At 60.1% G+C, this 57,671-nt stretch carries 49 protein-coding genes and 1 pseudogene (2 of these 50 cut by a window edge); 13 read left to right on the plus strand and 37 right to left on the minus strand.

The features are described 5' to 3' along the window. Positions 1–236: the final stretch of a uroporphyrinogen decarboxylase gene (gene hemE / locus H8B20_RS18090; protein ID WP_007909440.1), read on the plus strand. Its footprint begins 832 nt before the window's first position; the window shows 236 of its 1,068 coding nt (coding positions 833–1,068); its start codon lies beyond the left edge, outside the window; its stop codon occupies positions 234–236. Between the two features lie 177 nt (positions 237–413). Here hemE and H8B20_RS18095 read toward each other — a convergent pair whose 3' ends face one another. After that, complete coding sequence (locus tag H8B20_RS18095) at positions 414–1,685, minus strand: MFS transporter (protein ID WP_210624085.1); 1,272 nt, start codon at positions 1,683–1,685, stop codon at positions 414–416. A gap of 118 nt (positions 1,686–1,803) precedes the next feature. Here H8B20_RS18095 and H8B20_RS18100 point away from each other — a divergent pair, with 118 nt between their 5' ends. Then, entirely contained in the window at positions 1,804–2,706 is a 903-nt protein-coding gene (locus H8B20_RS18100) for a LysR family transcriptional regulator (protein WP_210624086.1), read from the plus strand. A 92-nt stretch (positions 2,707–2,798) separates the two neighbouring features. Here H8B20_RS18100 and H8B20_RS18105 read toward each other — a convergent pair whose 3' ends face one another. The 22 genes from H8B20_RS18105 to H8B20_RS18210 form a co-directional block, all read right to left on the minus strand. Further along, positions 2,799–3,236, minus strand: coding sequence for an excinuclease (locus H8B20_RS18105; RefSeq protein WP_210624087.1), 438 nt, complete (start codon positions 3,234–3,236; stop codon positions 2,799–2,801). 155 nt (positions 3,237–3,391) lie between these two features. Continuing rightward, complete coding sequence (locus H8B20_RS18110) at positions 3,392–4,195, minus strand: hypothetical protein (protein ID WP_042557276.1); 804 nt, start codon at positions 4,193–4,195, stop codon at positions 3,392–3,394. Between the two features lie 25 nt (positions 4,196–4,220). After that, positions 4,221–5,447 carry a beta-ketoacyl-ACP synthase gene (locus H8B20_RS18115; RefSeq protein WP_047299407.1) on the minus strand — a complete coding sequence of 409 codons (1,227 nt, stop codon included), beginning with the start codon at positions 5,445–5,447 and terminating at the stop codon, positions 4,221–4,223. Then, positions 5,447–6,175, minus strand: a complete 729-nt coding sequence (locus H8B20_RS18120) for a 3-ketoacyl-ACP reductase FabG2 (protein WP_047299408.1) — start codon at positions 6,173–6,175, stop codon at positions 5,447–5,449. The genes H8B20_RS18115 and H8B20_RS18120 overlap by 1 nt, the downstream gene beginning before the upstream one ends. After that, positions 6,168–6,632 carry a hotdog family protein gene (locus H8B20_RS18125; RefSeq protein ID WP_210624088.1) on the minus strand — a complete coding sequence of 155 codons (465 nt, stop codon included), beginning with the start codon at positions 6,630–6,632 and terminating at the stop codon, positions 6,168–6,170. Before H8B20_RS18125 ends, H8B20_RS18120 begins: the two co-directional genes overlap by 8 nt. Then, the gene (locus H8B20_RS18130; protein WP_210624089.1) at positions 6,629–7,825 is read right to left on the minus strand and encodes a beta-ketoacyl-[acyl-carrier-protein] synthase family protein; all 1,197 of its coding nucleotides are present in this window, start codon (positions 7,823–7,825) and stop codon (positions 6,629–6,631) included. The genes H8B20_RS18125 and H8B20_RS18130 overlap by 4 nt, the downstream gene beginning before the upstream one ends. Beyond that, the gene (locus H8B20_RS18135; RefSeq protein ID WP_210624090.1) at positions 7,822–8,304 is read right to left on the minus strand and encodes a hypothetical protein; all 483 of its coding nucleotides are present in this window, start codon (positions 8,302–8,304) and stop codon (positions 7,822–7,824) included. Before H8B20_RS18135 ends, H8B20_RS18130 begins: the two co-directional genes overlap by 4 nt. Before the next feature lie 131 nt (positions 8,305–8,435). Next, a complete protein-coding gene (locus H8B20_RS18140; protein ID WP_210624091.1) occupies positions 8,436–9,161 on the minus strand; it encodes a class I SAM-dependent methyltransferase in 726 nt (241 codons plus the stop codon). Continuing rightward, positions 9,158–10,405: an NAD(P)/FAD-dependent oxidoreductase gene (locus H8B20_RS18145; protein ID WP_210624092.1), complete on the minus strand. Its 1,248-nt coding sequence runs from the start codon at positions 10,403–10,405 to the stop codon at positions 9,158–9,160. Before H8B20_RS18145 ends, H8B20_RS18140 begins: the two co-directional genes overlap by 4 nt. Next, the gene (locus tag H8B20_RS18150; RefSeq protein ID WP_210624093.1) at positions 10,392–11,555 is read right to left on the minus strand and encodes a cation:proton antiporter; all 1,164 of its coding nucleotides are present in this window, start codon (positions 11,553–11,555) and stop codon (positions 10,392–10,394) included. Before H8B20_RS18150 ends, H8B20_RS18145 begins: the two co-directional genes overlap by 14 nt. Beyond that, on the minus strand, positions 11,552–13,891 hold the full coding sequence (locus tag H8B20_RS18155) for an MMPL family transporter (RefSeq protein ID WP_210624094.1): 2,340 nt from the start codon (positions 13,889–13,891) through the stop codon (positions 11,552–11,554). The genes H8B20_RS18150 and H8B20_RS18155 overlap by 4 nt, the downstream gene beginning before the upstream one ends. Next, entirely contained in the window at positions 13,875–14,477 is a 603-nt protein-coding gene (locus H8B20_RS18160) for an outer membrane lipoprotein carrier protein LolA (RefSeq protein ID WP_210624095.1), read from the minus strand. The genes H8B20_RS18155 and H8B20_RS18160 overlap by 17 nt, the downstream gene beginning before the upstream one ends. After that, complete coding sequence (locus H8B20_RS18165; protein ID WP_095187415.1) at positions 14,474–14,899, minus strand: acyl-CoA thioesterase; 426 nt, start codon at positions 14,897–14,899, stop codon at positions 14,474–14,476. Before H8B20_RS18165 ends, H8B20_RS18160 begins: the two co-directional genes overlap by 4 nt. Then, complete coding sequence (locus H8B20_RS18170) at positions 14,892–16,436, minus strand: HAL/PAL/TAL family ammonia-lyase (RefSeq protein ID WP_150593960.1); 1,545 nt, start codon at positions 16,434–16,436, stop codon at positions 14,892–14,894. Before H8B20_RS18170 ends, H8B20_RS18165 begins: the two co-directional genes overlap by 8 nt. Next, complete coding sequence (locus H8B20_RS18175; protein WP_150593961.1) at positions 16,417–17,364, minus strand: LpxL/LpxP family acyltransferase; 948 nt, start codon at positions 17,362–17,364, stop codon at positions 16,417–16,419. The genes H8B20_RS18170 and H8B20_RS18175 overlap by 20 nt, the downstream gene beginning before the upstream one ends. Further along, positions 17,361–18,095 (minus strand): glycosyltransferase family 2 protein, encoded by a 735-nt coding sequence (locus H8B20_RS18180; protein WP_210624096.1) that lies wholly within the window; start codon positions 18,093–18,095, stop codon positions 17,361–17,363. Before H8B20_RS18180 ends, H8B20_RS18175 begins: the two co-directional genes overlap by 4 nt. Continuing rightward, positions 18,088–19,767 (minus strand): acyl-CoA synthetase family protein, encoded by a 1,680-nt coding sequence (locus H8B20_RS18185; RefSeq protein ID WP_210624097.1) that lies wholly within the window; start codon positions 19,765–19,767, stop codon positions 18,088–18,090. Before H8B20_RS18185 ends, H8B20_RS18180 begins: the two co-directional genes overlap by 8 nt. Continuing rightward, positions 19,764–20,309, minus strand: coding sequence for a COG4648 family protein (locus H8B20_RS18190; protein ID WP_210624098.1), 546 nt, complete (start codon positions 20,307–20,309; stop codon positions 19,764–19,766). The genes H8B20_RS18185 and H8B20_RS18190 overlap by 4 nt, the downstream gene beginning before the upstream one ends. After that, positions 20,306–20,560 (minus strand): acyl carrier protein, encoded by a 255-nt coding sequence (locus H8B20_RS18195; protein ID WP_042557293.1) that lies wholly within the window; start codon positions 20,558–20,560, stop codon positions 20,306–20,308. The genes H8B20_RS18190 and H8B20_RS18195 overlap by 4 nt, the downstream gene beginning before the upstream one ends. A gap of 9 nt (positions 20,561–20,569) precedes the next feature. Continuing rightward, the gene (locus H8B20_RS18200; RefSeq protein ID WP_047299425.1) at positions 20,570–20,830 is read right to left on the minus strand and encodes a phosphopantetheine-binding protein; all 261 of its coding nucleotides are present in this window, start codon (positions 20,828–20,830) and stop codon (positions 20,570–20,572) included. Next, positions 20,811–21,620, minus strand: coding sequence for a lysophospholipid acyltransferase family protein (locus tag H8B20_RS18205; RefSeq protein ID WP_115145979.1), 810 nt, complete (start codon positions 21,618–21,620; stop codon positions 20,811–20,813). The genes H8B20_RS18200 and H8B20_RS18205 overlap by 20 nt, the downstream gene beginning before the upstream one ends. Beyond that, positions 21,596–22,321 (minus strand): beta-ketoacyl synthase chain length factor, encoded by a 726-nt coding sequence (locus H8B20_RS18210; protein WP_042557296.1) that lies wholly within the window; start codon positions 22,319–22,321, stop codon positions 21,596–21,598. The genes H8B20_RS18205 and H8B20_RS18210 overlap by 25 nt, the downstream gene beginning before the upstream one ends. 355 nt (positions 22,322–22,676) lie before the next feature. Here H8B20_RS18210 and H8B20_RS18215 point away from each other — a divergent pair, with 355 nt between their 5' ends. Continuing rightward, positions 22,677–23,447 (plus strand): ParA family protein, encoded by a 771-nt coding sequence (locus H8B20_RS18215; protein ID WP_042557297.1) that lies wholly within the window; start codon positions 22,677–22,679, stop codon positions 23,445–23,447. 129 nt (positions 23,448–23,576) lie between these two features. Here H8B20_RS18215 and trxC read toward each other — a convergent pair whose 3' ends face one another. After that, complete coding sequence (gene trxC, locus H8B20_RS18220) at positions 23,577–24,011, minus strand: thioredoxin TrxC (protein WP_210624099.1); 435 nt, start codon at positions 24,009–24,011, stop codon at positions 23,577–23,579. Between the two features lie 194 nt (positions 24,012–24,205). Between trxC and H8B20_RS18225 the strand changes: the two genes are divergently transcribed. The 3 genes from H8B20_RS18225 to H8B20_RS18235 all read left to right on the plus strand — a co-directional run bounded on the left by H8B20_RS18225 (position 24,206) and on the right by H8B20_RS18235 (position 25,456). After that, entirely contained in the window at positions 24,206–24,502 is a 297-nt protein-coding gene (locus H8B20_RS18225; RefSeq protein WP_210624100.1) for a type II toxin-antitoxin system HigB family toxin, read from the plus strand. After that, complete coding sequence (locus H8B20_RS18230) at positions 24,499–24,900, plus strand: helix-turn-helix domain-containing protein (RefSeq protein WP_210624101.1); 402 nt, start codon at positions 24,499–24,501, stop codon at positions 24,898–24,900. The genes H8B20_RS18225 and H8B20_RS18230 overlap by 4 nt, the downstream gene beginning before the upstream one ends. A 100-nt stretch (positions 24,901–25,000) precedes the next feature. Continuing rightward, a complete protein-coding gene (locus H8B20_RS18235; protein ID WP_210624102.1) occupies positions 25,001–25,456 on the plus strand; it encodes a hypothetical protein in 456 nt (151 codons plus the stop codon). Between the two features lie 125 nt (positions 25,457–25,581). Here the strand turns inward: H8B20_RS18235 and selO are convergent, their stop codons facing one another. The 5 genes and pseudogenes from selO to H8B20_RS28365 form a co-directional block, all read right to left on the minus strand. After that, positions 25,582–27,045 (minus strand): protein adenylyltransferase SelO, encoded by a 1,464-nt coding sequence (gene selO / locus H8B20_RS18240; protein WP_210624103.1) that lies wholly within the window; start codon positions 27,043–27,045, stop codon positions 25,582–25,584. A 48-nt stretch (positions 27,046–27,093) separates the two neighbouring features. Next, complete coding sequence (mscK, locus tag H8B20_RS18245; RefSeq protein WP_210624104.1) at positions 27,094–30,471, minus strand: mechanosensitive channel MscK; 3,378 nt, start codon at positions 30,469–30,471, stop codon at positions 27,094–27,096. Positions 30,472–30,505: 34 nt separating this feature from the next. Further along, positions 30,506–32,248: a potassium/proton antiporter gene (locus tag H8B20_RS18250; protein ID WP_150604876.1), complete on the minus strand. Its 1,743-nt coding sequence runs from the start codon at positions 32,246–32,248 to the stop codon at positions 30,506–30,508. Between the two features lie 195 nt (positions 32,249–32,443). After that, positions 32,444–33,316, minus strand: a complete 873-nt coding sequence (locus H8B20_RS28360; protein WP_371042268.1) for a methyl-accepting chemotaxis protein — start codon at positions 33,314–33,316, stop codon at positions 32,444–32,446. Between the two features lie 30 nt (positions 33,317–33,346). After that, positions 33,347–34,069: pseudogene (locus tag H8B20_RS28365) on the minus strand (MCP four helix bundle domain-containing protein); the annotation flags it as partial. Positions 34,070–34,345: 276 nt separating this feature from the next. Between H8B20_RS28365 and H8B20_RS18260 the strand changes: the two are divergent. After that, complete coding sequence (locus tag H8B20_RS18260) at positions 34,346–34,576, plus strand: hypothetical protein (protein ID WP_210624106.1); 231 nt, start codon at positions 34,346–34,348, stop codon at positions 34,574–34,576. After that, entirely contained in the window at positions 34,573–34,875 is a 303-nt protein-coding gene (locus H8B20_RS18265; RefSeq protein WP_047299440.1) for a cell division protein ZapA, read from the plus strand. The genes H8B20_RS18260 and H8B20_RS18265 overlap by 4 nt, the downstream gene beginning before the upstream one ends. Before the next feature lie 118 nt (positions 34,876–34,993). Here the strand turns inward: H8B20_RS18265 and H8B20_RS18270 are convergent, their stop codons facing one another. Then, the gene (locus H8B20_RS18270) at positions 34,994–36,796 is read right to left on the minus strand and encodes an acyl-CoA dehydrogenase (RefSeq protein ID WP_210624107.1); all 1,803 of its coding nucleotides are present in this window, start codon (positions 36,794–36,796) and stop codon (positions 34,994–34,996) included. Between the two features lie 259 nt (positions 36,797–37,055). Next, a complete protein-coding gene (putA, locus tag H8B20_RS18275; RefSeq protein ID WP_210624108.1) occupies positions 37,056–41,009 on the minus strand; it encodes a trifunctional transcriptional regulator/proline dehydrogenase/L-glutamate gamma-semialdehyde dehydrogenase in 3,954 nt (1,317 codons plus the stop codon). Positions 41,010–41,466: 457 nt separating this feature from the next. Between putA and putP the strand changes: the two genes are divergently transcribed. From putP to H8B20_RS18295, 4 genes are all read left to right on the plus strand, one after another. Next, positions 41,467–42,951 carry a sodium/proline symporter PutP gene (gene putP, locus H8B20_RS18280; RefSeq protein ID WP_047299443.1) on the plus strand — a complete coding sequence of 495 codons (1,485 nt, stop codon included), beginning with the start codon at positions 41,467–41,469 and terminating at the stop codon, positions 42,949–42,951. A 352-nt stretch (positions 42,952–43,303) separates the two neighbouring features. After that, entirely contained in the window at positions 43,304–45,319 is a 2,016-nt protein-coding gene (locus tag H8B20_RS18285; RefSeq protein WP_210624109.1) for a type VI secretion system Vgr family protein, read from the plus strand. After that, entirely contained in the window at positions 45,309–46,016 is a 708-nt protein-coding gene (locus H8B20_RS18290) for a DUF4123 domain-containing protein (RefSeq protein ID WP_210624110.1), read from the plus strand. Before H8B20_RS18285 ends, H8B20_RS18290 begins: the two co-directional genes overlap by 11 nt. Before the next feature lie 332 nt (positions 46,017–46,348). Further along, positions 46,349–46,669 (plus strand): hypothetical protein, encoded by a 321-nt coding sequence (locus tag H8B20_RS18295; protein WP_047299446.1) that lies wholly within the window; start codon positions 46,349–46,351, stop codon positions 46,667–46,669. Positions 46,670–46,776: 107 nt separating this feature from the next. Here the strand turns inward: H8B20_RS18295 and H8B20_RS18300 are convergent, their stop codons facing one another. Next, the gene (locus tag H8B20_RS18300; RefSeq protein WP_210624111.1) at positions 46,777–47,190 is read right to left on the minus strand and encodes a hypothetical protein; all 414 of its coding nucleotides are present in this window, start codon (positions 47,188–47,190) and stop codon (positions 46,777–46,779) included. A 163-nt stretch (positions 47,191–47,353) separates the two neighbouring features. Between H8B20_RS18300 and H8B20_RS18305 the strand changes: the two genes are divergently transcribed. After that, positions 47,354–48,193: a 23S rRNA (adenine(2030)-N(6))-methyltransferase RlmJ gene (locus tag H8B20_RS18305; protein WP_047299449.1), complete on the plus strand. Its 840-nt coding sequence runs from the start codon at positions 47,354–47,356 to the stop codon at positions 48,191–48,193. 129 nt (positions 48,194–48,322) lie between these two features. Here the strand turns inward: H8B20_RS18305 and msrA are convergent, their stop codons facing one another. From msrA to aceE, 5 genes are all read right to left on the minus strand, one after another. Next, the gene (msrA, locus tag H8B20_RS18310) at positions 48,323–48,988 is read right to left on the minus strand and encodes a peptide-methionine (S)-S-oxide reductase MsrA (RefSeq protein ID WP_047299451.1); all 666 of its coding nucleotides are present in this window, start codon (positions 48,986–48,988) and stop codon (positions 48,323–48,325) included. 111 nt (positions 48,989–49,099) lie between these two features. After that, the gene (locus H8B20_RS18315; protein ID WP_047299452.1) at positions 49,100–51,796 is read right to left on the minus strand and encodes a putative bifunctional diguanylate cyclase/phosphodiesterase; all 2,697 of its coding nucleotides are present in this window, start codon (positions 51,794–51,796) and stop codon (positions 49,100–49,102) included. Positions 51,797–52,050: 254 nt separating this feature from the next. Further along, positions 52,051–53,445: an alkaline phosphatase D family protein gene (locus H8B20_RS18320; RefSeq protein ID WP_210624112.1), complete on the minus strand. Its 1,395-nt coding sequence runs from the start codon at positions 53,443–53,445 to the stop codon at positions 52,051–52,053. A 274-nt stretch (positions 53,446–53,719) separates the two neighbouring features. Beyond that, positions 53,720–55,693 (minus strand): dihydrolipoyllysine-residue acetyltransferase, encoded by a 1,974-nt coding sequence (gene aceF, locus H8B20_RS18325; protein ID WP_210624113.1) that lies wholly within the window; start codon positions 55,691–55,693, stop codon positions 53,720–53,722. Positions 55,694–55,704: 11 nt separating this feature from the next. Beyond that, a protein-coding gene (gene aceE, locus H8B20_RS18330; protein WP_042557322.1) for a pyruvate dehydrogenase (acetyl-transferring), homodimeric type crosses the window boundary here: on the minus strand, positions 55,705–57,671 show its 3' portion. It continues 679 nt past the right edge of the window; 1,967 of the gene's 2,646 nt are visible here — the last part of the coding sequence; its start codon lies beyond the right edge, outside the window; the stop codon is at positions 55,705–55,707.

A 57,671-nucleotide genomic window follows, 5' to 3' on the forward strand; every position in this document is an offset into this window, starting at 1 on the left:
ACGCTCGCGCTCGTGTTGGCGACAAGGTTGCCCTGCAAGGCAACATGGACCCGACCGTGCTCTACGCCAAGCCGGAAGCGATCCGCACCGAAGTCGGGCGCATCCTTGCCAGCTACGGCAAGGGCAGCGGCCACGTGTTCAACCTCGGCCACGGCATCACCCCGGAAGTCGACCCGGAACACGCCGGAGCCTTCCTGCGCGCGGTGCATGAGTTGTCGGCTCAGTATCACGAGTAATCGATACGCAATAAAAAACGCCCGGCCAATGCCGGGCGTTTTTGTATGCGTAATCCACAGTCGGACGCTGATCAAATGTGGGAGCGAGCCTGCTCGCGAATGCGAAGTTTGCGTCAATAAATTTGCTGACTGATCCACCGCTTTCGCGAGCAGGCTCGCTCCCACGCTGGTTTTGGGTCAGGCCTTCACACCACCCATTGGCGGCAACTTCGCCAGCTTCAACGCTATCAACAGCGCCACCAGCAACAGCGCGCCGATAAACAGTCCAATCCCGTTCCACCCACCCAGATGCCAGAACACCCCGCCCGCTGTCCCGGCAATGCTTGACCCGGCGTAATAGCTGAACAGGTATAGCGACGACGCCTGGCCCTTGGCCTTGATCGCTCGACGGCCGATCCAGCTGCTCGCTACCGAATGTGCGGCGAAGAAGCCGAAGGTAAAAATCAACATGCCGACGATCACCAGCAGCAGCGGTGTAAACATGGTCAACGCGAGACCGGCGAACATCAGCGCGATAGTTGCCCACAACACTTTGCGCCGCCCCAGTTGGTCCGCCAGCGAACCGATCTTCGCCGAACTGTAGATCCCTGACAGGTACACCACTGAGAGCAAACCGACGAACACTTGATCGAGGTTGTACGGTGCGGCCAGCAAGCGATAGCCGATGTAGTTGAATAGCGTGACAAACGCGCCCATCAGTACGAACGCTTCAAGAAACAACAGCGGCAGACCGGCGTCGCGAAAGTGCATGGTGAAACCGTCAAGCAAGCTGCGTGGATGCAGCGAGCGTGAGCGGAAGTTGCGCGACTCCGGCAGGATCTTCCAGAACACCGCCGCCGCAATCATCGCCAGACCGCCAATCACCAGCATCGCCGTGTGCCAACTGACGAAGTCGATCAACACCCCGGTAATCAGGCGTCCGCTCATCCCGCCAATTGCGTTGCCGCCGATGTACAAACCCATGGCAAGGCCGATGTGTTGCGGATGAATTTCTTCACTCAGATAGGTCATCGCCACCGCCGCCAGGCCGCTCAACGACAAGCCGATCAGCGCGCGCATGATCAGCACGCCGTGCCAGCTCGGCATCATTGCACTGGCCATGGTGCACAGCGCTGCCGCGAACAGTGCGGCAACCATGACCGGTTTACGCCCGACCCGGTCGGAAATCGGTCCGGTGATCAGTAAGCCAATGGCGAGCATACCGGTGGCCACCGATAGAATCAGGCTGCTCTGCGCCGCGTTGATTCCGTATTCATGAGACAGCAACGGCATCATCGGCTGCACGCAATACAGCAGCGCAAACGTCGCGAACCCGCCGCTGAACAGCGCCAGCACCGTGCGCATGAACATCGGTGTGCCTTTTTCGATGTAGATCTCTTGCAGTTCGGCGACGACATCGTCAGCTGCAGGCGGAACCTCATGGGCAAGGGGGGCGGTGGCAGTTTTCACATCGGACCTCGGAGAGCGCAGCCGGGCAGGCAATGAAAAAATCATATAGCTGGCTAATGTTTCTTTCCAATATATTGTTCGACCTGTTTGATAGCTTTAACGACCTAATGGGGTTTCTATGGAATTGCGTCACCTGCGCTACTTCATCGCCGTCGCCGAAGAATTGCATTTCGGCCGCGCAGCACAGGTGCTGGGCATCTCCCAGCCACCACTGAGCCAGCAGATTCAGGCGCTCGAGCAAGAGGTCGGTGCACGTCTTTTTGAACGGACCAATCGTCGGGTGGAGCTGAGTGAGGCCGGCAGATTGTTTTTGGAAGAGGCGCGGCTGGTGCTGGCGCAAGTCGACAAAGCGGCGGATGTCGCCCGTCGTGCGCAACTCGGCGAACTTGGGGAACTGAAGATCGGTTTCACCTCATCGGCGCCGTTCAACTCGACCATTCCGCAGGCGATCTTTTCATTTCGCCAGCGGTTTGCGGCGGTGCATCTGCATTTGCGTGAGATGAGTAGCACCCAGGTTGCCGAGGCGCTGGTCGACGAATCAATTGAAGTCGGCATCATGCGCCCGCTGGGTTTGCCGGATTCGTTGAGCGTGGTGGAATTGATGCGCGAGCCGCTGGTCGCCGTGCTCAGTTCCAAGCATCCGTTGGCGCAGGGCAGCGAGGAGGGTTTGTTTCTCTCGGCGCTGGCGCCGGAGCCTTTCGTGTTCTTCCCGCGCAGTTATGGCAGCGGTCTCTACGCGCAACTGCTCAGCCTGGCGCGCGACGCCGGTTTCAGCCCGCATTTCGCCCAAGAGGCCGGCGAAGCCATGACCATCATCGGTCTGGTGGCGGCGGGGTTGGGCGTGTCGGTGTTGCCGGCGTCCTACCAGCGGATGCGCATCGACGGCGTGGTCTACCGGCCGCTGCTCGACCCCGCAGCGGTGTCGGCCGTATGGCTTGTGCAGCGCAAGGATCAGAAATCGCCGATGGCCAAGGCGTTTGTCGACCTGCTTACAAGTAAGGTCGAGCCTCTGAAAACCTGAAGTCAAAAGATCGCAGCCTTCGGCAGCTCCTACAGGGAAAGGCATTCCAAATGTAGGAGCTGCCGAAGGCTGCGATCTTTTGATCTTGCCCTTCAAGGCAACCGCACCAAATCCCCCTTCAACGCCACCCGCGTGACAAAAATCCCCGCTCGACACTCGTAAGTATTCAAATCCCTGCGCACATGCTGGTCGTAATAACTGACGATATTGGTCACCGCATTCGCCCCGACCCGCTTGGCCTCGGCCTGCAACTTGATCAGGTTTGACTGCAACACCCACTCGCACGAGAACTGATCACTCTTGTTGAACCCGTTGGTGCTCAGATCACTGACCACGCCCCTCCTTAGCAACTGTTGAGTTCCCAGCGGCCCATTGCCAACCAGATAGAACTTCACACTGCCATCCAGCCGCCCGGCGCGAAGCGCATCCGAGAGCACGGTCTCGAACGGCATGTACATCAGATTGGTGGCGTGGCTGGCGCTGGGGAGCAGGCAGAAGAGCGTGGCGGCGATCAGGGCTTTCACTTGCATGGTCATCTCCTTGACGGTGAAAGAGAGCAGCGAGTGTTTGATCGACTGGGGCTCGCCGTTCTGGCAGGTGTGGTGCGGTTGCCTGCTTGAACGAGTGTAGATGGGCAAAATAAAAAGGGCGCCGAAAGGTGCCCTTTGTCGTTTCTACAGTTCCATCAATCCACGTGCGCCAAATCCCCACGCAACGCCACACTCGACACCACCAGCCCGGCGCGGCACTGGAATTTCTCGGTGTCTTTGTAGAGGTCGCGCTGGTCGACACTGGCGATGTTGATCACGGCGTTGGCGTCGGCCTTTTTGGCGGCGTTCTGCAGGGTTGCGAGGGCCGATTGCAGGGCCCAGAAGCAGGCGTCTTCGTCGGACTTGTTCGAGCCGTTGGTCTTGCGGCTGCTGCTGACGGTGTCGAGTTTGCGTACCTGTTTTGGCAGGGTTTCGCCGGCCAGGTAGAACTTGACGCTGCCGTCGAGCAGGCCGGCGTCGGTGGCGCGTTTGACGCCTTCGCGGAAGCTGAGGTAGGTCGGCTCGTCGGCGCCTTGCTTGATGATGCCAAGGCTGTTGACGGCTTCGATGTCCGGGTTGATCGACAGCTCTTTGAGTACGTTGTCGCGCAGACGGTTGACCCAGCGGTTGTAGTTGCCGTGGATCTTGCCGTCCTTGGCATTCAGGCCGTAGCTGCTGCGGTAGTCGATTTCGAACGAAGTCGGGGTGAACGGGATGTCGACTTCGGCGTGATGCCGACCACGCACGGTGATCGCGGCTTTGATCATGCCCGGACGCACCGATTGCACGACCCATTGGCGATCATTGAGCGCAGTGACGATGGCGCGGCTCATCTGTGATTCGGTGAAGCCCAGGTTGCTGGAGAACTCTTCCTTGGCGTTGTACACCGGTTTGCTGGTGCAACCGCCGAGTACAAAAGCCAGGGCCAGCAGGGCGGCGATGCGGTGAAACTGAGTCATTCCCTTCACTCCAAACGTGTAGCGGTCAGTGCCAGCGGCGGAAAATCAACGAGGTGTTGACGCCACCAAAAGCGAAATTGTTGTTCATCACGTATTCGTTGCTCATCTGGCGGAATTCACCGCGCAGGTAGTCGAGCTTGCCGCAGTGCGGATCGACCTCATCGAGGTTGAACGTGTGCACGTACAGGTCGCGGTTGAGCATTTCGATGCTGAACCACGACTCCAGCGCTCCGCAGGCCCCCAGCGTATGGCCGAGAAAACTCTTCTGCGAGCTGATCGGCATGCGTTCACCGAATAAGCTGCTGGTCGCCAGTGTTTCGGCAATATCGCCCTGTTCTGTAGCGGTGCCGTGGCCATTGACGTAACCGATCGCATCCGGTGTGAGCCCGGCGTCTTCCAGCGCCAGTTCCATCGCACGGCGCATGGTGGTTTGTTCCGGGCGTGTGGTGTGCTGGCCGTCGGCGTTGCTGCCGAAACCGACGATCTCGGCGTGGATATGTGCACCGCGAGCAAGAGCGTGTTCCAGCTCTTCGAGCACCAGCATGCCGCCACCTTCACCGATCACCAGGCCATCGCGGCCCTTGTCGTACGGGCGTGGGCTGGTCTGTGGCGCGTCGTTTTTCAGGCTGGTGGCGTAGAGCGCATCGAACACCATCGCTTCGGTCGGGCAGAGTTCTTCGGCGCCGCCGGCGAGCATCAGCGGCAGGCGTCCGAACTTGATTGCCTCGTAGGCATAACCGATGCCCTGACTGCCGCTGGTGCAGGCGCTGGACGTCGGAATCAAACGCCCGGTGAGGCCGAAGAAGATGCTGATATTCGCCGCTGTGGTGTGCGGCATCATGCGCACGTAGGAGTTGGCGTTGAGGCCCTCGGCCACCGAGTTGAGCAGCATGTTGCCGAACGCCTTGATCTCGTCGGTGCTGCCGGTGGACGACCCGCAGGCCACGCCCATACGCCCGTCCTTGATCGATGCGTCGCCGAGCAGGCCGGCGTCGGCCAGGGCTTGTTCCGCTGCCCCGACAGCCAGACGCGAAACCCGACCCATGCTGCGCAGTTGCTTGCGGGTCCAGTGCGCCGGGACGACGAAATCATCGATGGGGCCGGCAAGACGCGTGTTCAGTTCGCTGAAGCGATCCCACTCGTCCATTCGGCGGATGCCGCTGCGGTTGGCCGCGAAGTTGCCAGCGATGGTCTGCCAGTCGCTGCCCAGCGAGGTGATGCCGGCCATGCCGGTGACAACGACGCGCTTCATCAGCACAAGCCTCCGTTGACCGCCAGGACCTGGCGGGTGATGTACGAGGCTTCCGCCGACATCAGGAAATTCACGGCACTGGCCACCTCTTCAGGGGTGCCCATGCGTTGCGCGGGGATCATTTTCATCAATTCTTCCACCGGCACGTTTTCGTCGAGCATCGCTGTGTCGATCAAGCCTGGCGCGACGCAGTTAACGGTGATTTTGCGCTTGCCCAGTTCGATCGCCAACGCTTTTGCGGCGCCGATGACACCGGCCTTGGAGGCGCTGTAGTTGACCTGGCCACGGTTGCCGATCAATCCCGACACCGAAGTGATGCAAACGATGCGACCAGCGGCGCGGCGACGGATCATCGGCATCATCACCGGGTGCAGGACGTTGTAGAAACCGTCGAGGTTGGTGCGCAGCACCACGTCCCAATCGTCGTCGCTCAGGGCTGGGAAGGCACCGTCGCGGGTCAGCCCGGCATTGAGCACCACACCGTAATAGGCACCGTGGGTTTCAACGTCGGCTTCGAGAATGGTTTTGCAGGTTTCACGGTCGGCGACATCGAACTGCAGGATGCGCGCGTTGCGGCCCAGCGCTTGAATTTCAGCCTGCACTGCCTGGGCTTCGGCGACGCCGCTGCGGCAATGCAGGACGATGTCGTGCCCGGCCTGCGCCAGACGCAAGGCAATGGCGCGGCCGATGCCCCGGCTGGAGCCGGTGACCAGTACGGATTCAGTCATCGTTCGACTCCTGTGTCTGTTGCAGATATTGGGACGGTTGCGGCGGGCGGAACACATTCAGTCGGGCGCTGGCCTGGATGCCGGGCGCAGCGATGTGGCATTCGAACACGCCCATGCCGTTGTCATCTTCCAGCGAGCGGATGCCATGGACGGTCAACTCGCTGCCGGCCGGAAACGCTTCGACGTTGCACTCGAACTTGCGTGTGCCGAGCAGGAAACCCAGTTCCACCGGGTTGCCTTTGCGCCGTGCATGACAACCGGCGAACGCGGCGACGCTTTGTGCCATCAGCTCGACGCCGACCCACGCCGGCAGGCTGCCGTCGGGCAGGCTGAACAGGCCGTCAGGCTTGACCGTGAGGCAGGTGTAAATCTGTTCTTCGTCGAAGCGGATGATCTTGTCGATCAGGATCATGTCGCCTGCGTGAGGCAGCAGTTCGGCGAGCGGCCAGTCAGTCATGGGGCGTCTCCGATAATCAGGCTGACGTTGTTGCCCCCGAAGGCAAACGAGTTGCTCATCAGGTAGCGGGGTGCAATGGACGTCAGGGGTTCACTTGCGGTCACCCACTTGAGCGCTGGCAGGTCGGGATCGGGTTGGCCGTCCCAGACGTGCGGCGGTAGCACGTGGCCTGGGTTGTCAGCGCTCAGGCTCAGCCAGCAGAACGCTGCTTCCAGCGCGCCGGCAGCACCGAGCGTGTGACCGGTCATCGGTTTGGTCGACGAGCACGCCACGCCGTCGGGGAACAGCGTGGCGACCGCCAGGCTTTCCATGGCGTCGTTGTGTTGGGTTGCGGTGCCGTGCAGGTTCAGATAGTTGATTTGCCCTGGCTGCAATTGCGCGCGACCCAAGGCTTTTTGCATCGCTTGCAGCGCGCCGCGCCCGCTCGGTTCCGGCGCCGAGATATGGTGCGCATCGGAACTGGCGCCAGCGCCGAGCAGGGCGATGGCCGGACCCTCCCCGCGTTGTTTGCTCATCACGAACAGCACCGCTGCTTCGCCGATGTTGATGCCGTTGCGATTGGCCGAGAACGGATTGCAGCGCTCATCGGATACCGCTTCCAGCGATGAAAAACCGTTGAGGGTCAGCTTGCACAGGCTATCGACGCCGCCGCACAGCACTGCATCGCACAGACCGAGATCGAGCAGGCGCTGCGCGCTCATCAGGGCGCGTGCGCTGGAAGTGCACGCTGTGGAAATCACGTAGGCCGGCCCGCTCAGTTGTAGCCAGTCGACAAGGAAATTCGCCGGGGCGCCGAGTTCCTGTTGCCGATAGTCGTATCCGCTCGGGAACTGCTGTTCACGAAGGAAATGCGCCAGACCACGACTGGCTTCGTCAATGCCCGAGGTGCTGGTGCCGAGCACCACGCCAATGCGCTCGCGGCCATAAGTCTCAATGGCCCGGTCGATGTCATCGCGGATCTGCAACGCGGCTTCCAGCAAAAGCTGATTGTTGCGGCTGCGCTGGTCGGCGAGTTCTGGCGCAATCGCTGCCAGCTCACCGTGCACGGCGGCCACCGGCAACTCACGCTCCGGCACCCAGCCGGATTCGCGACGCATGCCGGAGCAGTCGCCAGCGAAGAGGTTGTGCGCAACTTCATGCTTGTCGCGGCCCAGTGCGCAGATTACGCCGAGGGCATTCAAGTAGGCGGTCATGGCGTCGGTTCACCGAGGGGGGAGACGCGGTAGTGCGGGCCTTGAGGCAGTTTCAATTCGAAGCTCAACGGTTGTGAATAGCGGATATCCCAGCGCGCGGGCAGGGAGCGTTGCTCGCCCTGTTGCTGCGCGGCGGGGTAGTTGCGCAGGAGTTCGCCGGACGGGGTCAGGGCGAACAGCAGCGCGGCGAACAACTCCCGGGCTTCGGGATTGGGCGGCAGCAGGCCATCGGCCTGCCAGCGTCCGTCGATCAGTTGCTGACGTGCCTGGGGAATGCCCAGCGGGTCCATCATCGACCAGCGGATGCCGGAACCTTCACGCTGGATCACCAGCAGCCAGTCCTGGCGTTGCTCGGCGAGGTTGCGTTCGATGTGCAGTTGCAGGGGCAGCGGTAGAGTCGGGTTGCCCGTTGGTAGTGGTGCGTGAGTTGCGCAGGCACCTAGCAGCGCGATGCAGACCAACAAAAACAGTCGCAACACCCAAGAACCTGTGGGAGCTGGCTTGCCAGCGATTGCGTCGGCACGTCCAATATTGAGGATGACTGATCCACCGCTATCGCTGGCAAGCCAGCTCCCACAGGGTGGGTTGTGTACTGATCGACTGCCGTACATCAGATCTCACCTTCCAGCGGCTTGCGCGCAACCACGTTCACCAGCGTCTCTTCCCGCTGCCCGAACGGTTTGGGCTTGAGCAATCCAAACCGCTCCAGCAAACCGAAATCCTTCGACCGGCTCCACCACAAATACGGGTACGAAACATTGCGCTCGCCAAACTCAAAACCCTGCTCGCGAATCATCCCCAGATACTGCGCGGCGCTTTTCTGCACGTGCATTGGATGGCGGAACAGCCAGCGAATCACCCAGGTATCGATGTAAGCCTCGGTCGATTCGGCAAAGAGCAGATAACCGCCAGGCTTGAGCACCCGATAAAACTCGGCCAAGGCCTTTTCCTGCTCGACCAGATGATGAAAGGTCTGGTGGCAGAACAGCAGATCGACACTGGCGTCCGGCACGTTGAGCGTTGCGCAATCGCTGCCGATCAGCTCGACTTGCAATCCCTGACGCGCCGCTTCTTCGGCGCTCAATTCAAGGCTGTGCGGATCGGCATCGATGCCGATCAAACGCTGAGGTGCAAAGGTCTGGCGCAAATGGCCGAACGATTTGCCCTGACCGCAACCGGCATCGAGCAGCACCGGGTGTGCCGGCGGTGCTTCGCTGAACAGCCCACGCAGATCGTTGATTGCCACGCGCAACACGTGATGCTGCCAGGTGTGGCTGCGCAGGAACCAGAAACCGAAGCGGGTTTCCTCGACGTAGCTGTCGCTCAGGTAATTCATGGGGCGTCCTTTGCACAAAGTTCGGAAATCATCTTCAACCGGCGCCGAGCTTCGCTGACGAACGGGTTGCGTTCATCCCAGGCATAACCGGCGAGAATCGAGCAGATCATCCGGCGAATGTCGGTCTGGCTCTGTTCATAAAAAATCACGTCCTGGAAGGTCCCGGCGTACCAGCCTTCGACATAGCAGCGGAAGGTGTCGACGCCGCGTTTGAGTGGCTCGGCAAACTCGCTTTGCCAATCCACCGTTTCGCCCTGCAACTGACGATGCAGCACCGCCGCTGCCATGCTCGCCGAACGCATGGCGATGGTGACGCCGGAGGAGAACACCGGATCGAGAAATTCCGCCGCGTTGCCGAGTAACGCAAAGCCCGGGCCGTGCAGGGTTTTGACGTTGGCTGCGTAGCCGCCGAGGGTGCGCGCCGGAGTATCCCACACGGCGTTGTTGAGCACGCCGGCCAGACTTGGCGTTTCGGCGATGAAACCGCGCAGACAGGCGTCAAGATCGGTATCGCGACCTTCGAAGTGTTCGGCAGCGGCGACCACGCCGACCGAACAGCGACCATTGCTGAACGGGATGGTCCAGAACCAGATATCGCGATGCTGCGGGTGCGTGGTGACGAGGATTTTTTCGCGGTCGAACGCCGGGTTGTCGATGTGATCTTCGACGTGAGTGAACACCGCCTGACGCACCGGGAAATTCGACGGCGCCTCCAGATCCAGCAAGCGTGAAAGCACGCGACCGTAACCGCTGGCATCGAGCACGAAATCCGCTTCGACGCGGTATTCGCTGCCGTCTTCGCGGCGCACATCCAACTGCGGTTTTGCCCGGTCGAAATCGATGCTGACGATGGCATCGCCATAGCGAATCTCGGCGCCTTGCAGCGCGGCTTGATCGGCCAGCAGTTTGTCGAAGTCGGCGCGCTGTACCTGGAACGTGGTCGGCTTGCCGTTGGTGAAGGTGTCGCCAAAATCAAACGCGCTGTAGCGCTCGCCCCAGGCAAACGCAGCGCCGGTCTTGCGCTGGAACCCGGCGGCGTTGACGGCGTCGAGCATGCCGGCTTCTTCGACGAAGTCCAGGCAATGGCTGAGCAGGCTTTCGCCGATGGAAAACCTTGGGAAGTGCTGACGCTCGATCACCAGCACGTCGTGCCCTTTGCGCTTGAGCAGGGCGGCGGCGATGGCGCCCGAGGGGCCTGCGCCGATGATCACGACCTGACGCGATTCCATTTCAACGATTGGCACGTGAGCTCCGGGGCAGTGGATTGTTCAAATTCAATGGGGCGCGATGCAGGCCGATGAGGGCTGGCAGCAACGTCGCGATCAGGCCCATCAGCATCAGCGCGAAGTACAGCGCCGGGGTGATGAGCTGTTGTTGCAACAGCAAGTTGAGAAAGACGATTTCGCTCAGGCCGCGAATGTTCAGCAGCACGCTTTCCCGCCAGCGACTGGCACCCTCGAACGAGGCACCGGCCCAGCCGAGGCCAAGCCAGTTGCCAAGCAGTTTACTGGCAATCGGCACCAGCAGCAGTGCCGCCCATTGCAGCGCGCCAAGGCTGGCGAGGGCGGCGTGTACGTCGATTTGCACGATGCCGAACGTGAGGATCAACGGGATCGCGATCCACGTCTGCAAACGGCTCATCCAGCGCGCCGGCAATGGCAGCACCAGCGGTATTTTCAGCGTGGCCATGCACAACAGGTAACCGATGCCGAAAATCAGCGCATTGAGTTTGTAGTGCTCGGCCAGCACCAATAACGCGAAGAAGCCGAGGCTATAAGTCAGCGGTCGCTGCACACCGAACAGACGCAGCAGCAAGGGCACGCACGCCAGCCCCAGCGGCAGCAACAGACTGCTCAGGTGCAAACTGCCTTGGGCGAGGCCGAACAGGGTCCAGCAGGTCAGATCGATCAGGATCGCGGTTTGCACCAGCCGTCGTGTGGCGGCGGGCGGGTAGTCGATGTGGCGCAGATACAGATACAGCACCGGAATGGCCGTGATGGCGAACACCAGACCGATGGCCAACGAATTGAGCCACGGTTGCGCCGGCAGCAGCCAATAGGCGGTCGCCAGGCCACAGGCGAACGGCACGGCGAAACTCGGTACGGCGATTTTCACGCTCTGGCGATCCAGACGCAGGTCGATCACATCGCTGAGGATGTGCCCGAGCAACAGGGCAAAACTCAGGCTGTAGAGGTCTTTCAGCCACGTCGGCGCAATCAGTTCGACGCCGCTGAGCTGCCAGCCCGGTTCGATCCAGAAATACATCAGCAACGGCAAACCGAAGCTCGCCAACAGCAACTGGCTGACAATCGGAATCAGGCCGAAGTGGCGACCGACGCGGGTCGCGACAAAGAACAGCGCCAGGGCCAGCAGCCAGAATCCGACGACCATCATGCTGCCGGCTCCGCGACTGTTGCGGTGTGAGGGTGACGCCCGGCCCACGGTGCAAGCATGAAACTGAAGGCCAGCCCGAGGCTGACCGATAAACCGAAGTTGCTCACTGCTGGCGTGCTCGATACCGCCAGTAAACCGAATGACAGCCACGTCGTCACGGCCGCCAGCAACGTGCCGAGCAGACTCACCGCCGCGCCGCCGACTTGCTCACGCATGAGAATCGCGTAATCGACGCTGATCGCTGTCACCAGCAGCAGGCCGAACAGGCTGAACAATGTCAGCGGCTGGCCGAGCCAACCGAGGCTGGCCAGACTGCACAGCGCTGCCAGCAACGGCAGCGTGACGATGCGCAGGGCGCCGCCGAGACCAAACGGCAGGATCAACACCAGCACGATCAACACGCAGGAGGCGAGTTTCAGTTGTGCCGCGCTGATCTGCGTGGCGGCGAAAACACTGTTCAATTCCCCGAGGCGATCCACCAGCACCACCCCCGGTAAATCCAGCGCCTGCACCCGCAGCAGCGAAGAATTGTTCAGGCCTTGCAGACTGGTGATCGCCGCCACGCCCTCTTCGGTCGAGCCGAGCCACAGCGTGCGGTAGGGCTCGCCGAGCGGACCGGCCAGCGCGGCGTCGATGTCCTCAAGAGGTAATGTTTGCAACTGCTGCAACTCGTTTTGCAGGGCCGTTACCGGCACGCCGAGATCGAGCAGCGGCTGCCAGAACTGTGGAAGCTTGTTCAGCGCTTGGCGCACTTGCTCTTGTTGACTTGGCGGGCTGACCAGTTGATCGAGCGCCAGAAAACCTTGCAGTTTGTCGAGGTTGACCAGTTGCTCCAGACGTTCGCTCAGTGCCGCTTGTCGTGCGAGCAGTTCTTGCTGATTGGCCGCGCGCACCAGGAAGAGTTGGCTGGTCGGCTGATACCCTGTGATGCGCGCGATGGTCTGCGCTTCGTCGGTCAGTTGCTGTGGCGCGCCGACCCATTGGCGGATGTCGTTTTTGCTTTGCAGTTGCACGAGACCGCCCACACAGAAGGCGATCAACAGCGCCAGCAGTATTGGCGTGCAGATGCGCTCCAGCAGTTTTTCCCGCAGGTTTACTAGCCGTTTGGCCAGATGCAGCGGCCATTGCGCCGGGCGCAGTTCGACATTCTTCAACAGCGCCGGCAGCAGGCACACCGCCGACAGATAGGCGCCAAGCAAGCCGGCGGCGGAGAACACGGCGATTTGCGTCAGCGCCGGGAAGGGCGTCCACGCCAGCGCCAGATAACCGATGGCGCTGGTGATCAGGCTCAGCGTCAGCCCGGGCAGGGTCAGGCGCAAGGCGGGCCAACTGCGCCACGGTTTCAGGCTCCAGCTCTTCGACAGATAGTGCAACGGGTAATCCACTGCCACGCCGATCAGGCTGGAACCGAGTACCAACGTCATCACGTGCATATGGCCGAACAGCGCCACACACGCCACGGCACCGAACAACATGCCGACCAGCACCGGCACAAATGCCAACAACACGCGCCAGCGACGGAACGCCAAAAGCAGCAACAGCAGAATCCCGACTGTGGCGCCGCCGCCCACCCAGGTCATCTCGCGAGTGGCCTGTTGCTGCCCGCTGGCCGCGTACAGCAGACCGCTGGCGGCCAGAATCTGCACGTCGGATTTCGCTGCCTGATCACGACTGTGCTTAAGCAGATCGGCCACTTGCAGCGGCAGGTTCATGTCGAAGGCATTGCCGGTGGTGCGTGCGCGCAACAGCACCCAGCTCTTGCCGTCGGCATCGGCGACCAACGCACCGCTGCCGATGTCCAGCTGCACCGCGCCGTGTTGCGGCTGGCTGTTCTGGATGCGTGCAGTCAGGCCCAGCCAGTCGTCCTGACTCGGCACCAGACTGAAACCGCTGAACGGGTCGAACAGTGCCTGCACCCGTTGCTGAATGAAGGCGTCGGGATGTTCGATCAGGAGTTGCCGGTCACTCGCCGAGAGCATCGCCAGCCGCCCTTGCAGCAATTGCGTGCGCAGGGCCGGGAGGTCTGCTTGCAGGTTCCACTGCACTTTTTCGAACAGTCCGCTGGCTTGCCATTGCTCGCCTAGTGTTTGCGCCATGGCCACTGCTTGCTGGCGATCGGCGTGGCCGACCAGCACCAGTATTTCGCGGTTGAGAGGCTCCTGCATGCGTTGTTCGGCGCGCAGTTCGAGGGCATCGGGGTCGGTGCCCGGCACCAGTTCCATCAGGTTGGCGGACAACGGCGCACCGTCGCGCCACTGCCAACCGGCCAGCGCGACGACCGCCAGCAGCAGAATCAGGAACAGCCAGGGCAGCTTGCGTTCACTCGGCAAAGTCATGTTGCTCCGCGTCGCTCAACGGTTGGCCGGCGGTGCTGTCCTGCATGCGCAGCACGGTGCTGTCGCCTTGGGTTTCCAGCAGTTCGATGGTTTGCACCAGTTCGCCGCCGTCAATGTTGATCTGGTTGAACACTTGCTTGAGCAATAGCGAACGTGGGGTCAGGGTGAGTTTCCACCGTTGCGCGTTGCCACTGAGCGCCAGTTCGAAGTCGCGTTGCAGGCCGCTGCTGTCACCTTGCAGCACAGCGAGGAACAAACGGTTCTGCTCGGCCCCGGCGCTCTTGTTCGGCAGCAGTTGCCAGCCGTTGCCGTCACGCCGGGCAATGCCTTTGGCGCTAATGCGGTAATCCTGTTGCAGCGGGGTTTTCAGCAGCCAGAGCAGGCCCTGGTTTTTTGCGATGACGAAACTGCCCTTGCTGATCAGCGGCTGGGGAAGGGCGCGCAGGTGTTTTTCCTGGACGAACTGGCCGTGGATCACGTCCGGCTTGGCCAGTTGTGCGCTCAATTGTTGCAGGTCAAAAGCGTGGGACAGTGATGACACGGCCAGCAGCACCAGCGCACCAAGACTTCTAGAAAACAGGTTCATCGCAGCATCCTTTCCACGGCATCAGTGAAGACTTTTGGTGAAGCCAGTTGCATCTCGCGGCTGCTCACTTCGACTGCCACTTGCACGGAGCTTGCGCGAGTCAGGCGTTCGCCGCTTTGCAGGTCGGTGATCAGATAGTTGATCTTCAGACGGTTTTCCCACTCGACCAGGCTGGCGCGCACGTTCAGCTTCTGACCGAACACCGCGCCACGCACGTAGCGCAGCTGCAGATCGATGATCGGCCAGGCGTAACCGGATTCGACCATGTGCGTGTAGTTGTGGCCGATCTTGTCGAGCAACGCACAGCGCGCTACTTCGAGGTATTTGACGTAATGGCCGTGCCAGACCACGTGCATGGTGTCGACGTCGAAGAACGGGACGAGAATTTCCGTATCGGCGTGCAGTACTCCGGCGCTACGCATGCAGCCTCCAGTGTTGCGCAGCGATGCGTTGCAGGCACAGGCGCAGTTCGCCTTCCAGTGCGCGGTCTTCGATGACCGGCGGGAAGTCCTTGGCAAGTTCTTCGTGCATGGCGGCCAGCGCAGGCGGCAGCGCTCGGGCGTCTTCCGCTTGCGCGCGCAGCCATACGCCTTGGTTCGCGGCGAGGAGCGTGGCGGCGGCGACCTGTTCGGTCAGCTCCAGCACGCGGATCGCATCACGGGCGGCGATGGTGCCCATGCTCACCTTGTCCTGGTTGTGGCACTCGGTGGAACGCGAGAAGACGCTGGCCGGCATGGTGTTTTTCAACGCCTCGGCGGTCCAGGCGCTGGTGCCGATCTGCACAGCCTTGAAGCCGTGGTTGAGCATCGCCCGATCCGCCGTGGCGCCGGACAGATTGCTCGGCAAACCGTGGTTGTAACGTTCATCGACCAGCAGCGCGAGTTGACGGTCGAGCAGGTCGGCGACGTTGGCCACGAGGTTTTTCAGGCTGTCCATGGCGAACGCGATGTGCCCGCCGTAGAAGTGCCCGCCGTGCAGCACACGCTCGGCTTCGGCGTCGATGATCGGGTTGTCGTTGGCGCTGTTGAGTTCGATCTCGATGAACGAACGCAGCCAGTTCAGGCTGTCGGCCAACACGCCGAGGACATGCGGAGCACAGCGCAGCGAGTAGCGATCCTGCAAGCGGTGCAGCGGCGCGGTCGGCGCGTCGATTGCCAGATCCTTGCGCAGCCACGCGGCCACTTGCATCTGCCCCGGGTGTGGCTTGGCGGCGAACAGGCGTTCGTCGAAATGCTCCGGATTGCCTTGCAGCGCCACGACGTTCAGCGCGGTGATGCGGGTAGCCAGTTGCAACAGGTAATCGGCGCGGGCGTAGGCGAGGCAGGCGAGGCCGGTCATCACGGCGGTGCCGTTCATCAGTGCCAACGCTTCTTTGGGGCGCAACACCAACGGCGTCCAGCCGAGTTCGCGATGGACGTCGGCCGCTTGACGGCGCTCGCCACGGAACATCACTTCACGCTCACCGGACAGGGTTGCCGCGACGTAGGACAGCGGCGTCAGATCGCCGCTGGCGCCAACCGAGCCTTCTTCGGGAATCAGCGGCAGGATGTCGTATTCGAGGAAGGCGTGCAGGCGCTCGAGCAGTTCAATCCGCACCCCGGAAACGCCGTGGCACAGCGACTGCAAACGCGCCGCCAGCACTGCGCGGGTGGCTTGGGCGTCGAGCAGTTTGCCCAATCCGCAACCGTGGAAAGTGTAGAGATGACGCGGCAGCGCCTCGACGTGATGCAGCGGCACCGCGACCACGCAGGAATCACCGTAACCGGTGGTCACGCCGTAGATCACGCCTTCCTTGTCCAGCAGCGAATCGAGGAACCGTGCGCCCTTGGCGATCCGCTCGCGGTAATCGGCGTCGCTCTGCAACTGTACGGGCGCCTGACGGTTGGCCAGGGCCAGCACGTCTTCGATGCGCAGAGGGCGTTCGCCGAAGGTTACCGGCTCATGGGTTGGCGTCGTCATCGGTCTTCCAGAAAGGGTAAAAGTTGAACCATTGCTGCGGAGCTTCAAGGCAATAGTGACTCAGGCGCTGTGCGTAGCGGGTGGCCCACTGATGAATGACCTGCTCGCGCTCGCTGCGCTTCCACACTACGGCGTCGGCGAAGGGTTCGAGGGTCAGGCGATAATGGCCGTCGGGTTGCTTGAGGCACATCAGCAGATTGACCGGGCATTTGAGGAGCCCGGCCAGCAGCCATGGGCCTTGCGGGAATGGCGCCGGATGGCCGAGGAAGTCCACGGTCACGCTACGGCCGCCGTGCAGCGGCACACGGTCGCCGGCAATCGCCAGCCACTCGCCGCGCTCCAGGCGTTCGTGCAGTTGCAGCATGATCACCGGGTCGAGTTCGCTGACCTGGATCAGACGCAGATTGGTCGCCCCGGCTTCCCCCAGCAAGCGGTTGAACTGCTCGGCGTGCTTGGTGTGCACCAACACGTTCATCGTGACCTTTTCGCCGATCTCCGCCAGCGCCCGGCACACTTCGAGATTGCCCAGGTGTGCGCCGACCAGCAATTGCCCGCGACTGCCACGCAACTGAGTGCGCAGCAGCGCCGGGTCGATGATTTCGATTTGCTCGATGCGCAGCTTGCCGTTCCACACGTCGAGCTTGTCGAGTAGCGAATCGGCGAATGCCATGAACTGGCCGAACACCCGCCAATGGCTTGGGCGCAGGTCTTCACGTTGGCTCCAGTCGGCCAGGTGCTGCTGGTATTGCCGGGCGCTGTGTCGGGCCGTGCGGCCAAACAGGAAAAAGTACAGGACGATGCCGTATAACAACGGGCTCAGCAGGCGGCGACCAAGCACCTTGGCGGCGAGCGCGGTGAATTTCATCAGCAGGAAACTGCCGCGCTCCTCGCGGTCGGCCCAGTGCTTTTTATCGGTTTCGACGGTCATGTCCGCCACCGTCGCCAGAGGATCACCGGCAAACGCAGCAACATGCCGAAGAACAGCCGCGCGTGCATGCTCGAAATCAGCGCGTTGTCATGGAACAGCCGGAAATGCGAGACGCCATCCAGCGGGTAATGCACGCTGGTTTCCAGCCAGCGCATCGGCTGATTGCGCCACGCCAGGCGCACCAGAATGTCCGAGTCGAAATCCATGCGTTTGCCGACCTTGGCCGAGTCGATCACCGCCAGCGTCGCTGCAACCGGATAGACGCGAAAGCCACACATCGAATCGCGGATCTGCAGCGACAGTGTGTTGATCCAGACCATCACGTGGGTCAGGTAGCGCGCGTATAAGCGGCCCTTGGGCACGCTTTCGTCGAACAGCGGATAGCCGCAGATCATCGCTTGCGGATGTGCGCGGGACTCCTCAACGAAACGGGCAACGTCGTGCAGATCATGCTGACCGTCAGCGTCGACCTGTAGCGCGTGGCTGAAGCCCAGGCGCGAGGCTTCGCGCAGGCCGGTCATCACCGCGCCGCCCTTGCCCTGATTGATGGTTAGCCGCACCAGATGCACGTTGTCGCGCTCGGCCAGCATGTCCAGCACCCGCGCGCAGGACTGCTTGCTGGCGTCGTCCACCAGCAGGCACGGTAGACTTTGAGCGAGCAGGGCGTCGACAACGGTGGTGATTGCGGTTTCGTGGTTGTAGACCGGGATCACGGCGCAGGGGTTATGCATTGCCAGTCTCCAGAAGGATGCGGCCACTGGAGCAGGTCGCCATGTCATTGCGATAGGCGAAATACAATTTGCCGCGCTCGGGATCGAAGCGCAGGTGCAGCTGGATTTCATCGCCGGGACGCACCAGTTGCTGGAATTTCAGCACTTCCATGCCAGCGAAGGCACCGCTCAGGTTGAGCAGTTGCCGAGCGAGGTTCAGTGCCCATTCCACTTGCACCACGCCGGGTAACACGGGGGCTTTGGGGAAGTGGCCGCTGAAGTACGCCAGATCCGGCGGCACGCTCAGTTGCAGGCTCCATTCGCCATCCGTTTCGGTTTGCTCCAGCACCTCGGGGGCTTTCGGTCGAGGGCCGAGCAGCAGCGCCTCGATATCCGCCTGCGGCAGTTTGCCCTGGCTGTTGAGCGGCATTTGCCGCAGCAATCGCCAGCGACGCGGCAGGGCCAGGGCTTCGCAGTGCTCTTTCAAGTGCTGGCGCAGGGCTTCGGTCAGGCTACGTCGACCGTGTTCGCGCAGAGCAAACAGGCCGGACTCGCTGAGCACCAGCAAGGCGCCGAGGGACGCACGATTTTCCTGAACAACGCCCAAGCGCGCTTCGGCAACCCAGTCGTGGGCGACCAAGGCTTGCTCAAGCATCGGCAAGGAAATGCGTTTTTCTTCGAGTTTGACGATTCGGTCCAGTCGACCCAGCAGTTCGAAACGGCCATCGGCGGCAATGCGTGCTGCATCGGCGGTGTGTTCGACATGCCCGGCAGGCAGATACGGTGAGGCGATCAGCAGTGCACCGTCGTTGTCCCGACTCAATTCGACACCGGCGAACGGCTGCCACAGCTGCTTACCCTGACGCCAGGCGATGCCGCCAGTTTCCGAGCTGCCGAGAATTTCAGTCGGCCACTGTTGCAAGCGTTGCTGCAGGCTTTGAGCCGCGTCTACAGGCAGTGCGCCACCCGAGGAAAACACCCGGCGTACGGCGCTCAGGGCCGGCCAGTCGAGATTGTCGCCCATGCGTTTGAGCAACGCCGGGCTGGCTACCCAGGCGAAGGCTGGATACTCGCGGCTGGCGCGTTGCAGGTCTTCGGGGAATGCCAGTTGTTTGCGCACGAACGTTCGCCCGGCGCACAGTGGCCACAACACGCGAAACAGCAAACCGTAGATGTGCTGGGTGGCGACGCTGCCGATGATGCATGCCTCGGCGAGATCCGCGCCCCACAGCTGTTCCAGCGCCTCGACCTCATTGGCCAACTGGCGCAGGGTTTTGTCGATGCGCTTGGGCTCGCCGCTGGAGCCGGAAGTGCACAGGCTCAAGCGACACTGATCCAGATCCAGCTCGGCGCCGGGAAGTGGCGGCTGATGGAATTCAGCTAAACCACTGTCGCCGGTTTGATCGGTCAGCCACAGATCCACTTCGCCGGACCAGCGCTGGCGGGTTTGCGCCTGCAAGTCCGAAGGCAGCAATACGCTGACGCCAGCGCGCCAGGCACCGAGCAGGGCGATGGCCAGGTCGGCGGCATCTTCCAGATGCACGGCCAAACGCTGCACGCCTTGGGCTTGCAGGCCGGCTGCCACGCTCAACGCCTGCTCGCACAGTTGTGCGTGATCCAATGCCGGGGCCTGGCTGATCGCCCGCGCCGGCAACGCCTTGAGCAACAGTTGCTCAAGTTTTATCCAGTTCATGTACGGCCTCTTACCCGTTGTCGTATCAGCCATTCAATGGCAAACATCAGGCCGATCAATCCGTAGGAGATCAGGCCGGTGTACAACATCCACCAACTCAGCGGCGCCCACAGGGTCAGGAGCGCGGCGCACAAACCGTTGCAGAAGAAAAACACGCTCCAGGCCACCGTGACCTTGCGCGTGTAGGCAATTGCGTTGGCCGGCAACTGCGGTTCACGCAGCCGCGCCAGGCGTTCGACCATCGGCGGGCCGTATTTCAGGCTCAGGCTGAACAGCACCAGCATAAAACCGCTGATCAGCACCGGATACCAGCGCAGCAAAAGCGGGCTGTCGAACAGCGCCAGCAACAGGCAAAACATCATCGCCACGCAGGCCATCCACAGACTGCCGGGTTTGCGTTCGCCGACCAGTGCTCGCGCCAGCCACAGGCTGCCCAGCAGCAGGCCGAACTGCCACGGGGCAAAGTGCTCCATGCCGAAATACACCGCAAAGGGATACAGCAGACCGGCCAGCAACAGGCCGAGGCCGATCAGTCGGCTCATGCGGCCGGGTGAACCAGACGGTAGACCGCCTCGACCACGTCACCGACAGTGCGCACTGATTTGAATTCTTCGGCGGCGATCTTCTTGCCGGTCTGGCGCTTGATGTGGTCGATCAGATCGACCGCGTCGATGCTGTCGATCTCCAGATCCTGATACAGGTTGGAATCCAGGCTTACACGGGAGGGATCCAGTTCGAACAGCTCGACCAGGGCATCACGCAGGGTGTTGAAAATATCGTCACGAGTTTGCATGGTCCGGTCTCAAGCTGCCTGTTTTGCCATGACGAAGGCCGCAAGGCTCGCCACGTTGGAGAAATGGTTGCGGGTGTCTTTGGCGTCGGCGTCGATCTTGATGCCGTACTTTTTCTGGATCGCCAGACCCAGTTCCAGTGCGTCGACAGAATCCAGGCCCAGGCCTTCGCCGAACAATGTTTGATCGTCGCCGATGTCGTCGACGCTGATGTCTTCGAGGCCGAGAGCGTCGATGATCAGCAATTTAATCTCACGGTGTAGATCGCTCATCTTCGGCGAGCTCCTTGATGAAGTAAGAATGCAAATAGTCGTTGAGCTTGCGCGAGGCCTGCGGTGCCGGGCCTTGTGCTGCGAATGTCTGTGGGTCTATATCGGCCCCGACACGAAAACTGAAGTGCACGCGGCGGCTGGGGATCCGATACCAGGGCTCGGCTTTGGTCAGGGTGGTCGGGTTGACCTTGATGACCACCGGCGTAAGGATTTTCGCACCCCGCAGGGCAATCGCCGCAGCCCCCCGATGAAAGGCAGGCGCCTGGCCCGGTTGAGTACGGGTGCCTTCAGGGAAAATGATCAGGGTCTGGCCGTTTTGCAGGGACTCGGCGGCCGCATCAAGCATGTCCATGCTGCCGTCGTTGCTGATGTATTCGGTGCTGCGCAGCGGGCCACGGGTGAAGGGGTTTTCCCACAGGCTTTTCTTCACCACGCAGTTGGCCTGGCGCACCAGACCGATCAGGAACACCACATCGATCAACGACGGATGATTGGCGATGATCATCTGCCCTGGACGACCGAGACGTTCAGCGCCCTGAATGTCGTAGGTCAATACGCCGGTGCGAGCCATGAATCGGACAAAAAACCAGAACAGCCGACTGACGGTCTGCCGCGCACGCTGACGGTGCTTCAGGGCATCACCGGGCAGACAGCCGAGCACCGGAAAAACCAGCACGCGCAGGCACAGCCCGCCCAGCCCGAACAGCGCGAAACTCGCCGCGGTGGCCAGCAGACGCCAGTAGTAGGCGTCGCGGTTCTTCTCGGTCACGGGTTGCGTTGCCAGGTCCATACGCGATTTTTCCAGGCGTGTTGGCAAAGGGGCTGCTGGCCGAGCAGGGTGCGTAGCAAGTTGAGCGCGTGTGGCCAGTGCGCTTTGGACCGTGCTTCGGTGGTGCTGTTCAGGGTCAGCCGCCAGTCGGTACCGGGAGTGAGCAACAGACCCAGCGCGTAAGGAAACGGCACATCGTCGATCCACGCCGAATAGGCTGCGGGCGGCTGTTCTTCGGTAATCACCAGCAACACTGCCGGAGCGCCTTCATTGAGCAGGGCTGCGGCTTCGAGCATGCCGTGTTCGAGACCGTCGCCAGCGGCGGCGAGGGCGGTCATTTCGCTGGTTTCGCCGCGCATGATCGACCATAGGCCGATGATCGCGTTGTGCACCGAGAGGCTGAATTGCGTCGGTGACAGCGGTTCGTCTTTGGCGAGGTCACTCAGGATCTCGTAAGTGCGCGGGGTCTCGCCGTGTCGCGAGACGAACACCAGAGGCAGATTCTCCCGTCCGTCGGCCAGTGGCCAGCCGACACTAAAAGCCATTCTGGCCAGTCGGCTGAGGCGGCGGCGTTGCATGGCCGGCAAGAACGACACATCGGGCGCGGCATCACTGCTCTGGAGCACGACCGGTTGTCGGCTCCAGGCTTGCCATGCGTCCACGCTATCGAGCCCCGGGGCCCACGCGCGCCACTGGGCGATGTTGAAGTTGATCACGGACATTCATCCCGCCCCTGCGGGCTTTTTGTTGAGGCGTGAGTCGCCAAAGCCGCAGCAGGCTTGACGTGACGCTTGGCGCCGGGTGGCGCGCATTATCCCGGTGACTCGGGTGTGTAGCAAATGCTGGTTACATTTTGTGCAGTGAAATGTACCGAATGGTTCGCGGAAAACTGTCACTTGGCCATTATCCAGATTGTCAGCGGCTTGTCTGTCGGTCATCTCGGCGATTGCTGGCGGTTTTTTCTGGTCCTGCACGCGGAAAATTGCACCTGACCTTGTAGTCCATGTCCGCGAAGGTAGCGAAGCGAGGCGGCGCGCATCTACACTCGGTCATTCTTTGATACACGGAGGTTTTGTCATGCGGCGCGTGGTGTTCAATCAGAAAGGTGGCGTAGGCAAATCCAGCATTGCCTGCAATCTGGCAGCGGTCAGCGCCAGTGAGGGTTATCGCACACTGTTGGTCGATCTCGATGCTCAGGCCAACTCCACTCAATATCTGACGGGGCTCACCGGCAACGACATCCCGATGGGCATTGCCGATTTCTTCAAGCAAACGCTGTCTTCAGGGCCGTTCTCGAAGAAGAATCAGGCGGATATCTACGAAACCCCGTTCGACAACCTGCACATCATCACTGCTACCGCCGAGCTGGCCGATCTTCAGCCCAAGCTTGAGGCGAAGCACAAGATCAACAAGCTGCGCAAATTGCTCGATGAGTTGTCCGAAGATTACGACCGGATTTATCTCGATACACCCCCAGCGCTGAATTTTTATGCGGTATCGGCGCTGATTGCGGCAGATCGCGTGCTGATTCCCTTCGATTGCGACAGCTTCTCGCGTCAGGCCTTGTACGGGTTGATGGCGGAAATTGCAGAATTGAAGGAAGACCATAACGAAGGGCTGGAAATCGAAGGCATCGTGGTCAACCAGTTCCAGGCGCGGGCCAGCCTGCCGCAGCAGATACTCGATGAGCTGATTGCCGAAGGTTTGCCGGTATTGCCGGTGTATCTGACCAGTTCAGTGCGCATGCGTGAATCGCATCAGGCCAGCATGCCGCTGATCCACCTCGATCCGCGGCACAAGCTGACCCAGCAGTTTGTCGAGTTGCACAACCTGCTTGAAGACGCGTGACTTCTCGAAGCTCCCACAAAACCTGTGGGAGCGGGCTTGCCCGCGATGAGGCCGGCACGTTCAGCATTTGAAGTGCCTGATCCAGTGTCATCGCTGGCAAGCCAGCTCCCACAGAGTTTTCAGGGTGTGTCAGATGCCCTGGCTACGCAGCCACGCCATCAACTGCGGCAACGGAAACGCCCCGCTCTGGCGCTCCACCTCCCGACCGTTCTTGAACAGAATCAGACTCGGAATCGAGCGAATCCCCAACTGCGCCGATAACTGCTGATTCGCCTCGCTATCAAGCTTGGCTAGCCGACACTTGCCCGCCAACTGCGCAGCCGCCTGCTCGAATATCGGCGCAAACGACTTGCACGGCCCGCACCAGTCCGCCCACACGTCCACCAACAACGGCAGATCACCCTTGATCTGGCTGGCGTAATCGCCTTGCTTGAGCTCGAAGGGTTTGTTCAGCAGCACCGCGGATTTGCAGCGACCGCACTTCGGCTGGTCAGCGAGGCGCTCGGCGGGAATGCGGTTGAGGCCGTTGCAGGCGGGGCAGGGGATGAGCAGTGGGTCGGTCATGAGCAAAGTCCGGTGAAGAGCTGATAAGCGTAAGTTGGAGACGTTTGCTCATATTTTCAATCGTGCAGGCTTCAAGGCTGCACCTAGGCTGGAGCACACCGAGAGGGTCCGTTGGTCTGCTCGGTAGTATCGCGACTTGCGATAATTTCGATCTGTGATTAACTTTCTATAGCAGAATGCGATAAGGATGTTGCATGCATGTGTTCAGTGAAAAACCGATTAGAGAGGCCAAGGCACGGTGGCTACAGGCAGAAAACGCGCTGGCGCAGTGGTTTCGTCTGGCAAGCAGGAGTTATCCAAAGGGTTTCGCGGCGATGAAATCGATATTTCCCGCAATCGACAAGGTGGGCGAATTTCATGTCTTTGATATCGGCGGCAATAAGCTGAGGTTAATTGCTTTTGTCAGTTACCGATCACAGAGGCTTTTCATAAAGCATGTGTTGGATCACCGCGAATATGACCGTGGGAAATGGAAGGAGGCAAAGGTATGAGTGTTTTGATCAAGACAGTTGCTGAACATTGGGAGTTTGTTTCTCCATTGGTTAGAAAACCCAAGAGCGAAGAGGACTACGACTCCCTGGTTAGGGCAGTCGACGAGATACTCGAGATTACCGGCGATGACGAGTCGCATCCCTTGATGAGCCTGGTCGACATCATTGGTGACTGGATCAAAGAATGGGATCACACCCATCACCCCATGGCTCAAGCGAGCGGCGAAGAGGTTCTCGGTTACATGATGCGTGAACACGGCTTGACCCAGAGCGATCTGCCGGGTGTCGGTACACAGTCGGTTGTTTCTGAAATTCTGAATGGCAAGCGCAAGCTCAACTTGCGCCAGGTCCGCTGGTTGGCAGAGCGCTTCAACGTGCCGGTAGATGTATTTGTCTGAAGGGCACGGCAAGACCATGCAACGCCATGACAGTCGCACTCTGCTAGCATGTCGCGCGGCTTTTTCAGCCGTAGCTGTCAACTAAAGGGAATTAACTGTCATGAGCCACACCCAAGAGGCCGCTGTGCCTACCGACTCCACGCCTTTTAAGGACGCGATCATGAGTTGTGGGCATTGCAACTACACGCTCAAACCGACGTATCACCAAGCGTTCGAACTGGTTCGGTTGCAACCCATCAACTGTTATCAGTGCAGCTCGGATCTATTGCTTGATGAAGCCGACCGTCAGGTGCTGGACAAAAAACTGCATACGGCCACCCGTATCGGTAAGTTGGCGTTGTTGATTCTGGGGCCGTATTTCTTGATCAGCCTGCTCGCGACGCTCTATTTCATGTTTTTTGCCAAACCACCTTTCCCGGGATTCTCGGGGGTATTGTTTGGCGGCGGGCTAGTGATCGGTTTCCTGCTCAAGAGCGCCGCAACGGACAGCGAAGAGGGCGACTTCGTGCTATTCAAGCAAGGCGAGCGGCCTTCTGCGCACACGCAAGCTGCGTAACTCAACGCTGGCGAGGCCCTGCGACCGCGATTGAGATTCGCGGCCGCACAGACCTGAGCGCTCGCTCTGCCCGCATAAATTGGCAGCGCCGGCGCTCCAATTTGCGCCTGGCCAGTTTGATGCCATTACGACGAACAACTGATCTCCAGATGCTTGCCCCACTCGGGCGGGCGCTCGGCATAGCTTTCCATCCCCGGTTGTTCTTCGAACGGCTTGCTCAACACTGCGTACAACCGGCGAACCTCTGAGTAGTCCCCTTGTTCCGCCGCATCAATCGCTTTTTGCGCCAGATAATTACGCAGGATGTACAGCGGATTGACCGCGTGCATGCGCGTGCGGCGTTGCTCTTGATCGAGCGTGCCATCACGGGCAACCCGCGCCACATAGCGTTCGCCCCAGGCGTCGAAGCCTTTGATGTCGACGAAGTCGTCTCGCAATTGAGCAACGGCCAGTTCTGCGGATTGATCACCGAGCCGGCGAAAAAATAGCGTGTAGTCGACGCCGCTGTTCTGCATCAGTTGCAGCAGGTTTTCCAGCAGCAATTGATCGTCATCCTCAGCCGTGGTGAACCCGAAACGACGGCGCATCAGGTCGAGGTAGTGCGCCTGGAACAATGGCAAATACAAGCCGAGCGTTTCGCGCAGGGCTTCAACGCTGATGAACGGCGTCAACGCCTGGGCCAGGGCACTGAGGTTCCATTGGCCGATGGGCACTTGATTGCTGAAGGAGTACCGGCCCTGGTCGTCCGAGTGGTTGCAGATGAAGTTGGCATCGAAGTCATCAAGAAAGGCGAACGGGCCGAAGTCGAAGGTGATGCCCAGGATCGACATGTTGTCGGTGTTCATTACGCCGTGGCAGAACCCGTAGGCCTGCCATTTGGCGATCAGTTCGGCGTTGCGTTCGACGACCTCGCGGAACATCGCCAGGTACGGTTCGGGTTGCTCCAGGCATTGCGGAAAATGCATCGCCAGCACATGCTCGCCGAGCAACTTCTGCTCCTCGGGACGCTTGGTGTAATAGAAATATTCGAAGTGGCCAAAGCGGATATGGCTCGGCGCCAGACGCAGCACCATCGCGGCGCGTTCCTGCTTTTCGCGCCAGACCGGGGTGTCGGAGCCGATCACGCAGGCTGCGCGCGAGGACGGAATGTTCAGCGCGTACAACGCTTCGGAAGCGAGGAATTCACGGATCGACGAACGCAGCACGGCGCGACCATCGCCCATGCGCGAAAACGGCGTCTGCCCGGCGCCCTTGAGGTGCAAGTCCCAGTGCTCGCCGGCCGCATTGTAGACCTCGCCGAGCAATAAGCCGCGACCATCACCCAGTTGCGGCGTATAGCCGCCGAACTGATGCCCGGAATAAACCATCGCTCGCGGTTCGGCATCGGCCCACAGCTTGTGGCCGCCGAACAGTTCGGCAAACTCTTGTGTTTCGGCGGTGGCCGGCTCCAGATCCAGCAGGGCGAGCGCTGCGGCACTTGCGACGACCAGACGAGGGTTGTCGATCGGCTCGGGCAGCACGTGGGCGGAGAATGCATCGCCAAGGCGGGCGAAACGATTGTCGAAGGTCAGTTCGTCGAGGGCTTTCAAGGGCCGGCTCCAGCAGAATGTCCGAGCATTCTGCTGGGATTAACCGGGTTAGTCGAGTTTGGTCGGTGGCGGCTCTTGCAAAGGCTCTTGTGGCGAATCTTGCAGCGGTTTTTGCTCGGCGCCAACCGGCACGATGGTTTTGGTCTCCGCTTCGATGGGCACCAACTTGTATTCCTGGCCATGCAGGTTCTTCAGGTAAACCTCCATCTGGCGGAACGAGATGTTGATGTGCTGCTTCTTGAACTCGCGGTTGATAAAGCGGTTGACCTCATCAAGCACCGGGTTGCGGTCACCCAGATCGCGTACGTGCATGCGCAGTTCGTGGTCGAGGGTGCTTTCGCCGAAGTTGAGGAAGTACACGAGCGGTTCCGGCTCCTTGAGCACGCGCGGGTTTTCCCGGGCGGCCTTGAGCAGCAGCTCCTTGACCAGATCCAGATCGGAACCGTAGTCGACACCGAGTTTGAGCGTGACTCGGGTGACGGTGTCGGTCAGCGACCAGTTGATCAGTTGCCCGGTGATGAACGTCTTGTTCGGGACAATGATGTCCTTGCGGTCGAAGTCGGTAATGGTCGTGGCGCGGATGCGGATCTTGCTCACCGTGCCCGACAGGTTGCCGATGGTGATGGTGTCGCCGATCCGCACCGGGCGTTCGAACAGAATCATGATGCCGGAGATGAAGTTGGCGAAGATCTCCTGCATACCGAAACCGAGGCCGACCGACAGCGCCGCCACCAGCCATTGCAACTTGTCCCAACTCACGCCGAGGGTCGACAGAGTCGTGACGAAGCCGATGCCAGCGATCACGTAGGACAGCAGCGTCGTGGTCGCGTAAGCACTGCCCTGCGCCAGATTGAGTTTTGACAGCACGAACACTTCGAGCAGGCCGGGCAAGTTGCGCGCCAGGGCAAAGGTGATGCCAATGATGATCAGCGCACCAAGCATGTCGCCGATGCTGATCGGCACCATGCTCATGTTGGCGCCGGTGCCACTGGTGTATTCGTAAAGGGTGATGTTGTCGAGGTACGAGAACACCGAGATCAGGTCCGACCAGACCCAGTACAGCGCCGCGATGAAACCGCCGAGCAGGGCCAGACGGATCAAGCGCAGGGATTGTTCGTTGACCTTTTCGATGTCCAGTGTCGGCTCTTCAATGACGGCTTCGCCCTCGCCGGCCTCTTTCGCGGCCTGGCGCTTGGCCAGGGCACGCTGGTAGGCCAGGCGCCGTGCGGCAACGCTGAGGCCGCGAACAAAGGTGGCTTCGATCACCAGCCAGAACATCAGTAGATAGAGCGTGTTGATCAAGCGATCGCTGAGTTTCAACGCGGTGTAGTAGTAACCAAAGCAAACGGCTACGAACAACGCGATTGGCAGCAGGGTAAACATCACGCCAAGAGCCTTGCGGAACAGCGAGGTGTTTTGGTGGGTAGGGCTGCTGATCAGCAGACGGCTGAGCAGCCATGCCATCAACGCGTAGCAGGTCAGCACCACCGGCATGCCGAGGACGTCGTCGGCCAGCGCCGCTGGCTGCAATTCCGCGACCGCGACCACTGCCACCAGTGCCATGACCACCAGGCCGAGTCGACGCACCCAGCCTTGCAGGAATTCGACCTGGGGTTTTTCCCAGCGGAAGTGCAATTCGGCCACGCCGCCCGGCGCCAGAATCCGGTAGGCGGTGTAGAACACCAGCCATGCCTGACCCATTTGCAGCAGCGCCGCGCCCATGTTGGCGTTCTGTCCGCGGGCGTCGATCTGCAAGGCCAGACCGCACAGGCCCAGTCCCAGCGCCACCGGCATCGCCAGCAGAATATTGATCAGGATCGCCTGCGGCGTGTGCCACTGGCTGTCGCGTTTGAAGTGGCCGATGTCCTGGTGAACCTTGTTCAGGCGCCCATACAGACTCTTGCGCCGCCACAGCAACGCGCCGATCAGCAGCGCCAGCGGCAGGAACAGCAACGGGCGCTGGGTCAGACCGTCGGTCAACTCGCTCAGGCTGGAAGCCCACGGCAACGTATCGACCTGACGCTTCAGGCGATCCGGCACGCCGCGCATCCACTCCAGGTCCAGCGGCTTGTTGCTGGGAATCCAGAACATCTGCTCGTCGAGGGTCGCGCGCAGGCTTTGCGCGGTGCTCAGCAGTTGCTTCTGGTTGAGTTGCAGGGTGATCGATTCGTTGAGCATCGCGCTCAATTCGCGGTTGAGCCGCTCCAGCAGGTCGGCGCGCGTGTTGGCCAGGTCCAGCAGGCTTTTGCGCAGCTGCGGCGTAATCTCTTCCGGCGGCTGGGTAGTCAGCAGGTTGTCCACATAGGACGCCGGATTGCTCAACAGTTCACGCTGCTGGCTGACATCAAACTGATACAGGCGGATGTCGGCGATCTGATCCGCCAGATCGCGGTCGACCTTCAGGCGTGGCAGAGCCTGTTTCTGTTTGTAGAGAATCTTCGACAGCAGCAGGCTGCCCTTTAGCACGGCGATCTGCTCGTCGAGGGCGGAGTCGCTCTGGGTAAGAGTGTCGAGTTGCTGTTTGGTTAGCAGGTTCTGCTGAGTGACTTCGTTGAGGCGATCGGTACTCTTGAGCAGGTAGTCCGAGAGTTTGAGGTTGGCGGCGCTTTCAGTGGCTAGCAGGCTGCTGCTGCCGGCCTTCTGTGCCTCGATCGATTGCTGGGTGACGGTTTCCTGAGACTGCGCCAGACGCTTCTGGTTGATCAGGGTCTGCAGTTCCTGGATCTCGCGGTCGAGGCGGTCGGATTTTTCGGACAGCAGGTCATGTTGAGCGTTGCCCAGATCCTGCAACTGGTTATTGCCGGCCAGTTCCTGGCGGCGCAACGGTATCAGCGCGTTCAGCGCCGCCAGCTCGGCATTCAACTGGTCGCGCTGCTCGGCGCTGACGGTCTTGCCCGCTTCCTTGCCGGACTTGAGGATGTTGTTGATCTGCTGAATGCGCGTCTGGCTGGCGGAAATTTCTGCCTGAGCCCGCTCGGGGCGAGTCTGCGCGGTGATGATCAGGCTGTTGGCGTCGGCCAGGGCTTTTTGCAGATCACTTTGCTGGGTCGAGCGATCCGTCAGGATTTGCTCCAGCTGCTGGATCGACTCCTTGGGGAAACGCTGGGTCACCGGCACCACCGCAGTGGCCTTGAGACGCGTCAGTTCGCGGGTGCTCTCGATGGTCTGCCGGGGCGCGGAGGCCAGTTGCTGCTTGAGATCGATCAGCTTCTGTTCGTAATCACGCTGATTGTTCAGATGATTGAGCGTGTTCTGCAGGACAGTTTGCAGAGTCTTTTTATCGGCATCCGGCAGTTTACTGTCGGCGAGCTTGTCGAGGCTGGCCTGCACGGATTGGCTCGACGGTGGTTCGGCGGCGTACAGCGGGCCGACAGTAAGACTCAGGCCCAGAAGGGCCGCGACGAAAAAGGAGCGCAGGGTAGGCATAGAGACCGGTCAAGCAAGTGATAGTGGACGCAGTTTAGAGGAAGAGTCCGGGGCCCGGGCGACTTCCTTCGGGGAATCTGACGCCCACTTTAGCAATCTTGTTCCCGTCCATGACCGCCACCGTCCAATGGGTGTTGTTCCACTCCACCTGGTCACCCACGATCGGCGCCCCCCCGACCTTGTGGGCAATGAAGGTGCCCAGGGTCATGTCCGGATCGATGCCTTCGGCCGGCAAGCCATAAAGCGCGGCAACCGCTTTAAGCTGGGCGTCTCCTTCGAGCACGAAGTCGCCGAAGAAACGCAGGTCGAGCCCACGTTGCGGCGCCTGGCTGAACAGTTTTCCGAGCGCCGGCAAGTTGTGTTCATGGCCGATAACACACAGCAAATCATCGACTTCCAGCACCGTACTACCCGACGGATGGAGCAGTTGCTGGCCACGAAACAGCGCGGCGATGCGCGTGCCTTCGGGCATTTTCAGCTCGCGCAGGGGCGAACCGATGCACCATTTCTCCGCGCCGAGCTTATAAACAAACAGCTCCCACTCGCTGGTGATGTGCACTTCCAGTGCGGATCGCGAAATCGGCGCAGGCTCCGGCGGTACGGTGACCTTCAGCAGTTTGGCGACCCACGGCAGGCTTGTTCCCTGCACCAGCAGTGAAACCAACACGATGAAGAAGGCGAGGTTGAAGTACAGCTGCGCGTTCGGCAGCCCGGCCATCAGCGGGAACACCGCAAGAATGATCGGCACCGCGCCGCGCAGGCCAACCCAGGAAATAAAGACTTTCTCGCGGCCATGGAACGCCTTGAACGGCAGCAGGCCGACCATCACCGACAACGGTCGCGCAAACAGAATCATCCACAGCGCCAGGCCGAGGGCGGGCAAGGCGATGGGCAGCAAATCGTGTGGCGTGACCAGCAGCCCCAGCACCAGGAACATGCCGATCTGCGCCAGCCACGCCATGCCATCAAGCATGTGCAGGATGCCGTGACGGCTGCGCACCGGGCGGTTGCCGATCACCAGGCCACACAGGTACACCGCGAGGAAACCGCTGCCGTGCAAGGCGTTGGTCAGGGCAAACACCACCAGACCGCCAGCGATCACCAGAATCGGGTACAGGCCGGCAGCGAGGTTGATCCGGTTGACCATTTGCAACATCAACCAGCCACCGCCGAGCCCGACCACGCCGCCGATGCCGAACTCGCGGATCAGGTGGGTCAACAGGCTCCAGTGCAAACCGGTCTGGCCGCTGGCAAGCATGTCGATCAGGGTCACGGTGAGGAACACCGCCATCGGGTCGTTGCTGCCGGATTCGATTTCCAGGCTGGCGCTCACCCGTTCGTTCAGGCCCTTGCCGCCGAGGAGCGAGAACACCGCCGCGGCGTCGGTGGAGCCGACAATGGCGCCGATCAGCAGGCCCTGGATCAGGTTCAGGTCGAACAGCCACGCCGCTGCCATGCCGGTCAGTCCGGTGGTGATCAAGACTCCGACCGTCGCCAGCGACAGCGCCGGCCACAACGCCACGCGGAAACTTGAGACCCGCGTGCGCAAACCGCCGTCGAGCAGGATCACCGCCAGCGCGAGGTTGCCGACCAGATAAGCCGTGGGGTAATTGTCGAAAATGATCCCGCCGCCATCGACTCCGGCGGCCATGCCGACCGCGAGAATAATGACCAGAATCGGAATGCCGAGCCGGGAAGAGAGTGAGCTGACAAGAATGCTTGCGCCTACCAGCAACGCGCCGATCAAGAACAGGCTGTTGATGGTCGTCGCATTCAAAGGCAGTACTCCAGAAGCGTAAAGACAGGCACAAACTGACCATGCAGTCTGCGTGCCAGCGATTCTAACCTGTTGAAATGTGGTGATGTCAAAAAGGTTTTTGGTAGATCAAAAGATCGCAGCCTGCGGCAGCTCCTACAGGGTGTACATCAATCCCATGTAGGAGCCGAAGGCTGCGATCTTTGCTCTTGGCGATTAAAGGCTGAACCGCCCAACCATATTGTTCAGATCCAGCGCCAGCCGCGACAGCTCGTTACTCGCTGCACTGGTCTGATTCGCGCCGGTCGCCGATTGCACCGACAGATCGCGGATGTTCACCAGATTACGGTCGACTTCCCGCGCCACCTGGGCCTGCTCTTCAGCGGCGCTGGCGATTACCAGGTTGCGTTCGTTGATCTCGACGATAGCGGTATTGATGGTGTCCAGCGACATCCCGGCGCCACGGGCGATGTTCAGCGTCGACTCAGCACGCTCAGTACTGTTGCGCATCGAATCCACGGCGTGTTCGGTGCCGCTCTGAATGCTGCCGATCATGCGCTCGATTTCGCTGGTCGACTGCTGTGTGCGATGGGCCAAGGCACGCACTTCGTCCGCCACCACCGCAAAACCACGACCGGCCTCACCGGCACGCGCGGCTTCAATCGCGGCGTTCAGCGCCAGCAGGTTGGTCTGATCAGCCAGACCACGAATCACGTCCAGCACCTTGCCGATGTCACGGGACTCATTGGCCAGATCACCGATCAGGCTCGCCGTGCTCTGCACGTCGGCGCTCATGCGTTCGATGGCGCTGACCGTTTCCTGCACCAGATCACGGCCGTCGCCTGCTGAAGTGGTGGCATTCTTCGAGGCTTCCGAGGTGCTTACCGCGTTGCGGGCGACTTCTTCGACCGCGCTGGTCATCTCGTTGACCGCCGTAGCCGCCTGTTCGATTTCGTTGTTCTGCTGAGTCAGGCCGCGCGCGCTTTCGTCGGTGACGCTGTTGAGTTCTTCTGCGGCCGAGGCAAGTTGCGTGGCCGAACCGGAAATCCGCTGCAGGGTGTCACGCAGCTTCGATTGCATCTTGGCCATCGCCGCCAGCAGGCGTCCGGCTTCGTCGCTGCCGTCGACGTGGATCGGCTGCGTCAGGTTACCTTCGGCGATGGTCTCTGCCGCTTCCAGTGCTTTGGAGATTGGCTTGGTGATGCTGTTGGTCAGCAACCAGGCGAACAGCATAGTCAGGCCGCTGGCAATGATCAGCAGAGTGACCACCAGGTTGAACGACATGGAGTACTGGTCAGACGCATCTTTATCAGTTTCGGCGATTTGCTGGGTGTTGATTTCCAGCAAGCGCGCCAACGCGGCATTCACCGCTTCCGAATTGCTCAGCAAGTCGCTATTGAGCATCTGCCGCAGTTCATCGATCTGGTTGTTGCGCGACAGGGTTTTCATCCTGTCTTCCAACTGGCGGTACTGCGCGAGCAATTGCACATACTGGTCGTAAGCCGAGCGTTCCTGTGGGCCGTCGATCAACGGTTCATAGGCGCGTTGCGCGTCGGCGATCTGCTTGTTGCGCAGTTCGAAGAGCTCGAAGGTTTTTTGCTGGACGTCCGGTTCACGGTTGATCAGCAAGCGATACGACAGCACCCGAAGGCGTAGCGTCAGTTGAGTGAATTCGTCCAGGGCCTTGATCGATGGCACGCTCTCGGTGGCGATGTCTTCGCCTGCCGCGCGGATTTTGTCCATCTGGTTCAGGGCGAACACACCGAGAATCAACATCAGGCCGCCGATCAGGGCGAAACCAGTGAACGCCCGGGGGGCGATATTCATATTGCGGAGGGACATGGGCGGATACCGAAAAGGGCCGCATCCATGCGGGCTGAGACTGCTAATGCATGACTTATCGGTCAAGCAAATGAACTCTTTAGTTCATGTGCGTATTTGTCGCACCCCGCATTGAGCGACGAAGTGCAGGAACCAGATTGGCAGATCACAGTCTTTTAAACTCGCGAGAACGGTCGGCCGTCAGGAAAATCAAGGCTTTGCGCCGGTTTAAACCTAGCGTCCACGACGACTTTTCTTTATCGTACGCGCCCTTTGAAAAACGCTTGGAAGATCAAAATGTTGGAAGCATCCCTCAGCCAGTTGGAACAGCTCGTCAGCGACCTGGTGCAACAGAACCAGACCCTTTCGCAAACCAACCAGACCCTGGCCACGGAACTGGCCCAGGCCAAGGATGAAAACGAAAGCCTGCAACTGAACCTGATGGAACAGGAAGAAAAACACGGCGCCACCGCCGCGCGCATTCAAGCCCTGGTTGATCGCGTCAACGCAGGTCCTGTCAGCGCATGAGCCACCACACAGCAGGGGTAAAAGTTGTCTCCATTCTTGGGGAGGACTATTCGATCAAGGCGCCGGCCGGGGAAGAACAGACCCTGCTGGACGCCGCACTCATGCTCAAGGCCGCGTTGGCGGACACCAAAAGGAAATACCCGACGCTGATCGGCGACCGCCTGCTGGTGCTGGCGGCGATGAATCTGTGTTCGCAGCAGATCGAAATGAAGAAACAGCACCAGCAAGAACTCGACCGTTACCAAGAGCAAGTCAGCGCCACGGTCGACACCATCGCCAAGACCATCAATCAGGGCTGATGGGGCCTTTGGCCAATGCCGCCTCGAAAGAGCGCTCTTGTTCAGAGCGCTCAGGCCCGCTCGGCGGGCCAGCGTTCAAATCTGCAATTCGCAGTAATGTTGTGCCGAGGGTCAGCCTTTAAAACCACTCATCCTGCATCGCCAGGCACGTATCATCCCGCGCCTCCAGCAACGCCAACTCGTGGTGACAGCCCGGCACTTCCCACGTCAGGAAATACCGCGCCGCCTGCAACTTGCCCTTATAGAAGTCGGCGTCCGCGGCATTGCCCTTGGCCAAGCCTTCCTCGGCGCGAATAGCCTGCTCCAGCCAGCGCCAGCCAATCACCGTGTGGCCAAACACTTTCAGATACAGCGCCGAATTCGCCAGGCTGCTGTTGACCTTGCCCTGGGCAAGATCGGTCAGCAAACCGATGGTCACCACTTGCAGGCGCGCCACCAGTTTTTCCAACGGCTCACGCAGTGCGGTCAACGATTGGTACGCAACAGCGCGTTCAGCGGTGTCGGCGATCAGCCGCACCAGTTGCTTCAAGCCTGCCCCACCGTTCTGCGCCAGTTTGCGCCCGAGCAAGTCCAGCGACTGAATGCCGTGGGTGCCTTCGTGAATCGGATTCAAACGGTTATCGCGGTAATACTGCTCAACCGGGTATTCGCGGGTGTAACCGTGGCCGCCGAGAATCTGGATCGCCAGTTCGTTGGCCTTGAGGCAGAACTCCGACGGCCAGGATTTGACGATGGGTGTCAGTAAATCCAGCAGTTCATGGGCGTGCTTGCGCTCGGCTTCGGTTTCAAGTGTAGTGGTGTCATCGAACAACCGCGCCGCATACAGCCCGAGGTCAAAGGCACCTTCGACGTAGGACTTTTGCGTCAGCAGCATGCGTCTGACGTCGGCGTGCTGAATGATCGCCACGGGCGCAGTGGTTGGGTCCTTGCTGTCCGGCACCCGGCCTTGCGGACGTTCCCGAGCGTACTCCAGCGAATACAGGTAACCGGCGTAACCGAGCATCACCGCGCCCATGCCAACGCCGATCCGCGCCTCGTTCATCATCTGGAACATGTAGCTCAAACCGCGATGCGCTTCACCGACCAGATAGCCGACACATTCACCGTTATCGCCGAAGTTCAGTGCGGTAGACGTCGTGCCACGCCAGCCCATCTTGTGGAATAGCCCGGCCAGCAGCACATCGTTGCGTTGGCCCAGGGTGCCATCATCGTTGACCAGAAACTTCGGCACGATGAACAGCGAGATACCTTTTACCCCCGGCGGCGCGTCTGGCAGCTTGGCCAGCACCATGTGCACGATGTTTTCCGAGAGCGGATGATCACCGCCGGAAATAAAGATCTTGTTGCCTTTGAGGCGATAGCTGCCGTCGGCCGCAGGCTCGGCGCGGGTGCGAATATCCGACAGCGAAGAGCCCGCGTGCGGCTCGGTCAGGGCCATGGTGCCGAAGAAACGGCCATCGATCATCGGTTGCAGGAAGCGCTGCTTCTGTTCATCCGTGCCGAAGCTTTCGATCAGGTTGGCCGCGCCCATGGTCAGGAACGGGTACGAAGTCGAAGCAGCATTGGCCGACTGGAAATGCGCGAAGCAGGCTTGCGACAGCAGGGTAGGAAGTTGCATGCCGCCGGCGTCGAAACTTCTTGCAGCGTTGAGGAATCCGGCTTCGAGGAAAGCATCCACCGCCGGTTTCACCTCGGGAATCAGAATCGCCTGACCGTTCTCGTAGCGCGGCTCGTTCTCGTCACCCTTGCGGTTGTGCGGCGCGAAGTATTTCTCGGCAATGTTGCGAGCTGTGCCAATGGCGGCATCGAAGGTCTCGCGGTTGTGCTCGGCAAAGCGCTCACGCCGGGTCAGGCCCTCGGCATCAAGGACTTCATACAGCTCGAAAGCCAGATTGCGGGAACTGAGCAGCGTCTCGGACATGGCGGCCTACCTGAAATTGGGGTTGGGCCGAGTCTAGGCTTGCTGATAAAGGCTGAACAGGATGATTGATAAGCGTGATGTTGGGCCAGAGCGCCGACTTAACAAACACCCCAAACAATTGTGGGAGCGAGCCTGCTCGCGAAAGCGGTGGGTCAGGCAACATTGATGTCGACTGACACGCCGTCTTCGCGAGCAGGCTCGCTCCCACAGGGGAATTGCATTCCAGGCGACCGTTGCGGGCGCCTGGATTTGCAGCGGTTTAACCGATGGTCATCAAACTCGCATTACCACCCGCCGCAGCGGTGTTAACACTCAACGCGCGCTCAATCACCAGACGCTCCAGCGCAATGTTGGTCTCGCCCTGGGACAAGCCCTGAACCCCAACGATCGCGCCGGCACGCTTGGCAATCTGCTGGCAAACGCCGCGCAACTGGTCCGAATGGCCGTGGTGCAGAACGGCATCGAATACCACGTCGTCTTTGTTCCAGTCGGCTACCAGTTTGATCCGCGCCTGAATTTCCTTCGGCAGACGTGCGAACAATGCCTTGCTGATGTCGGACTCTGGCCATACCGCCGAACCGCCTACAGCCAATACCGCGGCCAGTTGGGTCAGTAGATCGCCTTCAACATCCGCCAGGCACAACACGTGTTCACGCGGCAGGATCGCGTAGCTGTTCTTCTCACCGGTCGGGCCGGCCAGCACGCGGGTAATGCCGCTTTGCGATTGCGCGGCGTACTGAGCGCACAGGGTGCTCAGGTCAGCGAACTTGTTGCTGTCAGCCCAGGCTTTAAGGGCAGTCAACGGCTTGCTCAGGGCGTCACGCAGGCGAACGTCCGGGGCTACGGCAGCATCACCGCGAGCGAAGGATTGTTCGATAGCATCGGTCGGACGTGTCGACAGCAAGCGATACAGGTACAGCGGGCCACCCGCTTTCGGGCCGGTACCCGACAAACCTTCGCCGCCGAACGGCTGCACGCCGACCACGGCACCGACGATGTTGCGGTTGACGTAGACGTTACCGGCGTTGACGTTGTCGATCACCTTGGCGATGGTCTCGTCGATACGGGTGTGCACGCCGAGGGTCAGGCCATAACCGGAAGCGTTGATCTGGCCGATCAACTGGTCGATCTCTTTGCGCTTGTAGCGAACCACGTGCAGCACCGGGCCGAAGATCTCGCGTTGCAACTCGTCGAAGCTTTCCAGTTCGATCAGGGTCGGCATGACGAAGGTGCCGCGTTTGACTTCTTCGGTGTCAGCGATAGCCACCTGGTACACGTTGCGACCTTTGTCGCGCATGCCCTGGATGTGCTTGTCGATGCCGGCCTTGGCTTCGGCGTCGATCACCGGGCCAATGTCCACGGACAGACGCTCAGGGTTACCGAGACGGGATTCAGCCATGGCACCTTTAAGCATTTCGATGACGCGATCAGCAGAATCTTCCTGCAAGCACAGTACGCGCAGGGCCGAGCAACGCTGACCAGCGCTGTCGAACGCCGAGGACACTACGTCGATCACGACTTGTTCAGTCAGAGCAGACGAGTCGACGATCATCGCGTTCTGGCCACCGGTTTCGGCGATCAGCGGAATCGGACGACCCTGGTTGTCGAGGCGACCGGCGATGTTGCGTTGCAGCAGACGCGCGACTTCGGTGGAGCCTGTGAACATCACGCCTTTGACGCGATCATCACCGACCAGGCCTGCGCCGACGGTTTCACCGCGACCCGGCAGCAGTTGCAGCACGCCTTCCGGAATCCCGGCTTCGAGCATCAGGCGCACAGCCTGAGCCGCCACCAGCGGGGTTTGTTCGGCCGGTTTGGCCAGTACCGGGTTACCGGCAGCCAGAGCGGCGGCGACTTGACCGCTGAAGATCGCCAACGGGAAGTTCCACGGGCTGATACACACCACTGGGCCCAGTGGGCGGTGGGCGTCATTGCTGAAGTCGTTGCGTGCCTGCACCGCGTAATAACGCAGGAAGTCGACAGCTTCGCGGACTTCGGCGATGGCGTTGGCGAACGTCTTGCCGGCTTCGCGAGCCAACAGGCCCATCAGCGGCTGGATCTCGCCTTCCATCAAATCAGCGGCACGCTCCAGAATCGCGGCACGTTCAGCGGGCGGGGTGGCCTGCCAGATCGGCGCAGCGTTCAGGGCGCATTGAATAGCGTTGTCGACGTCTTCAACCGTAGCTTCCTGCACGTGGCCGACCACATCACGGTGATCCGCAGGGTTCAGCACTGGCGCAGGCGTTTCGGTGCTGGAAGCGCAACCGAGCATCGGCGCGGCTTTCCAGTCGTTGTGTGCGGTGGCGAGCAAAGCGCAGGACAACGACGCCAAACGGTGTTCGTTGGCCATGTCGATGCCGCTGGAGTTGGCGCGCTCGGCACCATAAAGGTCACGCGGCAGCGGGATACGCGGATGCGGCAGGCCGAAGCCACCTTCCACGGTCGCCATCTGCTCGATCTGAGCCACCGGATCGGCCACCAGCTCCTGAATCGAAATCGACTGGTCGGCGATGCGGTTGACGAACGAGGTGTTCGCACCGTTTTCCAGCAGACGACGCACGAGGTACGCCAGCAGGGTTTCGTGAGTGCCAACCGGTGCGTACACGCGGCACGGACGGTTCAGTTTGCCTTCGGAAACTTTGCCTACAACCTGCTCGTAGAGCGGTTCGCCCATGCCGTGCAGGCACTGGAATTCGTACTGGCCGGGGTAATAGTTCTGACCGGCAATATGGTAAATGGCCGACAGGGTGTGGGCATTGTGCGTAGCGAACTGCGGGTAGATGACTTCCGGCACCGACAGCAGTTTGCGTGCGCAAGCGATGTAGGAAACGTCGGTGTACACCTTGCGGGTGTAGACCGGGTAGCCTTCCAGGCCTTCGACCTGGGCGCGCTTGATTTCGCTGTCCCAGTACGCGCCTTTCACCAGGCGGATCATCAGGCGATGACGGCTACGGCGAGCCAGGTCAATCACGTAGTCGATCACATACGGGCAGCGCTTCTGGTAAGCCTGGATGACGAAACCGATGCCGTTCCAGCCAGTCAATTGCGGTTCGAAGCACAGGCGCTCGAGCAGATCCAGCGACAGTTCGAGACGGTCAGCTTCTTCAGCGTCGATGTTCAGGCCGATGTCGTATTGCTTGGCCAGCAAAGTCAGCGACAGCAGGCGCGGGTACAGCTCTTCCATCACGCGCTCGTACTGCGCACGGCTGTAACGCGGGTGCAGTGCCGACAGCTTGATCGAGATGCCCGGGCCTTCATAAATGCCACGACCGTGAGAGGCTTTGCCGATCGAGTGGATCGCTTGTTCGTACGACGCCAGGTACTTTTGCGCGTCGTGCTCGGTCAGCGCTGCTTCACCGAGCATGTCGTAGGAGTAGCGGAAGCCCTTGGTTTCGAACTTGCTCGCGTTGGCCAGTGCTTCGGCAATGGTCTCGCCGGTCACGAACTGCTCGCCCATCAGGCGCATGGCCATGTCGACGCCCTTGCGGATCATCGGCTCGCCGCTCTTGCCGATGATGCGGCTCAGCGACGAAGTCAGGCCGGCTTCGTTATGCGTCGACACCAGTTTGCCGGTCAGCAACAGACCCCAGGTGGCGGCGTTGACGAACAGCGACGGGCTGTTGCCCAAGTGCGGGTGCCAGTTGCCGGTGCTGATCTTGTCGCGGATCAGCGCATCGCGAGTGCCCTTGTCCGGGATACGCAGCAGCGCTTCGGCCAGGCACATCAGCGCCACGCCTTCCTGGGACGACAGGGAAAATTCCTGCAACAGACCTTGAACAATGCCTGCACGACCGCCGGCACTTTTCTGGTTGCGCAGTTTTTCTGCGATGGACGCCGCGAGTTTGTTGGTGGCTTCGGCCATTGCGACCGGCAGGCGAGCCTGCTCGATCAGCATCGGTACCACTTCCGGCTCAGGGCGGCGGTAAGCGGCAGTGATGGAGGCGCGCAGCACCGATTGCGGCAGAATGCTTTCAGCGAATTCAAGGAAGCACTGGTGGGCGTGATCGTTGTGGACTTCGCCCGAGTCGTCGGCGTCCTTGGCGGACAAGCCGTTCAGCTCGGTCAGGGTTGCACCACCCTCGAGTTTTTCCAGGTAATTGAAAATTGCCTGCTTGATCAGCCAGTGCGGCGTACGATCAATCGAGGTTGCGGCGGCCTTCAGGCGCTCGCGGGTCGGGTCATCGAGTTTGACCCCAAGGGTGGTGGTAGCCATATTTTTATCCTCATGGTTGCCACAGTTGCGTGGCATCAGCTGGCGGCAAGATTAGCCGTGCGCCGAATGAGGTGCAACCGGGTGCAACCCTTTTTTTGTCGGAAATATAGGCAGCTCGTCAGGAAATATTTTCTGGTACGAAAGTGCTGCTCCTGTTTGGTGCTTTTGCTTCTAGCAACAGGCCATAACTGTTACAAAAGGGAGCAAAAACGGGGTCGTCGTCGATAAATCCGACTAGGTGCAACTTATTCTCGCGAAACTGGTTGCACCTTATTTGATTTGTTGCATAGCATTCGCGCCCAAGGTGCAACCGGAATTCCCGATGTACCCGGCTGATGGCTTTCCTGGGGAAACATCAGTCTTAAATGCGCGGGATCCCGGATCGTCTGCCAAACGTCGTCGTTTGCGAGCGGTTCACCACCGCCGCTACATAAAAACAAAGCCAGGGCGTAACTCAATGAGCGTAAGTAATCCAACCCTGATCACATTCGTGATCTACATCGCAGCAATGGTGCTGATCGGTCTCATGGCCTATCGCTCCACCAACAACCTTTCTGACTACATTCTGGGCGGCCGTAGCCTGGGCAGCGTCGTGACTGCTCTGTCTGCCGGTGCTTCCGACATGAGTGGCTGGTTGTTGATGGGCCTGCCGGGCGCCATCTATATGTCCGGTCTTTCCGAAAGCTGGATCGCCATCGGCCTGATCATCGGTGCCTACCTGAACTGGCTGTTCGTTGCCGGCCGTCTGCGCGTGCAGACCGAGCACAACGGCGACGCACTGACACTGCCTGATTACTTCTCCAGCCGTTTCGAAGACAAAAGCGGCCTGCTGCGGATTATCTCGGCCGTTGTGATTCTGGTGTTCTTCACCATTTACTGCGCTTCGGGCATCGTCGCTGGCGCCCGTCTGTTCGAAAGCACTTTCGGCATGACCTACGAGACTGCGCTGTGGGCCGGTGCTGCGGCAACGATTGCCTACACCTTCGTCGGTGGTTTCCTCGCGGTGAGCTGGACTGACACCGTACAAGCCACGCTGATGATCTTCGCGCTGATCCTGACGCCGATTATCGTGCTGCTGGCCACCGGCGGCGTCGATACCACGTTCCTGGCGATCGAAGCACAAGATCCAAGCAACTTCGACATGCTCAAAGGCACGTCCTTCATCGGCATCATCTCGCTCCTGGGCTGGGGTCTGGGCTACTTCGGCCAGCCGCACATCCTTGCGCGTTTTATGGCCGCTGATTCGGTCAAATCGATTGCCAAGGCGCGTCGCATCTCCATGGCCTGGATGATCCTGTGCCTGGGCGGTACCGTGGCCGTGGGCTTCTTCGGTATTGCTTACTTCTCGGCGCACCCGGAAGTAGCGGGTCCTGTGACCGAGAACCACGAGCGCGTGTTCATCGAACTGGCCAAACTGCTGTTCAACCCATGGGTTGCCGGGGTTCTGCTGTCGGCCATCCTCGCGGCTGTCATGAGCACCCTGAGCTGCCAGTTGCTGGTGTGCTCGAGCGCCCTGACTGAAGACTTCTACAAAGCGTTCATTCGCAAGACCGCTTCGCAGAAAGAGCTGGTCTGGGTCGGTCGCGCCATGGTGCTGCTGGTTGCACTGGTCGCCATCGCACTGGCCGCTAACCCGAAAAACCAGGTACTGGGTCTGGTCAGCTATGCCTGGGCCGGTTTCGGTGCAGCATTCGGTCCGGTTGTATTGATCTCGGTAATCTGGAAAGGCATGACCCGTGACGGCGCACTGGCCGGTATTCTGGTCGGCGCGATCACCGTGGTCGCCTGGAAGCAGCTGGACGTGATGGGTCTGTACGAAATCATCCCGGGCTTCATCCTCGCCAGCCTGGTCATCTACATCGTCAGCAAGCTCGGTAAACCGACGGCTGGCATGGTGCAGCGTTTCGAAGCGGCAGAAAAAGATTACAACCTGAACAAGTGATTGTTCTGAGCTGAAGCTCACTAAAAACGGCTCGTCTCCCATAAGGAGGCGGGCCGTTTTTTTGTGCCCGTGTTTTCTATAGAACACTGGAAACCCTGTAAGAGCTGGCTTGCCAGCGATGGCGGTTTGCCAGTCACTGCATCTGTTGAATGTGCTGGCCCCTACGCTGGCAAGCCAGCTCCCACAGGGTTAGGTGCAGGGTTCGAGGAATCTGTCTGTAGTTGGATGCGGCAATTTGAGTAGGGTATTTAGACGGTCAAAGTAGGGCAAATCTGATTTTTCCGTCACCCACCCAGCCTCCCTTGCCTCTCATGCAGAATCGCCCGCCCTTCATTCTGCAGAGAGACATCGGATGTTCGCGCCTGCCAATCAACCGCGTTTCACGTTGACCCTCGAAGGCGCCCCGCACGACCTCAAAGTCCTTGAGTTCACGGGCACGGAAGCCATCAGCAAACCCTATCGCTTCGAGCTGGAGCTGGTCAGTGAGCGGCCGGACCTGGACCTCGAAAGCCTGCTGCACCGTCAGGCGTTTCTGAGCTTTGCTGCGGATGGTTCCGGTATTCACGGTCAGATCTATCAGGTCGGACAGGGCGACTCCGGGAAACGTCTTACTCGTTATCACCTGAGCCTTGTCCCGCGTCTGACGTACCTCGGGCACCGCATCAATCAGCGGATATTCCAGCACCAGAGCGTGCCGCAGATCGTTGCGCAGGTTCTCAAGGACCACGCGATCCTGCGCGATGCCTTCGAATTTCGCCTCGGCAGCGAATACCCGGTGCGCGAATATTGCGTGCAATACGCAGAGAGTGATCTCGCGTTTATCCAGCGCCTGTGCGCCGAAGTCGGCATTCACTACCATTTTCAGCACAGTCCCGAAGGCCACCTGTTGGTGTTCGGCGACGATCAAACGGTGTTCCCGCGCCTGGCCGAACCGACCCTTTATTTGCCGGGCACTGGCATGGCAGGCGGGGCGCCGGCGATTCAGCGCTTCAATGTTCGCGTGCAAACTCGTACCAGTGTGGTCACCCGGCGCGACTACAACTTCGAAAAGCCGCGCTTGCAACTGCAGAGTCGCATCGACGGCGAACAGAACCCGGTGCTGGAGGATTACCGCTTTCCCGGCCAATTCAACGACCGTGAAACCGGCAAGCACCTCGCCCAGCGTGCACTTGAGCGCCATATCGCCGATTACCGTCAAGCCGAAGGCATCAGCGATGAATCCGCACTGGCTTGTGGACATTTCCTGCAACTGACCGAGCATCCGCGTCAGGAGTGGAATGATCTGTGGCTGCTTACCGCCATCGAACACCGTGGTCGGCAGCCGCAAGTGCTGGAGGAATCGGTGACCAGCGATGGGGAAGAATTCCGTGGTTACCGTAATACCTTTCTCGCGACGCCGTGGGACGTGTTCTTTCGTCCAGCCTTGGGGCCCGAAAAGCCACGGATGCTCGGCTATCAACCGGCCGTCGTCACCGGGCCGCAGGACAGCGAAATCCACTGCGATGAGTACGGTCGGGTCAAGGTGCAACTGGCCTGGGATCGCGACGGCGAGCTCAACGAGCACGCCAGTTGCTGGCTGCGAGTTGCCACTGGCTGGGCTCACGATCGTTACGGCAGCGTGTTGATTCCAAGGGTCGGCATGGAAGTGCTGGTCGGTTTCATCGATGCCGACGCGGATAAACCGCTGGTGATGGGGTGTCTGCCAAACGCAGCGACCCCGGTGCCACTGGACTTGCCAGCTGACAAGACCCGCAGCATCTTCCGCAGCCAGAGCAGCCCCGGTGGTGGCGGCTACAACGAACTGCGCATTGAAGACAAAAAAGGCGCCGAGGAAATTTACCTGCGCGCCCAGCGCAACTGGACTCAGCATGTGTTGAATGATCAACAAGTGCAGGTCGACAACCAGCGCAGCATCGTCGTCACCGGCATCGCCAGGCATGAGTTGAAGGCTGACGAACAACGCATCACCCACGGCCAGCGCCAGACCGAAGTGAGGCGGGACGATCATCTGACGGTTGTTGGCGATCGGCATATCCGCGTGAGCAATCAGGCGACTAGCGCCAGTGCGCAATTCCACGTCAGCGCCGGTCAGCAAGTGGTCATCGATGGCGGCGCCAGCGCGACGATTCAGGCGGGCGGGCAGTGGATCAACATCGGCCCCGGCGGAATTTTCAGCAGCGTACCGATTGTGGTGGGTGGCGCGCCGATGGCGGCGATGAGCGCGGCGCCGAGTGTGCCGGGGCTGCCGGAGAATTTGGTGGCGGCCCCGGCAGAGATGCTGACGGCCGCGCAGATCATGAGTCTCAAAGGTGACGCGCCATTCTGCGAAGAGTGTGAGCGCTGCAAGGAGGGTGTTTGTGCAGCCTGAATGTCTTGATCCGCACGCATGGCTGGCGCGTGAGCCGCTGAAACCGTCGGAGCAGTTGTTCGCGATTTTCAGTAATGCCAGCGCTGCCAAGCCGCCGTTGCAGTTGGCGCCGAGCCCGGTTTGGGCGGACACGATCTACGCCGAGTGGGATGCGGTGATGCCCTTCGTGGGAATTGTCGCGGCGGACAGTGAGTTTCTGGATTGGGTGGCGACTACCGAGTCCCGCGAATGGGGTTGGTTGGCGGTGTCTTCGGCGAGCCTTGAAGTGGTGGTCGAGCATTTTCGCAGCCTGACGCAAGTGTTGATGCCAGACGGGAAGGCTGTGTTTTTCCGGTTTTGGGATGGGCGGTTTCTGTTGCCGATCCTGCAGTCTGAAGAAGTGGAATCGGCGCAGCTGTTGCCAGTGGTCGCGCGCGGACTCATTAATGGTCAGCCTGTTGATATCGGGGGCAGGGCACAGGTTTCGGGGCGGGTGTTTCCTTGGTGGACGGTGCCTGATTCGGTGTTGGCCTTGAATGGTGATGAGGTTCAGGTCAGCAATGCTGTGCAGTGGCTGAGCGAGGAACATCCGGCGTTGTACGAGGCATTTCCCGAGGCTGTTATGCGCTGCAAGGTCAGGCAGTTTTTCCGGGTTGCAGTGTCGGAAGAATCGTCGCAATCGGCGTTATTGGAGTTTTTGCTGGCAGAGTCGGTGTGAAATTTCCGGGCGAAGGCCTCGGACGTTTCCTTCGAGTTGCGGCGGTTTTCATGAACTGGTGGGCGTTGGGTTGCAGGGGTAGGCTTTTCGTTGTCACTGCGAGAGTGGTGACAGGGTGTAGGAACCCTAGATCCACCGTGCATCATCGCTGTCGTTTGATTGCGGCACTTAATTTGTGCCCGTAACATCGTTCGCGGCGGCTGTGCGCGGGACACGCTTCGGCGTGAGCTGAGTTGGTGGATCTTCAGTTTCCTACTCTCGCGTACGGCTGCCACCCAAACCTGTAGGAAGGATGGTGGTAGCTACAATTTATCCACCTAGGTTAATAAAAGATGCCAACACTAAAACCCGATCCACCCTACGAAAAAATCATCCCCCATCCTGACAACCGCTTCATGGCCCTGACCGGCAATTGCAGCGACATGCCCACCCTGTTCATCGACACCCACGTCCCCCTCGACATCCTCCTGGACGCCGCCAACCATCGCCTGCGCGCCGTGATCCAGGTCCTGGAAAACATGTGCATGCGCGGCTCGGTCGAATGCGACTCCGTCATCCTCAGCGACTTCGCCCAGCTCTGCGTGATTCCGCTGCGCGACGGCTGTGATGTGCTGGATGTTATCGGCAAGCGGTTGCGCGCAATGCCTTCCTGAATTTTCAGGAGCAAAATCAAAAGATCGCAGCCTTCGGCAGCTCCTACATGAAATCCCCTGTAGGAGCTGCCGAAGGCTGCGATCTTTTGACGTTGAGGGTACGGCAGTCAGTCTGCGATGTAGCGATCCTGTATCTTGATAAAACTGTCGAAAGCCTCTGAGTTGTAGACCTCCAGGCACCCATAAAAAACGACATTGCTGTTCGAGTGTTTGCTGATCGACGGTGTCTGCTTGTAGGCCGCATACACATAGTTTCTGGTTTCTTTATATGGATCGTGCAGCACTTGCAGCGTGTCTTCATTCTGCAGGACGGAGTGCATGCCTTTGCCCATGAACGAGTAAGCACCAGCGGACAGACCGATGTCCTTTTCCAAGGCTGAATTTTCTTTGAATGGCTTCAGGATGCAGTGACTCAAGCCGTAGTTCTTGAGCATTTGGCGGGCCTGCGCAATGTGGTTTTCGCCCGAAACAGCGTGCATAGAGCAGATCAGGCACAGAGAGAAAAAGATTGGGTGACGCATGGGTTGGACTTCCTGTCGGCGGGTACCTGCCTGTTAAGCGAGATAAATGACCTGTGGCTATGGGGTTGGGTCAGATTCTTAACATGTAAGAGGCCGCTCGGCTACCAACCCCTGACTTGCTGCCCGGTAAAAGGTAAACTTCGCGGCCTTCGCAGGAGCAATCATGAATTATCGTCACGCCTTCCATGCCGGCAATCACGCCGATGTGTTCAAACACCTGACCTTGACCCGCCTCATCGCCCTGATGTCGCGCAAGGAGCAGCCGTTTGCCTATCTCGACAGCCACGCCGGCATCGGTCTGTATGACTTGCAGGGCGATCAGGCCAACCGTACCGGCGAGTACCTGGAAGGCATTGCGCGCTTGTGGGATCAGCCGGATCTGCCGGCGCTGACCGCCGACTACATGAAAGTGCTGCACGAGATGAACCCGGATGGCCAGTTGCGCTACTACCCGGGTTCGCCGGAGCTGGCGCGGCGTCTGACCCGGCCGCAGGATCGGGTGATGCTCAACGAGAAACACCCTGAAGACGGCGTGCTGCTCAAAGACAACATGGCCGGCGATCGTCGGGTGAAAGTGCATCTGGGCGAGGGCTGGCATGTTGCGCGGGCGATGTTGCCGGTGCAGGAAAAGCGCGCGGTGATGTTGATTGATCCGCCGTTCGAGCAGCTCGATGAAATGCAGCGTTGTGCGGCGTCGATGAAAGAGGCCATTGGCCGGATGCGTCAAACCGTGACGGCGATCTGGTACCCGGTGAAGGATCAGCGTGCCTTGCGCCGTTTCTACCAGGACCTGGCCGGCACTGGCGCGCCGAAATTGTTGCGCGTGGAGTTGCTGGTGCATCCATTGGATACGCCGAACAGCCTGAACGGCTCGGGGATGGCGATTGCCAATCCGCCGTGGGGGCTGGAGGAAGAATTGCGTGAGCTGCTGCCGTGGTTGTCGAAGAAGTTGGGCCAGACCCAGGGCGGGTGGCAGATGGATTGGCTGATTGCCGAGAGCTGATCAACGGCAAGATCAAAAGATCGCAGCCTGCGGCAGCTCCTACACGGTTCGGCGGCGTCCACCAATGTGCGGAGGATCACTGATCTCCTGTAGGAGCTGCCGCAGGCTGCGATCTTTTGCTTTCAGGATTTAATTGCCTGCCAGGCTCGGTGGCATGCACACGCCAGTGCCGCCAATCCCGCAGTAGCCTTCCGGGTTTTTCGCCAGATACTGCTGGTGATACGTCTCGGCAAAGTACACGGTCGGTGCCTGTTCGATCTCGGTGCTGATTTCACCCAGGCCCGCTTTCGACAGTTCAGCCTGATAGGTCGCTTTGCTCGCCAGCGCGGCATCCAGTTGCTCTGGCGAGGTCGCATAGATCACCGAGCGGTACTGCGTGCCGATGTCGTTGCCCTGACGCATGCCCTGAGTCGGGTTGTGCAATTCCCAGAACATCGCCAGCAGTTCTTCGTAGCTGACTTGCGCCTTGTCATACACCACCAGCACCACTTCGGCATGGCCGGTCAGGCCCGAGCAGACTTCTTCGTAAGTCGGGTTCGGCGTGAAGCCGCCGGCATAACCAACCACCGTGCTGACCACGCCTTCGCGCTGCCAGAAGCGACGTTCGGCGCCCCAGAAGCAGCCCAGACCGAAGATTGCGAAATCGACGTCCTGGAAAAACGGGCCGAGCAGCGGGGTTTCTTCGAAGACGAAGTGCTTTTCAGGCAGGGTCATCGCGGTTTCGCGGCCGGGCAGAGCTTGTTCTTTAGTCGGGAGCACGTTTTTGTTCACCAGAATTTCCGAGCGCAGAACCATGATCGTTCCTCTCAGTCAGGATGGGATGTAAAAAAGTAGACCGCCAGTGTGCCCAAAGCTATCCGGATGCGCACTACCCAATGTAGGAGCTGCAGTGTTGGCGAGAAGGGTTTACAGGCAGAGCGGGCCGCGCGGGTAGCGTTTGAGGGCCTGGATCAGTTCGGCGCCGGGGATCGGCCGGTCGAACAGGTAGCCTTGACCCACATCGCAACGATGGCGACGCAGGAACGCCAGTTGCTCGGCGGTCTCGATGCCTTCGGCCACGACCTTGAGTTTCAGGTTGTGGGCCATGGCGATCACCGCAGAGGTGATTTCCATGTCGTCCTGGTTGTCGGGGATTTCGTGGATAAAGCTGCGATCGATCTTGATGACGTCGATCGGGAATTTTTTCAGGTAGCTGAGCGATGAGTAGCCGGTGCCGAAGTCATCCATGGCCAGGGTCAGGCCCAGGCGCTTGAGTTGATCAAGTTGCAAGTGCGTGTCTTCGGTGGCTTCCAGCAGCAGGCCTTCGGTCAGTTCCAGCTCCAGCAGATTGGCCGGCAGCGCTTCTTCCTTGAGGATGTTGGCGATGGACGCGACCAGATCCGGATCGGAAAACTGCTTGGGCGACAGATTGATCGCCACTTGCAGATTGCCCAGACCGGCAGCGGTCAGCGCTTTGCTCATGCGGCAGGCCTGACGGGCGATCCATTTGCCGATCGGAATGATCAGGCCGGTTTCTTCGGCGACGCTGATGAACTGGTCCGGACGAATCATGCCGCGCTCCGGATGATTCCAGCGCAACAGCGCTTCCATCCCCAGCAAACGACCACTGCGCAGGCAGAGCTTGGGCTGGTAGAACACGTCCAGCTCGTTCTGGGTCAGGGCGCGCCGCAGGTTGTTCTCGACGAACAGCTTGTAGCTGGCCTCGGCGTTCAGCGCTTCGGTGAAGACTTGCACCTGATGCTTACCATTGGCTTTGGCCTTGTGCAGGGCCAAGCCAGCGTTACGCATCAGGGTTTGTGGGTCGCGGCCGTGCAGGGGCGCGCAGGCAAGGCCCACGGAACCGGTGACGCTGATCAACTGGTTGTCGACGAACATCGGTTTGTCGAGGGTCATCAGCAACTGGCTGGCGATCTGCTGGCCGACCTCAAGATCGGTGTCGTCGAGCAGCACCGCAAATTCGTTACTGGCGAACCGGGCGAGGCTGCCGCTCGAGCTCAGGCTGTTGCGCAAACGCCGCGCCAGACTGATCAGCAGTTTGTCGCCGGTCTGGTGGCCAAGGCTGTCGTTGATGCGCTTGAAGTTGTCGATGTCCACCAGCAGCAGGCTGATCGGAGTATCGGTATCGCGGGCGAAGCGTTCGTCGAGGTTGCGGATGAACGCCGGGCGGTTGCCGAGGTTGGTCAGGTTGTCGGTGTACGCCAGACGTTCGATGCGCTGCTGCGCCAGTTTGGTCTGGGTGATGTCTTCGTAGATGCCGATGTAATGGGTCAGCTCACGGTTGTCGCCGTAAACCTTGGAGATCGACAACTGCCCCCAGTACGGTTCGAGGTTTTTCCGGCGGCTCTTGAATTCGCCTTGCCAGCTGTTGCTCTTGGCCAGCGCCGAGGGCGCGTCGAACAGCAGTTCGCTGAGGTTTTCCAGGGCCGGCAGTTCCGACAGGCGCTGGCCGTGGACTTCCTCGGTGGTGTACTGGGTGATTGCGGTGAAGCTCGGGTTGACGTACTCGACCACGCCGTCGCAATTGACCAGCAAAAAGGCATTGGCGCTTTGCTCGACCGCACGCTGGAACAGGTGCAGGGCGCTGGTGGCGGTGCGCCGGTTGTGGTTGTTGATGACTTGGGCGAACTGATCGGCCAGTTCACCGGCAAAGGCGATTTCATCGGACTGCCAGGCACGGGTGACGCCGGTCTGCTCCAGACACAGCACGCCGACCACATGGCCGTCGACGCGGATGCTGGCGTCGAGCATGGCGTTGACGTCGCGCGGGCGAAGCGCTTCGGCCATCTCGCGGGTGCGCGGGTCACGCATGGCATTGTGTGCGTCGATGGCGCGGCTGCTGTGCAGGGCGTCCATGTAATCTGGGAAGCCGCTGATGTCGATCGCGTCCGGGATAATGTATTCCTGGGTCGCGCGGTGGTAAGCCGAGATCGGCAGCAGTTGCTGGCCTTCAAGATTCCACAGGCTGGCGCAGTCGATTTCATAGATATCGCAGGCGCAGCGGGTGATCAGTTCGGCGGCTTCTTGCAGCGAGTTGTGTGTGCTGTAGCGCTGGCGGGCGAGCAGCAGAATCAGATCCTGCTGGGCACGCACCCGCTCCAGATGCTGCAGTTGTTCCTGCTGGGCACGCTGGTTGAGTTCGAGGGCGATTTGCAGGCGTGAATTCTGGGTTTCGAGATCCACTGAAGACAGCAGCGGCGTTTCGTCGAATACGTTATCGACCGCCAGCAAATAGCCGCGCAGCAAGTGCCGATTGTGCTGCTTGTAGGCTTCGCCGAGTTCCAGGATGGACAGCGCGCCGGCAGGGGTGTGTAGCGTGTAACGCACCAGATAATGCGGGCTGGCACTGAGTTGCAGCTGGATCGTGTCGTGTAACTGATAGCGCGCTTCCGGCTCCATCAGGCTGGCGTAAGGCGAGCCGACAAGAGCACACAGCTCGACGGCCGGTTGACCGAATTGACGTTCGCAATTGGGATCAAGAAACAGCATTGCCCAGCTGGCTTCATTCAAGCGCTCGAAACGCAGCATGCCGAGCCGCGAGGGCACCGGCAATTGCGTCACTACCTCGGCCACCATACGGCTGGCGGCATCGGGTTGGCTCTTCATGGAGGGAAACTCGCTTGGAAATATGCTGAACGCGCTGGGCTTTCGCCCTCTTTACTGTTGCCTGCGGCAAGGTTGCATCATTGCGGCACTGACTGACAAGAGTGATGAAGGCCAAGTGCTATAAGAATGTGTCGGCCGCGCGGGGCATTTCTCCAGTGTCTGTCGGAAAAGAACGATTGATCGCAGCTTGCGACAGTTGCTACAGGGGCATTTGACCTTTGCAGGCGCTGCCCAAGGCTGCGATCTTTCAAGGCTTAACGCAGTTTTATGGCAATCGACTGTAGCTTCTTGCCATTCCGATCATGGTAATTGACCAGAATCTGATCGGCTTCGACCACCACATGGGCAAAGTTGTCTTCACTGACCACCGTGCTGGTCAGTTCATGCCGATAGTCCCCCGTCGCTGTGCGCACCAGCGGTTGATCGAGCATAAAAGTCGAGGCTTTGGCGTAGGGGAGCAATTTGCTGTTGCACAGTGGCGAGGAAACGATGGTGTGAACTTCAAAGTCCGGATCTTCGCTGTGGGTCAGACGCGCAGTCAGCGAGCCGTGCACGTCGCCCGAGACGAACACCACGTTTTTGATCCGTCGGGTGCGAATGGTTTCCAGAATGCGCAGGCGCTGTTCCGGGAAGGCTTTCCACGCATCGTCGCCAAGTCGTTTGCGATCCGGGTAGAACATCACGCTGGTCACTACGAATTTCACCCGCGCCGGACTGTTGATCAGCCACTCCAGCAGCGCGTGTTCTTGAGCCTCATCAAGGATGCGTCGATCATCGGGCGACAAGTTGCGTCGGGTGCGGCTGTCGGTCACGAACCATTCGATATCACCGTCGCTGAATTGATACCAGTAATGCTCAAGTACAGAGCGATTAATCTGGCCGTTAATTGTCAGCGGATGCACCGGGCTGTGACTGGCTTGATACAACTCGTACGCCGCCATGGCATTGCGATATAACGCGCCGTCGGACTTGCTCGCATTGGCCGGCCAGTTATCTTCTATTTCATGGTCGTCGAGAATCATGTAAGTCGAAGTGCTGGACATCAATCGCTTTATATTGGGTTGCGAGAAGGCCGCGCGGTATTTATGGAGTATGTCCTTGTATTCGCGATCCGGTGCGAACAGGTTCATGTCGTCGACATAAATTTGATCGCCGGTCATTAGCGCGGCGCTGATCGGGGGTTGTGCGCCTTCGATCAATTGGTTGATGGACGCGAAGATCCGGTCGCCCAACTGGGGCAAGGAAGCAATGCCGGCGGTCATGCGCAAGTAGCGGCAGGAGCCGACAATGTAGGCCCTTGCGTGCATTGCTGTCGAGCGAGTGCGCAGACGATAGATTTCCCGAGGCCACTGCAGGGGCAGCTCTGCCACCGACTCTTGGGTATGAACTGGATTCATCGGGCTGAACCAGCCTGCTTGAAATTCGTATTCCGTATCGCTGCTCAAGTTGTTGAGTGCGAAAACGTCCGACATATCTCGCAGATCACTCAGTTTGGCGAAAATACCGTTAGACCATTGTTGTGTGTCGGCGATGCGATAACGTATCCCGGCAAACACGGTAGCGTTGTCCTGGCGGTCGCCGCGGATAAATATGCGTGCATGATTAGTTGTTACATGGCCGATTATCGGGCCGATAGTTGGTTTTAGCATTTCGAATCCATTCGAATGAATTGCTGAATAAGTTTTAGTGTCAAGTTCGTTAAATAAACTTGCTGCGCCAAGGTTAGTTGTAAGTTGAATGAATAAGTCGGCGTAAAGTTGACTGGAGTCGTGGCCGATGTCAGCGCAACTTGTAGGAAAAACACGAAGCCTGGTTTATTTCAGGCAAAAAAAGCCCCGCCAATTGGCGGGGTTGAGGTACGAGCGTGTGGCGCTCGAAAACGTGGTGCACAAGCGGCCCTCCGTCGCCGGAGGGCCGCCTGGATTACAGCAGGATGGTGCGGATGTCCGCCAGCAGGCTGCCCAGACGCTGGGTGAAGCGTGCAGCAGCGGCGCCGTTGATCACACGGTGATCGTAGGACAGCGACAGCGGCAGCATCAGTTTCGGCTGGAAGGCTTTGCCGTCCCAGACTGGCTGGATGGTTGCCTTGGAAACACCGAGGATCGCCACTTCCGGCGCGTTGACGATCGGCGTGAAGCCGGTGCCGCCAATGTGGCCGAGGCTGGAAATGGTGAAGCAGGCGCCTTGCATGTCGTCAGCGGTAAGCTTCTTGTCGCGGGCTTTGGCGGCCAGCGCAGCGGCTTCGGCTGCCAGTTGCAACAGGCTCTTCTGGTCGACGTTCTTGATGACCGGTACCAGCAGGCCATCCGGGGTGTCGACGGCGAAGCCGATGTTGACGTACTTCTTGCGGATGATCGCCTTGCCGCTTGGTGCCAGCGAACTGTTGAAGTCCGGCAGCTCCTTGAGCATGTGCGCGCACGACTTGAGCAGCAGCGGCAGGATGGTCAGCTTGACGCCGGCCTTCTCTGCAACGGCTTTCTGTGCGACGCGGAACGCTTCCAGCTCAGTGATATCAGCCGAATCGAACTGAGTCACGTGCGGAATGTTCAGCCAGCTGCGGTGCAGGCTCGACGCGCCGATTTGCATCAGGCGAGTCATCGGCACTTCTTCGATTTCGCCGAAACGGCTGAAGTCGACGACCGGAATCGGCGGGATGCCCGCACCACCGGTAGCGCCAGCAGCAGCGGCCGGTGCTTCCTTGGCCTTCTGCATCATCGCTTTGACGTAAACCTGCACGTCTTCTTTCAGAATACGACCGTGCGGACCGCTGGCGCCGACTGCGTTCAGCTCAACGCCGAATTCGCGGGCCAGTTGACGCACGGCAGGGCCGGCGTGAACTTTCGCGCCCGGCTTGGCCGGGGCGGCGGCTGGTGCGGCAGCAGCGGGTGCAGGTGCAGCGGCAGCCGGGGCAGCAGCGGCAGGTGCCGGAGCACTTGCAGCGGCCGCTGGAGCCGGGGCAGCAGCAGGCGCCGCGCCTTTGACTTTCAGCTTCAGAATCAGGTCGCCAGTGCCGACTTCGTCATCCAGCTTTATGGAAACGCTTTCGACCACGCCAGCGGCAGGCGACGGGATTTCCATGCTCGCCTTGTCGGATTCCAGAGTGATCAGCGATTGATCAGCTTCGACGGTGTCGCCAGCCTTGACCAACACTTCGATGATCTTGGCCTTGCCGGCCGAACCGATGTCCGGCACGTGGATGTCCTGAACGCTGTCAGCCGCCGGTGCAGCTGGCGCGGCTGCCGGGGCAGGCGCAGCAGCAGCGGCTGGCGCAGCAGCCTGAGCCGGAGCGGCAGCAGCAGGGGCCGCAGCACCCGCCACTTCCAGATCCAGAATCAGGTCGCCGGTACCGACTTCGTCGTTGAGCTTGACGCTGATGGCCTTGACCACGCCAGCGGCAGGCGACGGGATTTCCATGCTCGCCTTGTCGGATTCAAGGGTGATCAGCGATTGATCAGCTTCGACGGTGTCGCCGACCTTGACCTGGATCTCGATGATCTGCGCCTTGCCCGACGAACCGATGTCCGGCACGTGCACTTGCTGAACCGAAGCGGCAGCAGGGGCAGCAGGGGCAGCGGCTGGCGCGGCAGCAGCAGGAGCGGCAGCCGGTTTGGCTTCAGCTTTTGCAGCAGGCGCCGCGGCAGGCGCAGGGGCCGCTTCAGCGGCGCCCTCGACTTCCAGCTCCAGCAGTTCGTCGCCTTCTTTCAGACGGTCGCCCAGCTTCACTTTCAGGCTCTTGATGACGCCGGCTTTCGGGGCTGGCACTTCCATGCTGGCCTTGTCCGATTCCAGGGTCAGGATGCTCTGGTCGGCTTCGATACGGTCGCCGACCTTCACAAACAGTTCAATTACTTCACCTTCACCGCTGCCGATGTCAGGTACGCGAATGAGTTCGCTCACAAAATGTCTCCTCAGCAGTCCAGTGGGTTGCGTTTTTCCGGGTCGATGCCGAACTTGGTGATGGCTTCAGCCACAACCTTGGGTTCGATATCACCACGGTCAGCCAGTGCTTCCAGGGCTGCCAACACCACGAAATGACGGTCAACTTCGAAGAAATGACGCAGTTTCTTGCGGCTGTCGCTGCGGCCGAAACCGTCGGTGCCCAGGACCTTGAATTCCTTGGACGGTACCCACTGACGGATCTGCTCGGCGAACAGCTTCATGTAGTCGGTAGAGGCAATGACCGGACCTTTACGGCCGCTCAGGCACTCTTCAACGTAGCTCTTCTGAGGCTTCTGGCCAGGCTTGAGACGATTGCTGCGCTCTACGGCCAGGCCGTCGCGACGCAGTTCGTTGAAGCTGGTGACGCTCCACACGTCGGCGCCGATGTTGAACTGTTCACGCAGGATCTTCGCCGCTTCACGCACTTCGCGCAGGATGGTGCCGGAGCCCATCAACTGCACGTGGTGTGCTGCTTCGCGGGTGTCTTCTTCGAGCAGGTACATGCCCTTGATGATGCCTTCCTCTGCACCGGCCGGCATGGCGGGTTGCTGGTAGGACTCGTTCATCACGGTGATGTAGTAGAAAACGTCCTGCTGCTCTTCGGTCATCTTCTTCATGCCGTCCTGAATGATCACCGCCAGCTCGTAGCCGTAGGTTGGATCAAAGGTGCGGCAGTTCGGGATGGTGGCAGCCAGGATGTGGCTGTGACCGTCTTCGTGTTGCAGGCCTTCACCGTTCAGGGTGGTCCGGCCCGCGGTGCCGCCGATCAGGAAGCCACGGGTACGGCTGTCGCCTGCTGCCCAAGCCAGGTCGCCAATACGCTGGAAACCGAACATCGAGTAGAAGATGTAGAACGGCAGCATTGGCTGGTTGTGGCTGGAGTACGAAGTACCGGCAGCGATGAAGGAGCTCATGGCGCCCGCTTCGTTGATGCCTTCTTCGAGGATCTGGCCCTTTTTGTCTTCCTTGTAGAACATCACCTGGTCTTTATCGACTGGCTCGTAGAGCTGGCCGACGGACGAGTAGATGCCTAACTGACGGAACATGCCTTCCATACCAAAGGTACGGGCTTCGTCCGGGATGATCGGCACGATACGCGAGCCGATTTCCTTGTCCTTGACCAGTTGCGCGAGGATCCGCACGAAAGCCATGGTGGTGGAGATTTCACGGTCGCCCGAGCCGTCGAGGATAGCCTTGAGGGTGTCGAGTGGCGGTGTAGGAATGTCGAAGGACTTGGCGCGGCGCTGTGGCACGAAACCGCCAAGTGCAGTGCGGCGCTCGCTCAGGTAGCGGGCTTCGGCGCTGTTTGGCTCTGGCTTGAAGAACGGCAGGTTCTCCAGCTCTTCGTCCTTGACCGGGATGTCGAAGCGATCGCGGAACAACTTCAGGCTGTCGACATCGACTTTCTTGGTGTTGTGCGCAGTGTTTTTTGCTTCGCCGGCACCAGTGCCATAACCCTTGATGGTCTTGGCCAGGATGACGGTTGGTTGTTCTTTGTGGTTGACCGCCTCGTGGTACGCCGCGTAGACCTTGTACGGGTCGTGGCCGCCACGGTTGAGTTTCCAGATCTCGTCGTCGGACAGATCGGCAACCATCGCCTTGAGTTCTGGCGAGTTGAAGAAGTGTTCACGCACGAACGCGCCGTCTTTGGCTTTGTAGTTCTGGTACTCGCCGTCGATGACTTCATCCATGCGACGTTGCAGGATGCCGTCGACGTCTTTGGCCAGCAGTGGGTCCCAGAAACGGCCCCAGATGACTTTGGTCACGTTCCACTGAGCACCGCGGAACACGCCTTCGAGTTCCTGGATGATCTTGCCGTTACCGCGAACCGGGCCGTCGAGGCGCTGCAGGTTGCAGTTGATGACGAAGATCAGGTTGTCGAGCTTCTCGCGGCCAGCCAGCGAGATGGCGCCCAGGGATTCTGGTTCGTCGCACT

It is taken from the genome of Pseudomonas sp. P42 (genome assembly GCF_017973755.1).
Classification (GTDB): Bacteria; Pseudomonadota; Gammaproteobacteria; order Pseudomonadales; family Pseudomonadaceae; genus Aquipseudomonas; species Aquipseudomonas iridis.

Excerpts from the sequence above, each read along its gene's own strand:
- H8B20_RS18100 (WP_210624086.1), top strand. The coding sequence starts at position 1,804 with ATGGAATTGCGTCACCTGCGCTACTTCATCGCCGTCGCCGAAGAATTG.
- H8B20_RS18105 (WP_210624087.1), bottom strand. The coding sequence starts at position 3,236 with ATGCAAGTGAAAGCCCTGATCGCCGCCACGCTCTTCTGCCTGCTCCCC.
- H8B20_RS18110 (WP_042557276.1), bottom strand. The coding sequence starts at position 4,195 with ATGACTCAGTTTCACCGCATCGCCGCCCTGCTGGCCCTGGCTTTTGTA.
- H8B20_RS18115 (WP_047299407.1), bottom strand. The coding sequence starts at position 5,447 with ATGAAGCGCGTCGTTGTCACCGGCATGGCCGGCATCACCTCGCTGGGC.
- H8B20_RS18120 (WP_047299408.1), bottom strand. The coding sequence starts at position 6,175 with ATGACTGAATCCGTACTGGTCACCGGCTCCAGCCGGGGCATCGGCCGC.
- H8B20_RS18125 (WP_210624088.1), bottom strand. The coding sequence starts at position 6,632 with ATGACTGACTGGCCGCTCGCCGAACTGCTGCCTCACGCAGGCGACATG.
- H8B20_RS18130 (WP_210624089.1), bottom strand. The coding sequence starts at position 7,825 with ATGACCGCCTACTTGAATGCCCTCGGCGTAATCTGCGCACTGGGCCGC.
- H8B20_RS18140 (WP_210624091.1), bottom strand. The coding sequence starts at position 9,161 with ATGAATTACCTGAGCGACAGCTACGTCGAGGAAACCCGCTTCGGTTTC.
- H8B20_RS18150 (WP_210624093.1), bottom strand. The coding sequence starts at position 11,555 with ATGATGGTCGTCGGATTCTGGCTGCTGGCCCTGGCGCTGTTCTTTGTC.
- H8B20_RS18155 (WP_210624094.1), bottom strand. The coding sequence starts at position 13,891 with ATGACTTTGCCGAGTGAACGCAAGCTGCCCTGGCTGTTCCTGATTCTG.
- H8B20_RS18160 (WP_210624095.1), bottom strand. The coding sequence starts at position 14,477 with ATGAACCTGTTTTCTAGAAGTCTTGGTGCGCTGGTGCTGCTGGCCGTG.
- H8B20_RS18165 (WP_095187415.1), bottom strand. The coding sequence starts at position 14,899 with ATGCGTAGCGCCGGAGTACTGCACGCCGATACGGAAATTCTCGTCCCG.
- H8B20_RS18170 (WP_150593960.1), bottom strand. The coding sequence starts at position 16,436 with ATGACGACGCCAACCCATGAGCCGGTAACCTTCGGCGAACGCCCTCTG.
- H8B20_RS18175 (WP_150593961.1), bottom strand. The coding sequence starts at position 17,364 with ATGACCGTCGAAACCGATAAAAAGCACTGGGCCGACCGCGAGGAGCGC.
- H8B20_RS18180 (WP_210624096.1), bottom strand. The coding sequence starts at position 18,095 with ATGCATAACCCCTGCGCCGTGATCCCGGTCTACAACCACGAAACCGCA.
- H8B20_RS18185 (WP_210624097.1), bottom strand. The coding sequence starts at position 19,767 with ATGAACTGGATAAAACTTGAGCAACTGTTGCTCAAGGCGTTGCCGGCG.
- H8B20_RS18190 (WP_210624098.1), bottom strand. The coding sequence starts at position 20,309 with ATGAGCCGACTGATCGGCCTCGGCCTGTTGCTGGCCGGTCTGCTGTAT.
- H8B20_RS18195 (WP_042557293.1), bottom strand. The coding sequence starts at position 20,560 with ATGCAAACTCGTGACGATATTTTCAACACCCTGCGTGATGCCCTGGTC.
- H8B20_RS18200 (WP_047299425.1), bottom strand. The coding sequence starts at position 20,830 with ATGAGCGATCTACACCGTGAGATTAAATTGCTGATCATCGACGCTCTC.
- H8B20_RS18205 (WP_115145979.1), bottom strand. The coding sequence starts at position 21,620 with ATGGACCTGGCAACGCAACCCGTGACCGAGAAGAACCGCGACGCCTAC.
- H8B20_RS18210 (WP_042557296.1), bottom strand. The coding sequence starts at position 22,321 with ATGTCCGTGATCAACTTCAACATCGCCCAGTGGCGCGCGTGGGCCCCG.
- H8B20_RS18215 (WP_042557297.1), top strand. The coding sequence starts at position 22,677 with ATGCGGCGCGTGGTGTTCAATCAGAAAGGTGGCGTAGGCAAATCCAGC.
- trxC (WP_210624099.1), bottom strand. The coding sequence starts at position 24,011 with ATGACCGACCCACTGCTCATCCCCTGCCCCGCCTGCAACGGCCTCAAC.
- H8B20_RS18225 (WP_210624100.1), top strand. The coding sequence starts at position 24,206 with ATGCATGTGTTCAGTGAAAAACCGATTAGAGAGGCCAAGGCACGGTGG.
- H8B20_RS18230 (WP_210624101.1), top strand. The coding sequence starts at position 24,499 with ATGAGTGTTTTGATCAAGACAGTTGCTGAACATTGGGAGTTTGTTTCT.
- H8B20_RS18235 (WP_210624102.1), top strand. The coding sequence starts at position 25,001 with ATGAGCCACACCCAAGAGGCCGCTGTGCCTACCGACTCCACGCCTTTT.
- mscK (WP_210624104.1), bottom strand. The coding sequence starts at position 30,471 with ATGCCTACCCTGCGCTCCTTTTTCGTCGCGGCCCTTCTGGGCCTGAGT.
- H8B20_RS28360 (WP_371042268.1), bottom strand. The coding sequence starts at position 33,316 with ATGGCCAAGATGCAATCGAAGCTGCGTGACACCCTGCAGCGGATTTCC.
- H8B20_RS18260 (WP_210624106.1), top strand. The coding sequence starts at position 34,346 with ATGTTGGAAGCATCCCTCAGCCAGTTGGAACAGCTCGTCAGCGACCTG.
- H8B20_RS18265 (WP_047299440.1), top strand. The coding sequence starts at position 34,573 with ATGAGCCACCACACAGCAGGGGTAAAAGTTGTCTCCATTCTTGGGGAG.
- H8B20_RS18270 (WP_210624107.1), bottom strand. The coding sequence starts at position 36,796 with ATGTCCGAGACGCTGCTCAGTTCCCGCAATCTGGCTTTCGAGCTGTAT.
- putA (WP_210624108.1), bottom strand. The coding sequence starts at position 41,009 with ATGGCTACCACCACCCTTGGGGTCAAACTCGATGACCCGACCCGCGAG.
- putP (WP_047299443.1), top strand. The coding sequence starts at position 41,467 with ATGAGCGTAAGTAATCCAACCCTGATCACATTCGTGATCTACATCGCA.
- H8B20_RS18285 (WP_210624109.1), top strand. The coding sequence starts at position 43,304 with ATGTTCGCGCCTGCCAATCAACCGCGTTTCACGTTGACCCTCGAAGGC.
- H8B20_RS18295 (WP_047299446.1), top strand. The coding sequence starts at position 46,349 with ATGCCAACACTAAAACCCGATCCACCCTACGAAAAAATCATCCCCCAT.
- H8B20_RS18300 (WP_210624111.1), bottom strand. The coding sequence starts at position 47,190 with ATGCGTCACCCAATCTTTTTCTCTCTGTGCCTGATCTGCTCTATGCAC.
- H8B20_RS18305 (WP_047299449.1), top strand. The coding sequence starts at position 47,354 with ATGAATTATCGTCACGCCTTCCATGCCGGCAATCACGCCGATGTGTTC.
- msrA (WP_047299451.1), bottom strand. The coding sequence starts at position 48,988 with ATGGTTCTGCGCTCGGAAATTCTGGTGAACAAAAACGTGCTCCCGACT.
- H8B20_RS18315 (WP_047299452.1), bottom strand. The coding sequence starts at position 51,796 with ATGAAGAGCCAACCCGATGCCGCCAGCCGTATGGTGGCCGAGGTAGTG.
- H8B20_RS18320 (WP_210624112.1), bottom strand. The coding sequence starts at position 53,445 with ATGCTAAAACCAACTATCGGCCCGATAATCGGCCATGTAACAACTAAT.